The organism is Leptolyngbya sp. ST-U4, from assembly GCF_039962215.1.
GTDB lineage: Bacteria > Cyanobacteriota > Cyanobacteriia > Elainellales > Elainellaceae > Leptolyngbya_A.
Genome location: NZ_JAMPKZ010000032.1, coordinates 1 through 41,672, shown reverse-complemented (window position 1 = coordinate 41,672; position 41,672 = coordinate 1). Strand labels below are relative to the sequence as shown.

The following is a 41,672-nucleotide window of genomic DNA, read 5'->3' as shown; positions in this document are numbered from 1 at the left end:
GTGAGGCCTTTTAGATTCAATCCTAAACTCGAAAAAGAACAGCAGGCTCAAACGTACTTTGTACAAGTTAAAGCCAGATTTGTGCCGGAGCGAGATGTCTTTGAGTTTGTTGAGCAGCTTAGCGAACCAATTCAGGAAGTCCCAGGATTTTTGAAAGCTTCTAAGAAGCTCAAGGCTGAAGCTTTGAAAGCTTTGAGTGAAAGATAGGGCGCGATGGCTTGTGGAATCGCGATCACATTATTCTTGTTATGAAACCCTTTCAAGTTCTTGAATCAGTTCTTCTCTCACACCCAAACAACAAACCTCCTGAGATTGCCTCAAAGCACTGCTTCCAGTTTGGCACTCAACCGTTGTCTTTGAATGAACAGCTTATGCAGCTTGCCAAGTGTGGGCTTTATACCCTGAGCCAATCTCGCTTAAACTTTGGGTATTGTTCATAAGGGAAGTTCGGTGGCTCTGGTAATCACCATCTATAACCAGTCAGGAGGCGTAATGAAAACGTCGCTGACAATGAATTTAGGCTATCACATGACTCAGCATGGCCGAAAGGTGCTGCTAATTGACATGGACCCACAGGCAAGCCTAACCGTTTTTATGGGGCTTGAGCCAGCCGATTTGGAGCAGACAATTGCTAACTCTGTCTTAAATGAAGCACCATTAGCAATTCACCCCAACCTTCATGGGATGGACTTACTTCCCTCGAATATCATGCTGAGTGCCGCAGAGATGCAGCTTACCTCTGTGATGGCGCGTGAGTGGCGGTTAAAGCGAGTCTTAGAACCCGTTTTGGATCGCTATGATGTGATTCTGATTGATTCTCCACCTAGCCTAGGAATTTTGAGTGTCTTGAGTTTGGTAGCCTCAACTCATGTTTTAATTCCGATTCAGACGCAGTACAAAAGCTATAAGGGAACGGAATTGCTATTAGATAGCGTTAAACAGGTACAGACTCACGTTAATCCTGAGTTAAAGATAGCGGGGGTTGTACCCACAATTTATGCAGCGAGTAATGCTCAAGACAAATCCATTTTGAGTGCAATTCAGGAGCAACTGGGGGCAATTACAACCGTCTTTCCGCCGGTACCGCGTGCTACAGCGTTTGCTGATGCCTCAATGGAACATTTGCCTTTAGCTCGATACAGTTCAAATCATCCGGCGGTGAAGGTTTTGAATGCGATCGCACTTTCGTTGGAGGCTCTGAAATGAAGAAACGAGCAGGGGTACCTCCAATGCGCGGAGTCGGTGCCTTTCTCAGCACTTCGATTGAGTCTGCGGCTGAACTAATACCTGAATCAACAAATACTATCGCCATTGAGAAAATCGGCCTACCTGCAAAGCAACCTCGACGGTTTTTTAATCCTGAGAAGCTAGAGCAGCTTGCGGAGTCGATTCGACAGCACGGCATATTAGAACCGATTTTAGTGCGTTCGCTGCCCAATGGTCAGTATGAATTAGTGGCGGGAGAACGACGCTATAGAGCGGCTCAGTTAGTGGGATTAAACGAGGTTCCGGTGGTGGTGCGGGAACTGTCGGATATTGAAGCGTTCCAGCTTGCCTTGGTTGAGAATTTACAGCGGGAAGACTTGAATCCGGTTGAGGAAACGGAGGGAGTTTTGGATCTGCTGGTTCTGAATTTGCAGTGTAGCCAAGAGGAGATTTTTGAGACTCTTGCTCAGATGGCGACAGCTCAGAAAAAGGGAATTGAGCTATCGGGAAACGTTTCCCGACGTGTAGAAGCGATCGCTTCTATCCTTGAATCGACGATTGGATTAACGCCTGAAAGCTTTCGGACTTCTCGTTTACCGCTATTGAAGCTTCCGGCTGATGTGTTGGAGGTTTTGCGCCAGGGACAACTGGAATATACGAAGGCACGATTGATTTCCCGACTCAAGGAAGATGAGCCTCGGCGGGTGTTATTGCAAGAAGCGATCGCGCTTAACCTCTCTTTGGCTCAAATCAAAGCACGTTTGCAAGATTTAACTTCGACGACTCCCCCAGAACTGACGGTAAGCGATCGCCTGTTTTCCGTTTCCCGAAAGTTGAAGCCAAAGAAAGGTTTGGACGATCCGAAGAAGCAAAGGCGTTTGGAGAAGCTTTTGCAGGAGTTGGAATTGTTGGTGGAAGATTGAATCGGGGTGTATCGTCTATCGTCGGTTAATCATTTTCCGCAGAGCGCTGAATTAATCTTGGACTGTCGGGAAACGTTTCCCGATGGAACTCAAATCCCAATATTAGTCCTCAAAAGCCAGTGAACCGGAGCTTTTCAAGCCGAATGCTCAGAGAGATGCTAATCCGTTTTCCCTATAGCAGAGGATTGAAGCTCGGGTATGTTTAGCAATGGATAGATCTGCTCAAACCGAGCCGGAGATAGATGAGCAATGTCCTCCTCACTAATCGGGTATCCTGCATCTTAGAGGAGCAATATGGAAAACATGATGAGAAAATATCGACGCTAATTGAAATTGGTCTATAGTAGGCACGATACTCTCGACCAGCAAAGTGAGTGTAGTTTCTGGCATCTCCCCCTGCTAACCCCGATGGCACCTCGTCAATCAGCAACTTCGCAAACGGTGTATCAACTGAAGATTACGCTCAAAGACGCTAAACCACCAATCTGGCGCAGGGTACAGGTATTGAACACAGCAACGTTGCAGCAGCTTCACCCTATCATTCAACTGGCAATGGGATGGACGGATTCGCATTTGCATCAGTTCACGATCCCAGGTGTGGAATACGGGCAACCAACGCCCGAATAAGTTGCCCCAGTTCTCAAGTCAGCCTTGACCGCGCCGTTCCAGTCGATCCTTCCCTCTAGAAACATGGTCTATCAGTTTTTTGAAAAGCCAATCCTGAATTCGCCCTATGAGTATCCTGCAAAGCATTGGGAACTCGACAACGATGGACAACCCACTAACCAGATTATTCTTCAGCGTCGATCGGCTGATTTTATCACCCCCATTCCCAAACCGAAGAAACGCAGGCAGTCTCAGGCTGTACAACAAACCCTGACACTGTTTGATACCGAAGGTATCTCAACCGACTCTCAGCAATACGATCTATCCCTCTACATCAACAGCATCCGCGAGAAGGTTAGCGCATGGCGGCAACTGCCTAACCCTGAAGATTGGAAGGTGACACCAGAAACCGCCCGATTGCTCCAGCACTGGCGACACCACAAATTTCAAGGAATTCGCCCCTTCTTCTGTCAGGTAGAAGCTGTGGAAACAGCTATCTGGTTGGCGGAAGTGGCACCTAAAAGCGGCAAGAAGGAGCAGGCATTCCTTGACGATCTAGAAAGGGTCAATGCAGAGGCGAACCCAGAACTGTTACGGATTGCCTTGAAGCTGGCAACAGGGGCAGGAAAGACGACCGTGATGGCGATGATCATCGCCTGGCAGACTGTCAATGCCGTTCGCCATCCCAACAGCAAGCGGTTTACCCGTGGCTTTCTCATTGTTACGCCGGGAATTACCATTCGCGATCGCCTCCGCGTCCTTCAACCAAACGATCCAGATAGCTACTATGCCAGCCGCGAACTGGTTCCCAACGATATGGTGGGGGACTTGGGCAAAGCCAAAATTGTCATCACCAACTACCATGCCTTCAAATTGCGAGAGCGGATGCAAATTGCTTCTGGAACCCGCAAGCTGATTCAAGGGCGAGGACCAGAACTACAAACCCTAGAAACCGAAGGGCAGATGATTCAGCGGGTGATGTCGGAATTAATGGGGATGAAAAGCGTCCTGGTCATCAATGATGAAGCCCACCATTGCTACCGGGAGAAACCTGACAATGACGACCTGGATGATCTCAAGGGGGACGACAAGGAAGAGGCAAAAGAAAATAACGAGATGGCTCGCCTCTGGATTTCTGGAATTGAGGCAGTAAAACGGAAGCTGGGGGTGCAGCAGGTTTATGACCTATCAGCAACCCCCTTTTTCCTGCGCGGGTCTGGCTATGCGGAGGGAACCCTATTTCCCTGGACGGTAAGCGACTTCTCGCTCATGGATGCGATCGAGTGTGGTATTGTCAAACTGCCCCGCGTGCCTGTAGCGGATAATGTGCCGGGGGCTGAGATGCCGAAACTCCGCAACCTCTGGGAACACATTCGCAAGAAGATGCCTAAAAAGGGGAGAGGAGCCGCTAAAAACCTTGACCCTCACAGCTTGCCGCCAGAACTTCAGACAGCTCTGGATGCCCTCTACGGTCACTACATCAAGACCTATGAGATCTGGCAGGAGCAGGGAGTGGATGTGCCGCCTGTGTTCATTGTGGTCTGTAACAATACTTCAACCTCAAAGCTGGTGTATGACTTCATTTCAGGCTTTGAGCGAGAAGATGAAGAGGGAAACACCTCTTACCACGCTGGACGGTTAGAGCTATTCCGCAACTACGATGAATACGGGGAACGCCTGCCTCGTCCCCGCACTTTGCTGATTGATAGCGAACAGCTAGAGTCAGGTGAAGCCCTGGACAGCAATTTTCGGGAAATGGCTGCCGATGAAATCGATCGCTTCCGGCGGGAACTGGTGCAGCGCAGCGGTAATCCCCAGGATGGTCAGAACATCAGCGACCAGGACTTATTGCGAGAAGTGATGAATACCGTGGGTAAACCGGGACGGCTGGGTGAGTCAATTCGATGTGTGGTGTCAGTATCGATGCTGACGGAAGGCTGGGATACCAACACAGTGACTCACGTTCTGGGGGTACGGGCTTTTGGCACGCAGTTGCTCTGTGAGCAGGTGGTGGGACGGGCACTCCGTCGCTATTCCTATGACTTGAATGAGGAAGGACTGTTTAACGTTGAATATGCCGATGTGCTGGGGATTCCGTTTGATTTCACAGCCAAGCCGGTGATTGCCAAGCCAGCCCCTCCCCGCAATACAGTAAATGTCCATGCCGTCAAACCCGATCGCGACGCTTTAGAAATCACCTTTCCCCGTGTGGAAGGCTACCGGGTAGAACTGCCTGATACCGCTCTGACTGCCCACTTTACGCCAGATTCCCTGCTGGAGCTAACCCCCCATCTGGTGGGTGCGACCAGGACCCGCAATGAGGGCATCATCGGGGAAGGGGTGGAACTGAATGTAAAACACCTGGAGGGAATGCGGGAGTCAACGGTACTGTATGAACTGACCAAGCACCTGATTTACCATAAATACCGTGACCCAGGTGAGGAACCGAAGATCCATTTGTTTGGGCAGCTTAAGCGCATTGCTCGACTGTGGATGAAGGACTATCTGCGCTGCACGGGTGGCACCTATCCAGCGCAGTTGATCTATCGGGAAATTGCAGACATGGCGTGCGATCGCATCAAAGCAGCGATCTCTGAAGCAATGGCAGGCGATCGCCCAATTAAAGCCATCCTGGATGCCTACAATCCCAAGGGCAGCACCGCCCATGTCAATTTCAACACATCTAAACCATCCCTCTGGACGACTGATCCCCGTCGGAATCATATCAACTGGGTAGTCTGCGATAGCGATTGGGAAGCCGAGTTTTGCCGGGTGGCTGAGGCTCATCCCCGTGTGAAAGCGTATGTCAAGAACCAAAACCTGGGGTTTGAGGTGCCTTACCTGTACGGTTCCACTTCCCGTAAGTATCTGCCAGATTTCATTGTGCAGGTAGATGATGGTCGTTCTGACCTCCTAAACTTGGTTGTGGAGATTAAGGGCTATCGTGGTGAGGATGCCAAGGAAAAAGCAAACACGATGCGAAACTATTGGGTTCCAGGTGTGAATAATCTGGGCAGTTTTGGACGTTGGGAATTTGCTGAATTCACAGCCGTCTTTGAAATCGAATCAGCGTTTAACGATCTGATTGATTCGTTCACTGGCACATCTGCACCATCGAAAGGGGCATAACGATGCTGAAGAGCTACGAGGCAATTTACGAAAACGGGCAGGTGAAGTGGCTGAAGGAACAGCCAGAGATCAAAACCGCCCGCATCATCGTCACCATCTTGGAAGAGAGCGAAGTACCTATGAACCGACGCACTCCTCCTGCTTCGATCGCCGGGAAGGGTAGAACCTTTGGCGATCTTGTCAATCCGATCGTTCCCGAAGAGGATTGGGAATGTCTGCGATGATTGTGCTAGACACTCATATCTGGTTCTGGTTTATCGCACAGGAGTTTGAGCGGTTTCCAAAACACTGGCGTGAACAGATTGAAACCGCTGCCCAGGTTGGAGTTTCAATCATCTCTTGCTACGAGATTGCTTTAGCCCAACAGAGAGGAAGACTGGAGTTACCCTGTCCGGCTAAGCAATGGTTTGAAGATGCGCTAGAGCCTTCAGGAATTTTGTTGCTACCACTGACTCCTCAAATCATTTGTTGTGCAGTCGATCTCTCTCCTGTTCATAGAGATCCCTTTGACCGACTGATTATTGCAACGACGATAGCTTACGAGGCAAAACTCGCCAGCGTTGATGGGCTGTTCAGTCAGTATCCAGAGTTAGCTAATTGCCTCATGCAACAAACCGAGTCTTCTTCCTAAGAGACAATACTCCATTCCCCTACCATTTTCCCCATTCCCTACTCCCATGCCACCAAAATCTTCTAAAAACAAAAGTGTTGAATCCCTCAAGCATGAGGAGGCAAAGCGCAAGAATATTCCGACGGCTGAGTACCAGTCGGTGATGGCAGAGGAGGAGAAAAGCCCGATCCAGGTGGCGTATGAACGCCGCAACCGAGACCTCGACCCGCAGTTAGTTTGGCGGGGGAAGGATGAACAGGATTGGTCAGACCTGGTGGTGAGTGCGCCACCACTCTACATTCAGGAGAAGGTACATCCCAAGGTTTTGATCGATGACCTATTGCAGCGCAGTCAGGAGCGGACAGAATCGACTGAGGATATCCAGCTTGATCTGTTTTCAGATTTCAATGGCTTACCGCAGGACGCAACGGGAACAGATTTCTACCAGCATGACTCCAATTGGACAAACCGGATGATCCTGGGCGATAGCCTTCAGGTGATGGCATCTCTGGCAGAGCGAGAAGGGTTGCGGGGTCAGGTGCAGTGCATTTACATTGACCCGCCCTATGGGATTAAATTCAATTCCAACTTTCAGTGGTCAACCACCAGCCGCGATGTGAAGGATGGCAATAAAGACCACATTACCCGTGAACCGGAGCAGGTGAAGGCGTTTCGGGATACCTGGCGAGATGGGATTCATTCGTATTTGACTTATCTGCGCGATCGGTTGAGTGTGGCGAGGGATTTGTTAACCGATAGTGGATCGATTTTTGTGCAAATCGGGGATGAGAATATTCATCGAGTTAGAGCATTGATGGACGAGGTTTTTGGAGATAAAAATCATGTTAGTCTCATCAGTTATAAAACAACTCAAAGTGCTGGTTCTGGAACCTTAGATACTACCTGTGATTATATTTTGTGGTATGCGAAGAATAATGATACCATCAAGTTTAGAAATTTGTACAAAGTTTTAGAACGGGGAGATAAAGGCGCTACTCGTTACAACTTTGCAGAAAATATAAATATTGGTCAAGTTATTAGAATCTCAGAAAACGAAACCTCACTAGATAATGACCCAAGTTGGAGATTTTTTACCGATCAAGGTTTAACATCAAGAGGTGGTGGTTCCGATAACACAACACGAGAAGTATTTTTTGAAGGAAGTTTTTATAAACCAACAGCAGGACATTGGCGAACTTCCGCAGAAAATATTGAAAAGCGTCTAATTCCATCAGGAAGGGTTATTAAAGCGGGAAAAACTATTCGCTTCAAAAAGTTTTTTGACGACTTTGGATGTCTGGGACTCACAAATCTTTGGGATGATGTTGGAGGTGGGATTCAAAGTAGGAATGACCCAAAAGTGTACGTTGTTCAAACATCTACTAGTGTTGTTCAACGTTGTCTTCTAATGTCCACTGATCCTGGCGATCTTGTTTTAGATCCCACATGTGGAGCTGGTACTACCGCGTATGTTGCCGAACAATGGGGGAGACGCTGGATCACGATTGACACATCTCGCGTTGCTCTTGCTCTTGCCCGTACTCGTATCATGGGTGCTCGCTATCCCTATTACCTGCTAGCAGATTCTCCTATAGGACAGCAAAAGGAAGCTGAAATCACTCGTACTGCCCCCTCTACAGTCCCAACTTACAGTAACATTCGGCAGGGATTTGTCTATGAGCGAGCATCATACGTCAATTTGAAGTCCATTGCTTACAATGTTGAAATTGACGTGATTTTGGACAAATTCCAGGAAAAACTGGACTCGCTCCGGGCAGAACTTAATACTGCACTACGTAAAGCCTGGGAAGAATGGGAAGTTCCCCGTGAAGCCGATCCAAATTGGTCAAGCGAAGCCCAGAAAGCCCATAGCGATTGGTGGAAATACCGCATTGCTCGGCAAAAAGAAATTGATGCGTCCATTGCTGCTAAAGCTGACCAGGAATACCTCTACGACAAACCCTATGAAGACAAATCGATTGTCCGGGTCGCAGGTCCCTTCACTGTCGAGAGTCTCTCGCCCCATCGGGTATTGGTGGTTAATGAGCAAGATGAACTGGTAGACCCTAGCCAGCCAGTCACCCCTGAATCCACCACCGATGCTACCGACTTTGCCAATGTCATCATAGAAAACCTCAAAACCTCTGGAGTCCAGCAGGCGCACAAAGAAGACAAAATCAACTTCACCACGATCGTTGGCTGGCCCGGTGACTTCATCTGCGCTGAAGGTCGCTATGTGGAAGGGGAAAGTGAGAAAGAGAAACGGGCAGGCATTTTCATTGGTCCAGAGTTTGGCACCGTGTCTCGCCCGGATTTGGTAGCCGCTGCACGGGAAGCGGGGGATGCGGGTTTCGATGTGCTGATTGCCTGTGCCTTCAACTACGAGGCCCACTGTGCCGAACTCACCAAGCTAGGTCGCCTTCCGGTCCTCAAAGCCCGGATGAATGCCGATCTCCACATGGCAGATACGTTGAAAAATACTGGAGTAGGCAACCTGTTTGTCATCTTTGGAGAACCCGATATTGACATCATAGAGGTAGAAGATGGGCAGATTCAGGTGAAGATCCACGGAGTCGATGTCTTCCACCCCCAATCCGGTGAGGTCAGATCCAGTAACGCCGACGAAATTGCCTGCTGGTTCATCGACACCGATTACAACGAAGAAAGCTTCTTCGTCCGTCACGCCTACTTCCTCGGAGCCAATGACCCTTACAAAGCCCTCAAAACAACCCTCAAAGCTGAGATCGACGCGGAAGTCTGGGGAACTCTAAACAGTGACACCTCGCGCCCCTTCAACAAACCCAAATCTGGTCGCATTGCCGTCAAGGTAATTAACCACCTGGGTGACGAAGTAATGAAGGTATTCAGCGTGGATTAATGAACCTAGTAGAAAAATTGTAATAACTTCGCAGCAAGAAGTTAAGGAATAGAGCCATGCAACAACTGTATTCGTCAACTTTGTCTAACCCCTCCTTTATACAAGGCTTTACAAGATATGTAAGTTACAGGATCATCCTGAAAACCTTGGTAGTCATCAGCATTGTTCTAGTCATTCTGCTATCAATTCCAAATTATGCGCTGGCTGCACCATGCTCTAATGCAAAACTTGCTAACAATCTTAAGAACATACTAGTTGAGAAAATTTCTATACCTGTCAGTTCTACGGATATCTCTGAGGCTGCCAGTTTCAAAAAAATGAAAATTTATTTCTCTGCAAAAACAGGAGGGACTATTGAGACTGGCAGCGATCTAAATTTGACCGATTTGAAGGATGTAAATGGATACGCTTTAGTAGATTTTCGAATGAATAAAGGTTTGAAAGAAATACCTATCATAAAATCTTATCTTCAAAGCCAATTTGCAGATGCTACAGATCTCATCAGAGTATCCAATGTTTATGCTTCTCTGGTGTTGAAAGACGCAAACGATAAGGAAATAGCATCCTATGCTTTCAAAATTAGAGAAGGAAGGAATGAGGTTCCTATTTGTGAGTTTGGAAAATTAAAGCAAGACGTAAAAAGTATTCATGTGAAAGTAAATTCATTTGATGGCGATTTCTCAGTAAAGCACTCTTTTTGATTAGTTTGATTCATTGGTCTGATGTGGTCGTTAGAAAGATTTTATGGAATTCCGCATTGCTGACACCTTCACCGATAGCCTAGTTAAACTCACTGGGCAGGAACAGAAAGCAGTCAAAACCACTGCCTTCGATCTGCAACTTAACCCAGCCAACCCAGGGATGCGGTTCCATAAACTCGATCGCGCCAAAGACCCCAACTTCTGGTCAGTCAGCGTCAACATGGACATTCGCCTGATTGTCCATAGAACTGACACCAGCCTGCTGCTCTGCTATGTAGCTCACCACGATGATGCTTATACCTGGGCAAGCCGTCGCAAAATTGAACGCCACCCCAAAACCGGAGCCGCCCAACTGGTTGAGATCCGCGAAACGATTGAAGAAGTGGTGATCCAGCAGCCCATCCACAAACCGGCTGCGATCGCCCCAAAGCCCCTACTGTTTGCTGACATCTCTGATGACGAGCTATTGAGCTACGGCATCCCCCCTGAGTGGCTTAAGGATGTCAAGCAAGCCACAGAAGACACCTTGTTTGATATCGCTGATCGCTTACCTCAAGAAGCAACTGAAGCCCTGTTAGAACTGGCAACCGGAGGCAAACCCCAACGCCCCATTCCCGTACCAGGCGACATCAATCCCTTCGATCACCCCGATGCTCAACGTCGTTTCCGGGTCATGAACAACATGGCAGAACTGGAGCGAGCACTGGCATATCCCTGGGAGAAGTGGACTGTATTTCTGCATCCCGGACAACGATCGCTGGTAGAGCGAGACTATAGCGGTCCCGCTCGCATCTCAGGTTCAGCCGGAACCGGCAAAACGATTGTTGGGCTACATCGTGCCGTCTTCCTCGCACGACAACATCCCACGGCGCAACTGTTGCTCACCACATTCTCCCCAGCCCTGGCAAACGTCCTGCGGATCAAGCTCCATCGGTTAGCCAGTAATGAGCCAGACCCGATCAACCGGATTCGAGTCGGTGGCATTCAAGAGGTTGTCCAGGAACTTTATACCAACGCCTTTGGTATCCCTCATCTTGCCGACCCCAGCAAAGTGCGATCGCAACTGATCAAGATTGCTAAACAAGTCCCTGATCTACACTTCACAGAGTCCTTCCTCTGGGGAGAATGGAACAACGTAGTCGATGCTTGGCAACTAGACACCTGGGAGGCTTACCGCGATGTTCCCCGACTGGGCCGCAAAACTCGCCTGGGCGAAAAGCAGCGAAAACTATTCTGGCAAGTGTTTCAGCAACTTCTCACCTGGCTAGACCAACAGCAACTCCTCACCTGGTCAAGCCTTTTTGGTCGAATCACGCAACATCTGATTGATACCGGAGAATCCCCCTTTGAGTTTGCCATCGTGGATGAAGCTCAAGATATGGGCATTGCCGAACTACGATTTCTGGTAGCCATCGGGAAACAACGCCCAGATAGCCTATTTTTTACCGGAGATTTGGGACAGCGGATTTTCCAGCAACCCTTCTCCTGGAAGTCATTAGGGGTTGACATTCGCGGCCGAGCGCAAACACTAACCATCAACTACCGCACCTCTCACCAGATCCGATCATCTGCCGATCGATTGCTTCCCACGGAAATTGCAGATGTCGATGGCAACCTGGAACAACGACGGGGGACAGTCTCAGTGTTTGATGGACCGATGCCTGTCATTGAAATCTACGATAACCCGGAAACCGAAATTGAAGCAGTCGGGGAATGGATTGCCGATCGCCTCACATCCGGCATTCAGCCAGAAGAAATTGGCGTATTTGTGAGAGATCACCCCCAAATCGAACGGGCGATCGCCGCCATTACCCAGGCAGGTGCGACCCCAGTTGAATTAGACGATCAAATTAGCTTTGCTGAAGGCTGTATCGCAGTCAGTACCATGCACCTGGCCAAAGGACTGGAGTTTCGGGTAGTCGTGGTGATGGCTTGTGATGATGAGGTCATTCCTCTACAGGAACGGATTGAGTCGATCGCCGATGAATCAGACCTGGAGGAAGTCTACAACACCGAGCGTCACCTTCTATATGTCGCTTGTACTCGCGCCAGAGATGATCTCCTGATTAGCGGAGTTGATCCAGCATCTGAATTTCTGGATGACCTGATAGGGGTAAAGGTAGCGATGCGATGTAGCAAGTCGAGTGTTAGACGATTAAAAACAATGTTAGTGGAAGGATAATATTGCCGAAATGGCACGAGAGGTGCTTCCAACTGCAAAAAACCGGATCTGCGATCGCAGGTGGAATCAAAATAATGGGGTAATAATCCATAGACTACCCCACCTGACAAGGCATAATGCCTAGTGCGATCGCATCGCTGAGTAATTTCATGTTGGTAAAAAGCTAAAAATAGAGTACCCCCGATTTGCTCATGTGGAACTTGACTCAAAAACCAATCACAGAAATCGCTTGTTTGCGTTGTTCGGGTGTCACCTCCAGATAGCGCTGTAACGTTCCCAAGTCGCCATGACCCGATATCTCTTGTATTGTCCTCAACGGAATTCCAGCACTCGACATCTGCGTTAGTGCTGTCCGTCTAAAGCTGTGCGTTGAAACCCCTTCAACCCCAATCCGATGGCAAGCCTCTCGTAAGATTTTATCGGCCGCAAAGCGAGTAAGCCTTACTGACCTTCCCCGCATCCCTGGAAATAACGGACCGGGTTTTGAGGGTTGATACTCGTCTAAGAATTGAGCCAGTCCTGGCGTTACATCTACGGTGCGCGTTTTCAACTTCCCTTTAGTGGTAGACTTTCTGAAAACTAGACAGCCGGCCTTGATGTCGGTGGTTTGCAAGGCTAGTGCTTCGGAGATGCGACAACCCGTAAACAGGCAAATGGCAAACAAAGCGCGATCTCGCGGTCTCAGTAATCCTTCGCTAAACAATCGCCTCAATTCTGCTGAGGTGAGAATTTTTCCTTGCCCGTTGCCGTTAACTTTCATGGCGGAGTTGTCTCTAATTTCACTAGATTACTCGAAAGACGGATTAAGTGTAAATGAGGGGCAAAAGGGTTGATAGGGGCAGGTTTGAAAAAAGGGGCAAAAATGGAAAAAATGAGGGTTAAGTCAGGCTTATCGATGAAGTAACGACAGAATCAGGGGTTGAGGGGCTAATCGAGAATTCGATAAAATCTGCTAATGCGGGTGTTAATGGGGCAGATTGCAGGTATGATCTCTCAAGGGTTTTTAAGTGCTAGTGAGCGGGTGCGATCGCTACTGCTAGGTCATAAAGAGTACGGTTGTCAAGCGTGGTGCAGCCGGATTGGATTTCCTCAAAGCTTTACAGACACTCTTGATTTCCGCATCGAGCAGGACTAGCGACTTCAACCTGGCTGGTGTGTTTTAAGCGTTCACGAAGTGTGGGGTTAGCCGTATGGGGTGTTAGGATCACCAAAAGCTGCCAAGACCCTTAATGGGTCTTGGCAACTTTTGGTGAACCCAACAAATCCTACTCTGGCTAATGTCTGGCAAGTTTGAGCCAGCGGCACCCAACTTGACAAGCGTACTCTTGATGACCTGACAGTAGCGATCGCCAAGGCAACTCACTTCGACAAGATCGCTAGCAGCGAGCACAGAGCATGATTCTTCAACGCTCTTATAATTAAGCGAGCGTGGGCGATAGGGAGTGGATATGACATTGGCAGAAATCGCTTCAACTCTGTTACCTGGCCAAAAGATTCTACAGTTAAACAGTTGGGAGTTCGACCCAAACCAAACTCACGTAACAGTCAATGCTACTTCCATACAAAATCCGGTCAGATGTCCGGTTTGCTTAACAACGAGTCATCGGGTTCACAGCCAATACCAACGGACACTAAGCGATTTAGCTTGGGCTAACTTCCAAGTAACATTACACTTAAGCGTGCGAAAGTTTTTCTGTATCAACCCCCAATGCCAGCGACGGATATTTGCTGAAAGAATTATAGATATAGCAGCAGCCTGGGCTAGAAAAACGCAACGATTGACTCAACAATTAACTGCCATCGGCTTAGCTCTAGCTGGGAATGCCGGAGTGAGATTAACCCAGTATCTTAGTGTTCAAGCGAGCCGCAATACGCTGTTAAACTTAGTCCGTAGAATTTCTTTAGCTCCGATTCCAACTCCTGAAATTCTAGGAGTAGACGACTTCGCCTTCCGTAAACGTCACACCTACGGCACAATCTTAGTTGACCTGAACAAAAGCCAACCCATAGCCATTCTTAAAGACCGTGAAGCAGAAACCTTAACCGAGTGGTTAAAAGCACATCCGGGTGTAAAGATGGTTTCACGAGACCGCTCAAAAACTTATGAGAAAGGAATTCTGCAAGGTGCACCAGATGCGATTCAAGTGGCTGACCGTTTTCATATTTTACAAAACCTTGGCGAAAGCTTAGCGCAAGTCTTTGGTAGTCAGTTAAAAATCCTTAAATGTTGTAGAAAAACTGCACACCGGGTTTCCAGCTAGCAATTTCAATTCTCGTGAAATCGTCGCTTTACCCCCCGCCTCGAATCAAACTGAAAAAGACTTGTCAAAAGCTATTCAACGCAGAGAACGAAGAGTTCTCATTCATCAACAAGTCTGGGATTTGCGCCAACAAGGTCTATCGGGTAGAGCAATTGCCGAAAAAATCGGGATTGGTCATGCCACCGTATTCCGCTATTTACGTCACCCCCAATTCATCGAACGCAAGGGTCGTAGCGACCGAGGGCGAAGTAAATTAGACCCTTACAAAGAGTTTCTGCTCAAACAGTGGAATCACAGATGCTATGACACGACAGAACTATTTTTCAACCTCAAAAAACAAGGTTATTCAGGAAGTTATGATACGGTAGCTCGTTATACTCGTCGCCTACGACAAGCAACCGGAGTTGAGCTTGGACAACGTATCATTACTCAAGCTTTACCTCAAGTTGTTGAACCCTTAAGATGTGCTTTAACCCCCCGGAAAGCAGCGGGGCTAGTGATGCAAAAGTTCGAGCGATTAAAGGCTAATGACCAACAGCTTATTAGTTTATTGAAAAATCGCTCGCCTGAGTTATCAGAAGCGATTGAACTTGCACAAGATTTTACAGACATTGTGCGTCAAAGAACCCCTCAAAATCTTGAGGCTTGGTTAGAGCGTGCTATTAGTAGCAAAATCTCTCCGATTCGACGATTTGCCCTCCGCTTGCGTGAAGACTATGATTCGGTTAAAGCTGGTGTGACTTTCTCGGTGAGTAATGGCCCGGTTGAAGGACATGTTAATCGATTAAAGATGCTGAAAAGACAAATGTATGGTCGGGCTGGTATCGACTTATTGAGTCGGCGATTTTTAATCAAGATGTGAAGACTTTCTCTGTTTGGAAAATGCTTGAAAAAGTCAGTGTTGCGTTCAGACGTGTGACGTTAGCCAGAGTGGGATTTGTTGGGTTCACCAAAAGTTGCCAAGACCCTTAATCCTGGCTCATAAGTGTCTTGATTGCTGGCTGAAGCGTTTAGCATTGCAGGTCGCTACATGTAGGCGCAACATCCATGAAAAAAGCTTGCTCGATGCAAGCTTTCAAGACCGTTCAATATTTGGATTGTTTTCTAGATTAATTCAAACCAACATTGACATTGACTAAACTGCCCATTAACTGATCCGGAGTTACGCCGACAACAATGCCGAGAATCTGATTTTGGTTAAGGGAAATTGCCGTATTACCGTCAATTAAACTCAGCGTTAGATTATTCGGATTAATACCTCCGGTTAACCCAATTTGGTCAATACCCAATTCAAAATCAACAATTAGATCGGCTGTTTCGAGGTCAACTGCGGCAGTTGAGGTTCTCAAGACAAATAAATCTGCTCCATTACCCCCGATTAGCGTATCGCCGCCGAAGTCACCATTGAGCGTATCATCGCCATCGCCACCCATGAGGATATCGTTACCTGTACCTCCTAATAGGGTATCCTGACCGCGATTTCCTAGCAGCGAATCATCGCCAGCCCCTCCATCAAGGTAATCGTTATCTTTAGCGCCAAATAAAGTATCATTACCAGCATTACCAAACAGATAATCCTTGCCTTGATTACCGTTGACCCAATCATGAGCGCTACCCCCGTTAACGGTATCGTCACCTTGTAAAGCTTCGACTTGTTCGCCTCTATCGTTCAGGGTGACTAGGTCATCTCCTGGAGTGAAACGCCCCCTTGGAGTCGGTCTAGGTGTTGAGGGAATTGTCGGAATGGGTCTTGGGGTAGGTGCTGGGGAAGGGATCGGAGTAGGTGTCGGGGTTGGACTGCCGCCAGAAATCCCTCTATAACTATTGGGATTAGTCAAGTCAGAAACGCGATTACCTCTGAGTAAAGCCAGGGGGGTTTCTTGACCATTGATGGAAACTACCAATCGGGTTGTATTAGTAGCAGAGTCAAAAATCGCACTCAGTTGAGAGAATTGAAGACCGCCTGTGAGATTAAGGCGATCGCCCTGAGCCGGAGTAAAGTCAGTAATCGTCTGAGTTCCTCCAACTTGCAGGCCAAAAAGGTCTGCACCTGTACCGCCTGTCAGAAAATTTAATCCCGTACCGCCATTGAGGGTATCATTACCCGCACCGCCATTGAGGGTATCATTGCCTCCATTACCAAAGAGCAAGTCATTCCCGCCAAGACCTAATACAGTATTGTTGGCAGAATTGCCTGATAAGGTATTATTACCTGGCGTGCCAACCAGAGGTGCAGGAGTTGGTGTTGGAGTTGGAGTCGGAACAGGAGTTGGAGTCGGAGTCGGTGTTGGAGTTGGAGTCGGAACAGGAGTTGGAGTCGGAGTCGGAGTCGGAACAGGAGTTGGTACTGGAGTTGGAGTCGGAGTCGGTGCTGCCGCCACATTCAACACGAACCCATCATTAACCGTCAGTCCTCCCCGATCTCGCGCTGAAACCGTCACCTCATTCAATCCACTCCCTGCCAGCGTTCCGCTAATGATTCCACGGGTGGCATCTAGCGTTAACCCTTGCGGTAATCCAGTTGCACTAAACGTTAAACTATCTCCCACATCTGGGTCAGCAAAATTGCTGCTGATATTGAGACTAAAGCTATTGCCTTGAGTCGCATTCTGATCAGCAATCGGAGTTACGACAACAGGAGAATCATTAGCATCTTCTATTGTCAGTTCAACTGTCACCACATTCGAGTCAGCCAAACCGTCATTCACTTGATAACTAAAGCTATCTGTGCCGTTAAAGTTTTCATTTGGCGTATAGGTGAACGACCCATCCGAGTTGAAACTCAAGCTTCCTTGAGTCACATCTTCTATGAGTCTTGCTGTTAGAGTTTGACCGTCAAGGTCATTGTCATTGGCGAGTACGCCAGGAGCATTAATGGTTAGAGGCGTATCTTCTGGAGTCGAGTAACTATCGGCTACAGCCGTCGGCGCGTCATTGCCGTTAGCAATAGCAATATTAACGATAGCCACGTTAGAGGTGGTCGTCCCGTCACTGACTTGGTAGGTGAAGCTATCGGTGCCGTTGAAATCTGCGTTCGGGGTATAAGTAAACGAACCGTCAGGACTCAGGTTCAGGTTGCCGTTAGTGACACCTGCAACAACAGTGGCGCTGAGGTTATCTTCATCGAGGTCAATGTCGTTACGAGTAATGCCATTGCTAACCGTGACGGTTAGAGGAGTATCTTCATCGGTGATGTAGTTGTCGTTATTGGCAACAGGAACATCGTTGGTTGCTGCCAGGTTAATCGTACTGCTGGCAACGTTGGAAGTCGTAGTGCCGTCGCTAACGACATATTCCAGGGTGCGGGGACTGGTATTGGGATTGTCAGAGGTGTTGCGGTAGGTGATGCTGTTGAGGGCGGTGCGGTAGTTGGTTAAACTATCGCTTCCTGTCAGGGTCAGAGTGCCTGTAGTGGGATTAAATGTTCCTGTAAGTGTGGCTGTATTGGTGAAGCTGAGAAGATCTTGTCCTTGAACGTAGCCGGATTGAAAACTGACGGTGGCGCTAGTCAGTTCGGTGTCGTCAGCATCAGTAATCTCAGTGACGGCATTAAGGGAGGTATCGGGGTTGTTTTCAGTGTAGTTGAGCGTGCCGCTAGCTGTGAGGACGGGGGCAGCGTTACTAGTGCTTTTGTAGCGAACGAGAACAAAGTCACGGTTGCCATTAGCATCAGTAAATGTATACCCCGCAACCAAGATCCCACCGCTGCTATCGGTGGTTACGCTATAACTAAAGTCGAGACTATTGGTGCCGATATCGGTAATGACTTTGCCACCTGTACCAAAACTGGTATCGAGACTGCCGTTGGCATTGTAGCGAACTAGAGCAAAGTCATCGCTGCCACCAGCAGTTGTAATCCCCGCAACCAAGATCCCACCGCTGCTATCGGTGGTTATGCTATGACCATAGTCGTAACTATTGGTGCCGAGATCGGTAATGACTTTGCCACCTGTACCAAAACTGGTATCGAGACTGCCGTTGGCAGCGTAACGGGTGAGAGCAAAGTTATAGCTGCCACCAGCAGTTGTAAACCCCGCAACCAAGATCCCACCGCTGCTATCAATGGTCATGCTCTGACCAATATCCAAACTATTGGTGCCGAGATCGGTAATGACTTTGCCCCCTGTACCAAAACTGGTATCGAGACTGCCGTTGGCATTGTAGCGAACGAGAGCAAAGTTCTCGTTAGCAGTTATATACCCCGCAACCAAAATCCCACCGCTGCTATCAATGGTCATGCTCTGACCAATGTCGTTACTATTAATGCCGAGATCGGTAATGACTTTGCCATCTGTACCAAAACTGGTATCGAGACTTCCGTTGGCAGCGTAACGGGTGAGAGCAAAGTTATAGCTGCCACCAGCAGTTGTAGTCCCCGCAACCAAGATCCCACCGCTGCTATCGGTGGTCACGCTCCGACCATAGTCGCTACTATTGGTGCCGAGATCGGTAACGACTTTGCCACCTGTACCAAAACTGGTGTCGAGACTGCCGTTGGCAGCGTAACGGGTGAGAGCAAAGTTCTCGCTGCCACCAGCAGTTGTAGACCCCACCACCAAGATCCGACCGCTGCTATCGGCGGTTACGCTCACACCAAAGTCGCTACTATTGGTGCCGATATCGGTAATGACTTTGCCCCCTGTACCAAAACTGGTATCGAGACTGCCGTTGGCATTGTAGCGAACGAGAGCAAAGTCATTGCTGCCACCAGCATTTGTATACCCCGCAACCAAGATCCGACCGCTGCTATCGGCGATCACGCTCTGACCACCGTCGATACTATTGGTGCCGATATCGGTAATGACTTTGCCCCCTGTACCGAAGGTTGTATCTAGAGGGGCGTTGTTCGTTGCCGTTACACTGACGGTGCGGGTTTGGGCGCTGCTATTATCCGTGCCATCATTGACACTAAAGCTGATAGTGCGATCGCCCTCAGTTGGATTCTCTGAGGTATTGTTATAGCTAACGCTTTGTAGAAATCCTTGATAAGCAGCAAGTGTAGCTGTTCCTGTCAGGGTTAAGGTTCCGCCATTAAAACTTGAGGTAATGCCAGCAGGAAGTCCGGTGACGGCTAGTACGTCTTCACCGTTAACATAGCCAGTGGTAATTTGAACGGTGGCTGATTCGATGTTGGTGTCGTCGGGGTCGGTAATTCCTAAGCCTGTGGGACTGATGAGCGTTGCTGCATCGCCTTCGGTATAGGGTAAAGTTCCGGTTGCGGCTGTGGCTAAGGTAGGAATATCGTTTTCCGCCGTGACGGTGATGATAGAAGTTTGTGCGGTACTGGTGCCGCCTGCGCCGTCACTAACGGTAATTGAAATCGTGCGAGTTGCTGCTGGGGTATCTGAGGTGTTTTGGTAAGTGAGGGATTGGATTAAAGCATCAACAATATCCGGGGTGGCATTGTTGTTGAAGGTGACGACGAGATTGTTTCCGGTTAAACCGTTGTCGCTAAGTATGCCAATGGTGACTCCTCCATATTGCACCTCCATCGAGCCTGCAACCACTCGAAATTGTCCGGTGCCGCTACCTTGGTTGGGGATGCCGATATTATCTTCGCTGCTGCCGCCTGCGCTGTAGCTGATGGTGAGGGTGCCGTTGTTGAAGTTGGCGGAGTCGTCGGTCAGGGAGACATCGCTATCAATAATCTGTGGAGTAGCGACAGTATTTTCTGCAAAGGTAACGTCGTTGAGGTTGGTGAGAATGGAGGCGGCGTTACTAGTGCTTTCGTAGCGAACGAGAGCAAAGTTATCGCTGCCACCAGCCTCTGTATACCCCGCCACCAAAATCCCACCGCTGCTATCGACGATCACGCTATAACCATTGTCGTTACTATTGGTGCCGATATCGGTAATGACTTTGCCCCCTGTACCGAAGGTTGTATCGAGACTGCCGTTGGCATTGTAGCGAACGAGAGCAAAGTCATTGCTCTCACCAGCATCTGTATACCCCACCACCAAGATCCGACCGCTGCTATCGGTGGTCACGTTCAGACCAACGTCGTTATTGGTGCTGAAATCGGTAATGACTTTGCCACCTGTACCAAAACTGGTGTCGAGACTGCCGTTGGCAGCGTAACGGGTGAGAGCAAAGTCAAAACTGCCACCAGCAGCATCTGTATACCCCACCACCAAGATCCGACCGCTGCTATCGGTGGTCATGCTATAACCAAGGTCGTAACTATTGGTGCCGAAATCGGTAATGACTTTGCCACCTGTACCAAAACTGGTGTCGAGACTTCCGTCGGCAGCGTAACGGGTGAGAGCAAAGTTCTCGCTGCCGCCAGCAGTTGTATACCCCGCCACCAAGATCCGACCGCTGCTATCGGTGGTCATGCTATAACCAAGGTCGTAACTATTGGTGCCGAAATCGGTAATGACTTTGCCACCTGTACCAAAACTGGTGTCGAGACTTCCGTCGGCAGCGTAACGGGTGAGAGCAAAGTTCTCGCTGCCGCCAGCAGTTGTATACCCCGCCACCAAGATCCGACCGCTGCTATCGGTGGTCATGCTATAACCAAGGTCGTAACTATTGGTGCCGAAATCGGTAATGACTTTGCCACCTGTACCAAAACTGGTGTCGAGACTTCCGTCGGCAGCGTAACGGGTGAGAGCAAAGTTCTCACTGCCACCAGCATCTGTAAACCCCGCCACCAAGATCCGACCGCTGCTATCGGTGGTCACGCTCCAACCATAGTCGTTACTATTGGCGCCGAAATTGGTAATGACTTTGCCACCTGTACCAAAACTGGTGTCGAGACTTCCGTTGGCAGCGTAACGGGTGAGAGCAAAGTTAATGCTGCCACCAGCATCTGTAATCCCTGCCACCAAGATCCGACCGCTGCTATCGGTGATCACGCTCCGACCAGAGTCGATACTATTGGTGCCGAAATCGGTAATGACTTTGCCACCTGTACCAAAACTGGTGTCGAGACTTCCGTTGGCAGCGTAACGGGTGAGAGCAAAGTTCTCGCTGCCGCCAGCAGTTGTATACCCCGCCACCAAGATCCGACCGCTGCTATCGGTGGTCATGCTATAACCAAAGTCGGTACTATTGGTGCCGAAATCAGTAATAACCTTGCCCCCTATACCGAAGGTTATATCTAGATCGCCTGCTGCCAGTACCCCAGCATAGTTTTCTAGAGTAGCTACTGAGAACGCAGGGAGGCTGGTCATTTCTTCTGTAGTGACTTCTAGTTTCCAGTTACCTCCTAGAGCAGAATTCCCGGTTAGCGTGCAACTGGCAGCAATTTTAGCTCCGGTTAACTCCGCTAAGAAACTAATAAAGTCTTTGCCAACTGCTGTGGCAGCAACGTTACAGCCGTAGAGATACATTTCGCTTTGAGCTGACTGCTCAAACCAATGTTGCATTTGACTGGCGTAGCGGTTGAGGGTATTCAAACTCAGTTGGCTGTTGCCTAGATACAAACATCCCGGCGCACCGTGGGAAATGACATGGACGGCACTGACATTCCAACGCTGTTGTAAAACTTGGGTGATTTGTTCAATCCCATCGCGGCTAGGGTCAATGACAAAGACTTCCGCACCGTCTTTCACGCCTTGCACTAAAGTGTGGTAGTTGTTAACGCTAGCATCGATAAAAACTAAGGTTTGATCGGGACTGTTAAGTGAGGGCATAGTTTGAGTTTCTTGGGAAAAATTAATTGGAGGATTACGAGAGAGACAATGTTAGTGTGGAACCCTTCAACCTCGAAGTTGTAAACAGTGGTTTTACCTTTATGTAGTTCGATTCTGTCGATGTCAACAAACGTTTCATCGTCAGTCTGGAGACGCGATCCCACTTGCAAATCCTTACCAAAACAAATATTTATTTTTAGTAATTCAGTTGCTTAGAGTCCAAGGAGTTCATCCCAACACAGCTTTACCCGTGTGTCAGAGAGGGAAATTGTTAGAGAGCGATCGCCTTCTAAACTAATCGTTTACAGGCGCTAATCCTTAATAATTTTCTTTGAGCAGCCAGTCCACAAACCACTAGTCCTAGAGATAACAAGCTAAAAAATACATTGGATTCTAGAGTGCTTCTAATTTACGTATCTAGCTTCTACAGGAGAAGCACTGATCCGTATTCTGAATTGTGACTCCTAAAAAAAGTGACAGCAGCAACAGTTATTCGGCTGATAACTTTTCTGTTTCTCATTATTTCTCCAATTCCTAGAGCTTGGCATTTCCAGCTAGCAATTGATAGAATCATGAGGCGGACAATATTTTTAGATAGCCCTCTCTCCTTAATCACCCTTTCAGACTAAAGTGAGTTCATGATAAGCTTTTTGATCGTCAAAAACAATGTTTATACGGAAGCTTTATCTGTTCTTTAAATCTGATTTTTCCTTGAGTAAGTACATTTTTATCTGTTCAGAATTTTATCAATATTTATTCAATGAGTTTACTTGCGGAGCTTGAGCTTAAGATTATTTATTTCTACAACCTATTAATGCAATGTCCTATTAATAATTCAGCTTTAGCTCTGGCAATTCGCTGATTTTTTTCTATTAAGAAACTTTTCAGTAGAAATTTTTATTCTAAATATGAAGATTTTATGAATCTACAGATGATCGCCACGATTAATTGAGAGGAGGAAGCGATCGCGCCGAGATCCTTCTCACATTTCACTGGATGCCGAACCCACACCTCGGATCAAAATCTCACTTCCAACCCCTCTAAAAAACCAGAGTAACGATCGCATCTTCGAGCTGCTGTTCAGTCACCCCAAGGTAACGCTCCAAAGAAGCCAAAGTTTTATGACCCGATATGTTCTGGATATGCTTTAACGGAATGCCACTGTTTGACATTTGAGTCAGCGCCGTTCGCCGGAAGCTATGGGTGGAAACCCCTTCAAAACCCAGGCGATGGCAGATTTCTCTTAAAATCCGGTCGGCGCTAGCCGTTTGAATATGACCTAACCCGTGCCGTCCTGGGAAGAGATAGGTGCGTTTTTTCTTGAGGGTGGAATCGTACTCTTCCAGGTACTGTCTCAGTTGAGGATGCACCCGGATTTCGCGGGTTCCCTGCTTCCCTTTCGTATTCACCTTACGGATGACCAGTTTCGAGCGCACGCCATAGCCCCCGAACACGTCTCCCCGTTCCAAGATACAGGCTTCGTTAATCCGACAAGCACAATAGAGACACACCCCAAACAACGCTTTATCTCTTGGATTGACAAAGCCTTCGGTAAATAGAGATGATACTTGTTCAGGGGTGAGGATCTCTGCTTGCCCGTAACGGTTGATTTTCATAGCTTCTCGCTTACACGGTCAAATGACATTATTAATCCGACCCGCCTAGTTCTGACGACCGCATAAGCCTTTGAGCCGTTTTTCATAAAAATCCCTGATAATAGCAGCGCTAGCGCCTATTGGTGGTAGACTATCAATCCTAGGATTGATAGATGGGTCACTAGGGGTGGCAGACCGCTACCTTTACCCCTTTAAGGTCAAAGAGTTCCAACGTCACAACTTCCGCCCGTCGCTAGCCCGAACCGCGCAGAATAAGCGTCGCGGATACCTTGCAGCGTGGTTCTCTCCTTAAGACATCCCCCCTTAGTCAAACCTAGTGAGCCAACTACCTAGCAAGCGCAGCCATGAGCCGCTCTCGTTCAGCAGGACTTAACTTCTGCAACTGTTGAAGCAAAATTTCCCACTCGGAGTTCGCTTCCACCTTCAACTTAGGCGATAGTGGTTGCTCAAACAACAGTTGCTCAATCGCCTCCTCAATGGGTCGGCGCTTCTCCTCGGGGGTACAGCGCTCGTACATTCCCCGTAACGTCTCCACCTTATGTCCCATCGCATAAGCTAACGACCGAGTTTGGGCATCATTGAGTTGGACTTGATACGCCCAAGTCGCCCAGATATACCGCATCGTATGGGGCGAAATCCGCTTACCAATTTTTCGATGAGAAGTCGTTTCAAACGAGCCACCAAACCCCGGACCATCGGCCTTGAAGCCAGTTTTGGGCAGGACAAACACATAGCCCCAACACCACTTTGGCGAATTCCCACCCGTAGGCAGACAGCAAGCATCCCCCGGATTGAATTCAGCTCGTCCACTTGTCACCCAGCGTCCCCGCTGCCCCCTTAACTCTGGCTGCCACCAATCATAGACCTGTCGATTTTTGTAAATCCCACTGAGCCAACTACCGTACAAATAGCCTTCTAAGTAATCATAGAAACAACTCCCATCGCTAAAGTGGCGGTTAGGAATGACTATCGATTGAGCAGCGTGAGTAGAGCGGGTTTTGTACTGCTGAATGTCCAGCACCCAGACCCCTTGAGGATAGTGCTTCTTCTCGTGGACATAGGTGAAGTGAAGATAATTGTCCTTGATTGTGCCATCCCAATGTTTTTCACGCACAGAGGCAGGCGGTAGGGGATGGTACAAGCCGTCAGGCGGAACTCCTTCTGGGCGCTTGACAGGACAACTCAGCGCTATTCTTAACGAGCGGTATTCTTGTTGTCGCCTTGCAGGTAAGTCGGCAAGCAGCGCCCACTTGAAGTACTGCTGATAGCTTTTGGCAATCACAAAGCCTCCCCGAAAGTGACCTCGGCTGTTTCTGGGTCGGCACTCCAGACGCAACGGTTCAACAATTTGGGTTCTCACAACCTCAAGCGCTGTCTCGTCCTCTACCGTATCCGGCCACTTCTTCTCAAAATCTGAAACCGACTGCCGATTGTTGACCCATTCGCTGATATCCTTTCTCGCTGTCGCTAAGTGGTTATTGAGCGTTTTGAACAAAGGAATCTGTGGGTAATCCGCCTCTTCCTCCACCTCACTGCTGTAGAGAAACTTGGCCAGTGCTAAAAGCGCCCCTAACTTATTGCGTTTGGTAGAAGGACTTTTCGAGTGGAGGTCTTTTCTCAAGAAGCAGAAATAACTGCACAGCCAAGCCTCCAAGGCTTGCTTATGCTTTTTCCACAGTTTTGCCTGTTCTCTATTATTGAGAGGTTCTAAGTCCTCTTGCCTAACTACAGGAATCAAGTGTGACAAACGCAGTAGCTCTAACGCAATTGGCGGTGTGTGCTTGTAACAAAACCAACCCAGCATTAGACGTATATCCTTGATGTACTCTAATGCTGATGATTCGCCAATTGGGTCAATCACGCGTAGTGGGCACTCTGGGTCAGTCAAATATCGGTAGAAGTTATCCAATTCCTGTTGTAAAGGGGCAGGCGTGTCTTGAGGCTTGAGCGTGTATACCTGATGCACTGTCCTCCGCTCCGTCAGGGGAGTGTTGGAAATATTGCCATAGGGATTTTTCAGGATTGGGCAGCATTGCTCCAGAACTCTCGCCCGTCGCGAACCTCTAGCAGGCCACCACTGTTGTTGTTCGCTCCAACTCAAAAATTGGTTAAATCGATTTCCGTAAGTGTTTTGGCTGGATTTTGACGCTTTTTGGCTTTCAAAGGCAAGAAGAAGCGTCTGACGAGCCGCGAGCAGAACCTCGGCTCCTAACGTCTTTAAAAACTCCTGAGCTGCTTCGACTTCAGCCTTTGTCATCTTTCGACCTGAAGTTGTTCTTTTAAAGCCTAATTGTGATATCCAAAACCGGAGAGTAGCACAGCGAAGTTCATTAAGAATTCGTTCAGCTTGCGACTCCGGATAACTAGCTCGAATGTACTCTTCATACATCTCGAACGCCGACCAACAAGTAAAAGATTCCTGCATAATAAATACCTCTGATAGTAAACAAAAAAGTTTGATTTGTCGTTGAGCTATTATGTAAAAGCTCCTGATTCATGGATTGAAAAGTCTAAGTTATTCTTAATTTTGTATTCCCATCTTCCTCCCTTTCATTATTTATTGTAGATCCTAGCATTTGCTGTAAAAGTTTTAGAATTCATCAGCTACAAAAGCAATGAGCTATATAAAAGCTAAACCCTTTATTTATCAACCTCTTTATCCATTAAATTCGAGTATTAATTAATAAATAATTCAACCCAATGCAATAAATCAGAGGTCTTAAATAAATCCTAATCATTGATTTTTACACCTTTATTAAGGAGGACGACTGTAAGAGAATTAAGGATTAGCATTGAAGCGAGAAAAATTTAGCTCTTAATGATTAGCTCAATAATTCCAGTTCAAGAGAAAGCATCGTTTGAATCAACCTCTGTTGGAATCTCAGTGATAGTTAATAGACCTCGACCAATACGTTCAATCAACTCACTTCGAGAAATATTCAATTGTTGGCTAAGTTGATCTAATCCGGACTTAGCCGTTGGCGTAATGCTAAAGGAAGAAACTTTTTTGAGTTCGTCATAGACTTCCGGCTGACCTCGCATTGATTTTATGCCTTTACGGCTTGGCTTTTTCTCGTGTTCTTGTCGGGGTCTACCTTTGCGTTGTATTTTTTGAGGTTTGGGCATAATTGTCTGTATCCTTCAATAGAGCTTTGAAGAGCTAAAGTTTTCCTTCCTACACTCAAAATCAAGTGAAATTACCTGATTTCTACTTCAAAAAAGACTTGAGTTAGGTGAAAGTCGCACAAATTGAGACGTAAATAGCAGCAAACATTGTGAAAGAGAGAAATAATTACCCATATTTTTGCAATAATTAAGCATGAGAAATTGGAACGGCGATTAAGTCCCGATGGAAGTCTAAAACTGAGTGTTTCTACTTTTGACGCTGGGTTTTCGCTGTTGAGTTGTCCTCAAATTGCCCAAAAAAACAGGGCGGTTCCTCTCAAATCAATGAGTGGGAACCGCCCTGTTTTGGGATACGGAAATAATTGCTATGGAATCAAGTCTAGCGTTTGCGAAACCAAATGACAACTCATCTCGGAACGGCTCCTGATGGAACCTTGATTCGTGTCGATGTCGATTCTATTAAAAATTCAGGAGCTACATCGCGACGCTATCATGAAGCGTTGGTTTTCCCCCCAATTTAGAATTAAGTCAACAATTGCTAACTCAGAAGCCCTGTGCAACGAGCGCGGGGTTGCACAAACTCAGGAACTGGGCATTGTATTCACCATTGGTCAGTAAAGAAACGATTCCCACAGGGAGCGCTCTGGTCGAATCGCATTGAGAGATTGCTGCATCGTCGGTCGAGAACTCGCCGAGAGCGATCGCGATAAAGCCGACTGCCACCGGATGAGAAGTCAGGGGCAACGGTTGGGGCAGTACCAATCAGCGGGATGATACCAACACTCTGGTTATGGCTTTCGAGAATAAAACTACCTTCTGCAATAACAGTCGTTGCTATTCTCTGTTATTAAGGGGAAAATAGGAAATCCAAGTGCTAGGAGGAAAAAGCCATGAACGTGTCTTTGACACCAGAGCTAGAGCAGTACGTCCAGGAGAAGGTTTCCAGCGGACTCTATTACTCTGCCAGCGAAGTGATCCGTGAAGGGTTGCGCTTACTGAAGGAGCGGGAGCAGCTTCAGCAAATCCGTTTGCAAGAGTTGCGTCAAGACATTCAAGCAGGGCTGGACAGTGGAGAGCCAACCCCTCTTAATATGCAGGCGGTTAAAGAGAAGGCACAGCAGCGTCGTCGTCAGAGGCGGCCTCAGTAATGGCGATCGCCCTCAAGCGTCCCCTCGCCGAGTTGGACTTGCTCGATATTTGGGATTACATCGCTGACGACAGCCTAGATCGTGCTGATGAGTTTTTAGACCGGATTGAGGGAAAACTAGAAACACTGGCACTCAACCCTGGTATGGGTAGAAGGCGCGAGGAGTTGCTGCCGGGATTACGAAGTTTTCCCATTGCTAACTATGTTGTGTTCTACCGAGAAATCAAGGATGGAATTGATGTTATTCGTGTGTTGCATGGCTCGCGAGACATTGAGGAGATTTTTAGGCAGGGTTAGCCGACAAAATTTGGCAGGTTTACCCAGTATGCATGCATTCACGGGAGCATATTGAAGCTCCTGTCGGTTCTGCTGCTTGAGGCATACCGTAAAATAAACCCCGGACGATCAACGATTACTTATGCCCAAAGAGAAAAACGGTAACGCTCAGAATGACTCAACTTGAAGAATTGATTCGCGGCGTTAAGGTCAGAGGAATCCTGCTAAACAGTGTAGTTACATTAGTTGATGTTGCTTGGTTTGGCTCGGATAGTGTCTCAGTTATCTACAGAGAAGATGATAGCGGTCGCCCTGGAGATCGCGTGCTGTATCGGTGGGATGAACCCAACTTAGAGATTGTTAAAAAGAATTCTCGTTGGCGGTTCGATGCAGATGGAGCTTTATTTCGTATCGTGTCAGAAGCAAAACGGATTCGTTTAGCTCATCTTTTCGACCCCTTTTTGGCAATTCATACATCACTGGTAGAACCTTATCCTCACCAAATCACAGCAGTTTATCAAGAAATGTTGCCCCGGCAACCTTTACGTTTTCTACTAGCTGACGATCCTGGAGCAGGTAAGACCATTATGGCAGGGCTATTGATTAAAGAGCTAATGATCCGAGGCGATTTGCAGCGCTGTCTAATTGTCGCTCCTGGCAATTTAGCGGAACAATGGAGGCGAGAACTGGACGAGAAATTCCAATTAAGTTTTGAAATTCTAACCAACGAACACATTAAAACAGCTAGCAGAAGCATTTTTGACAAAATGCCTCTGCTTATTGCCAGAGTAGATAAATTAAAACGTGACAAATCAAGTGAGGATAAAAAACTGCAACAAAGTTTAAGAGAAAGTGACTGGGACTTAATTATTTGCGATGAAGCTCACAAAATGTCTGCTTCCTTCTCAGGGAATGAAGTCAAGCCAACCAAACGCTACAAGTTAGGGCAGTTACTATCGGGGATTACCAGGCATTTTCTTTTAATGACCGCTACACCTCACAATGGCAAAAAGCCAGAGTTTCAGCTTTTCATGGCACTTCTAGATCGCGATCGCTTTGAAGGTAAGTTTCGCAATGGCTTTCAAGTTACCGACACTTCCGACATTATGCGGCGCATGGTAAAAGAAGATTTGGTAAAGTTAGACGGTACACCGCTATTACCAGAACGCCGAGCTTATTCTGTTACTTATCGACTCTCAAATTTGGAAGAGGATCTTTATCAAGAAGTTACAAAATATGTAGAGGAAGAATTCGATCGGGCCAAAGATTTAGAGGAAGGACATAGGAGAAGTATAGGTTTTGCACTAACCATTTTACAAAGACGGTTAGCATCTTCTCCAGGTGCTATTTACCAATCTTTACGACGCAGAAGAGAGCGATTAGAAGATAAATTACGTAAACAAGAAGACCTAGTTAAAGCCAAACTTTGCCCGGATTGGGATGAATTAGAAGATTTGCCGAGTCAGGAGTTAGAATCACTAGAAGATGAATTTGTAGATAAAGCTACAGCCGCTCGTAACATTGCTGAACTCCAAGAAGAGATTTATTGCTTGCAGCGATTAGAAATCCTTGCCCAGCAGGTACTAGATAGTGGGATAGATCGGAAACGGGAGGAACTATTCAAGCTATTACGAAACAATGTAGAGATGTTTAATTCTCAGGGACAGAGACGGAAAATAATTGTTTTTACAGAACACCGAGATACGCTGAATTATTTAGTCTACCGTTTGAAGAGAATTATAGACGATCAAGCAGTAGTAACAATTCATGGGGGGATAAAACTAGAAGATCGACAGGTAATACAGAAGGCATTTAACGAAAATTCCACAGTACAAATTTTAGTAGCTACAGATGCCGCAGGCGAGGGAATTAACTTACATGAATCCTGTCATTTAATGGTTAACTACGATTTACCTTGGAATCCCAATCGCTTAGAACAAAGATTTGGTCGGATTCACAGAATTGGACAAACAGAAGTTTGTCATCTCTGGAATTTAGTAGCAGAGGGAACGCGAGAAGGGGATGTTTACTTAACTCTACTAGAAAAACTAGAAGAAGCGCGAAAAGCTTTGGGTGGCAAAGTATTTGATATCTTAGGAGAAGCAATAAATGGTAAAGAATTACAAGAGTTATTGATTGATGCCATCCGCTATGGCGATCGTCCAGATGTGCAAGCGCGACTCGAACAAGTTATTGAGGAGCGATTTAATCGCCAACGGCTTCAAGAATTACTTCAAGAACGCTCTTTAACTCATGATGCGCTGGATGTTTCTAAGATTCGTCAAATTTATGAAGATATAGAACGGGCTGATGCTCACAAATTACAACCTTACTACGTATCTGATTTCTTCTTAGAGGCGTTTCAACGGTTGGGTGGCAGAGTACAGAGAGAACAATACGGACGTTATGAGATTACTTTTATTCCAGTTAATATTCGCAATCGATTAACAAATCATTATCGTCATATTTGTTTTGACAAAAAATTGACTCACCTCCGAGGAAAAGCTGTGGCTGAGTTTGTTTATCCAGGTCATCCACTATTAGATACTACAGTTGATTTAATCTTAGAACCTCACAGTACCATCCTCAAACAAGGAAGTATTCTTGTAGATGAAAGCGACCTTGGCGAACAAGTCCGCATTTTAGTTTACTTAGAACACACGATTAAGGATGCCCGTAAAGATGCCTCTGGGAATTTACGATTAGTATCTATGCAAATGCTTTATGTAGAAATAGACTCAAAAAGTCAAGCTTACAGCGCAGGATATGCTCCTTATCTTGATTATCGCCCCCTTGAACAATCAGAAAAATCTTTGGTTGCTCAAATAACTAAGGAGGCTAGTTCAATCCTACAAAAAGGGATTGAGGAACAAGCACAAGCTTATGCGATCGCTCATCTCAGTCGTCAGCATTACCAAGAGGTGCAGCAACGCCGAATAGAGAGAATTACAAAGACAATAAATGCCGTTCAAGAGCGGCTAAATACAGAAATTAATCACTGGGAAAATCAAGCCAATAAACTAAAACTACAAGAACAGACTGGAAAGGTAAATGCCAGACTCAATTCTGATAATGCTCAACGTAGAGCAGATGAACTTAAAGGGCGCTTGCACAAGCGATTGCAAGAGTTACAACAGGAGCGTCAATTATTACCTCAGCAGCCTGTGATTGTTGGGGGTGCTTTAATTGTACCTATTGGTTTGATTCAACGTCTTAAAGGTAATAATCAACCTAATTATTCTGCCTTAACTCAGGAACTAGAGCGAGTAAAAAAACTAGCTATTGCAGCAGTAATTAGATTTGAAAAAAAACAGGGATTTGAGCCAAGAGACGTGAGTGCAGAAAGGTGCGGCTATGATATAGAATCACGTATTCCTAAAACGGGTCAGTTACGTTTTATTAACCTAAAGGTTCGCATTCCCGGTACAAGTACCTTATCTGTCACCAAAACGGAAATTATAACCTCATTGAACAAGCCAAACAGTTTTATTTTAGCATTAGTAGAAGTGCCTGAATTAACAGATGAATCTAATAGTAATGGCACTATTCGTTATATACGCCGTCCATTTCACCGTCATCTAGATGCAGTAGCCAGTATGACATACGATTGGCAGGATCTATGGTGTTTAGGAAATGAGCTTTTACTTTAGCTACCGCCCAAGCTGTCTGAGCTTTCGCCTAGCCGATTGAATACCAAGATTTTCAGCCTTCAGAAAATTATCAATTGCTCCCTGTTTATCCCCCAACTTTTCGCGTACAATACCACGATTGTAGTAAACAATACCGTCTCTAGGATCTAGGCGCAAAGCTTGATCATAATTATTAATAGCTTTGTAATAATTGTCAGTTCTGACGTAGGCATTCCCCCGACTGCGGTAGACTAAAGCATTATTAGGATCGAGAACTAGAGAACGGTTATAAGCATCTATAGCCCCTAAACAATCTCCTAGCTTGGCGAGAGCAAGCCCGTCTTTGTAGTAGGTTTCGGCTAGTTGATTTTGGGGCAATGCAGATGTTAAATGCGCGGTTTTAGCTGGTTTAGTCTTTGGAGAATATTGATAATAATTTTTCGTGGACTTGCTCTGTGTAGAGTTATGGTTAACAGTTTTAGCTGCTAATTTATTAGTTTTTATTTGATTATTAGCTATTTTTAAGCTAGGATATTTTAGAAAAAATTGAGGATAGCAACGATTTTTCTTTTGATGAACTTCCAGAATTCCTTTGAGTTTTACATTTTGACCTATTAAATCTTTTAAAGAATTAAATTTTAGATTTAAAAAATTAGCTATACTTTTTACGTTAGAGGAAGATATAATAACCCTAAAATAACCTAATTTTTTATCTGATGATGCAAGTTTACCAAAATTAAGAATAAACTTATTATCTTGAGCATAGTCATTGATACTGACAATTTTTCCTTCTACTGTAATCTCTTGCCCCTTGTGCTTAACCAATTCCGCTATGTTATCAGCAGCTAAGACTTTAAATTGCGAGGAAGATGAAGTAGTACGAGACTGTGGTTGTATGGTAACATCAGGAAAGATATCAATTCCTAGTTTACTTGCATATTCACACCAGTAGCACTTGCCATAACTCAGGCTATGGTAGTGGTTTGTCATCTGACTACAAGGTGTTAAATCAGCGATCGCCACTTTGAGTGCCTTAACCCACTCGCCCGCTGTTGGACGTAAATCAGGTTTTGTATGCCCATCGTTAAAGCATCTTTTAAAACATTGCTGAATCTGAGAATGGACAATATTTAGGGGATTAGCCCATAGCCCCAACTCTATTAAGCTGTTTGGGGCATAAGGCCAAAACCCTTGGTTAATTAGTTGATTGGTATCTGGAGAATCTCCTGCTCCTGTCCATCGTCCTTGAAAAGGATGATTGCCAAACAACAAGTGATAAATAATCACCGCCAATCGGAAACGGTCATGAACTTCAGTTTGATCTGTAATGTGGAAATCTTTTCCCATCAATTCAACTGGCGTAAAGCCTTCTGAACCAACCAAACAACGATAAATTTCTCCAGTATTAGGATGACAAACCTGAAAAGAATCTGTATCAATAATAGAAGGCAAAGCACAATTATTTACTAAAATATTTTGTGACTTGATATCGCCTAAAACATAGCCTTCAACATGAAGTGCTTGAATAATTGAGGCAATATTCATTGCCGTTGCGTGGAGAAAATACCAGTTAATCTCAAGTCCCAACTGCTGGCGACGGTGTGGATTGTAAATATCAATGAGTTCTTTTCCTTCTCTTATGGCTGGCATCAAAAAGCCCAGCACCCAACCGTTACTATCTTTTAATAAGGACTTAGGCCAAGCAAAAGAAAAATGGTTGAGGTGTGAGTTTGGCTCTTTCGGTGGATGTGTTACCATCACCTCTAGCTTATTAACTCGTTCGTGGTGCGGTGAGTGGTAAACTTTTGCTAGATAGCCACTCCAATCAGTATTCCAAACAGTACCTTCACCACTCCTGGCAATTTGATTAGTTAGCGTTATCTTTTTATTTGTACTGCCACAAAAAAGAACTGTCATACAATTTTACTGTCAGTCGTAAAGGCACAAAAGCAATGTCTTATCATCATTAGTCTGGGCATTTAATCTATCAGATTCTAGGAAGTTTCTAATATATTCGTCATTCTGTTCGGGATTACTGGTTTCCCATAAGTATTCTTCCAGTGGCTTAAAGAAGGGCGAAAACGGTGTCCAGTTGTTCATCTGAATTGCTACCCTTTCCAGTCCATCTGTTGAAGCACAAATGAAGCTTTGCTTCCCAGATTTTACGCACACTTGCATATCATTTAAAGCATTTGCTGAGGTAACAAATGTTGTTTCGTTGATAAATTCCCCTTTGTCAGGGGAGAAAAGTAGTTGATACTCTTCTTCTTGTGGATGTATGACAATAAATCCATCTCCAACTTGCATAGCGGATATCCAATTTGGAGTAGCTATAAACACTAATAACGTGCAAGCTAAGTCATCAATAGAATAACTACTACTTGCAGCTTCTTTTTCTAAAGCTGCTACTACTTCCTTTAGAGTATTAGCAAAGATTATTCTGGCTTGCTCATCAGGAAGAGGTTTAGGAGGACAATGCAAATAGAGTGTGTATTCTCCCAATTGTAAGAGTTCATCTAGTGCTGTTTCAACTGCTAACTTCGCACCAATATCAGAGAACTTAGCACTACCAGCACCATCAGCAACTGCTCCCAGTATTACACTGTGACAGATAGTACAGCACCCATAATCTTGACAAGGTTTCTGCTGCTGTTTGTGTGTGGTTCCAATTGAGGAACGCGTTATTGATTTCCAAACCACGTCATATCCTCAAACTCTAAGTGGTAATGTTGCCCCATCCTACAGGTGGTAAAGCCATAGCTTCCCCTATCTTGCTGGTAGAAACCCGCTTCATAGATGTACTTAGCCAGACAAACAGCGATCTAAAATCCAAGCCATTTAGCAGAGCAGGTGGAAATTCAACGGGAGCAATTTGTTTAAGAATTTCCATGTCCGCACCCTGCACACCTACTGCAAAGAAAGAGAGTCGGCGCTTTGCTTCATCCTCTCTTACGTGCTGCGCTGCCAACCGCCAGTTATCAGTGGGCGCTCCATCCGTAATTAAAAATATCCAAGGCCGATAATACTGAATGCCGTTAGCTTTATAAGTCGCCTTACGATCTTCGATTAAATCCAACGCATAGTCAATCGCTTCTCCCATTGGTGTACGACTATTCGCTTCTAGTTTGGGTGGAGTAAATTTATCGATTGTTACAAAGTTTTGAATTAACTGCACTGAACCACCAAAGGTGACAATAGCAACTTCCACGCTTAATGAAGCTTTGGTGTCTTTCAGTACGTCTTCCTTAAAAGCAGCAATCCCGCGATTCAACTCCTGAATAGGTTCACCCGACATAGAAGCAGAAGTATCGAGTAATAAAATTACAGGAACGCGATTTTCGGGATTTAAGGCAAATTCAGGTTGTCCTATAGGCATCTGGCGCTCCTCATTGAGCTAACTGGTTTGAGGGACATAATCTATATTTTCCTCCAAAAGTCACTCAACCACACAGCATTACAATCTTTCTATGGGGTGTGGATAGGAGTGAAACAATTATTGAATTTCATAACCCTTTAATTGACAGTTGTTGGTTCTGGTGCTTTGATGCCCAGGATAGTTTGTAAAACCTCAAAAATGGTTTGCTTGGTTGCTAATAACAAGACACTATTCTGTGAATTTAGAGTAAGCGAGTCAAACCATTGATGACAAGTATTACTAATTACTTCTAAGTGCTGACAAAGCAGATGAGGGGCTACTTCCCTGGCACTTTGTTGCAAAATTTGGGGAGTGGCTTGAATTTGGTTTGCGAGGGTGGTGGCGTGGGGATTATCCCAAACACAATCAGCTAAGGAGGTTACGGTTGGGGTAATTTGCCAATTCTCTGCTGTATTTAGCTCGATGATGCCTTGTTGGTGTGCTTCTTGCAGGAGGGCGCAGCAACGGGCGTGGGCAGTTGTAGGTGGGGGGACGCAAGAGAATGATTTTGTCATAGCCTTGTTGGAATATTTGATGGTAGCAGGCGATGTCTTCTAGGAGTTGGGTGAATTCACCGTCGCGGTGTTGCAGAACTCTGTCGCAGTCGTCCCCAAAGTCGGCGGTTTTGATAAACCAGTCTTTGGGTTCGTCTTTGAGGGCAGTTTGTTCGATGTCGGGGGTAAGTCGGCGGCGAGTTGGCGGAAGAGAAAACTCACAATTCTGGCATATTGCCTCACAGGAAAAAATAAATTCCCGTCTTTCTGTTTATAGCTTCTTGAACCAAGTCTTCTAGCTGACTCATTAGATCTTGTACCCCATCCCTATTAGTCACCAACTTTACTGCTTTCAAGCAATTGTAGAGATTCTCTATCCCTAAAATTGAGTCATCCTCAAAGTCGTCGATAAGTGATGAGCAACTATCATTAATTGCTGCAAAAACTCCAATATCCCACAACTTCTTGAACTCTAAATGTGTCAGCTTAAGTTCAAGTATCTGTGTTTCTGATGCACAATCAAAATCCAAATCTTGCATAGCTACACAATCTAATGGCACACAGATTGTTCGCCTACGGCTAAGTGATTGCTCATTCATACCTAATCCTGATACTTAAAATGTGTTAGCCTTTGATATTCATCCTTGGGCAAATTGTTAGGCATAATTGAGTTGGCATTTTGATCTAAATAAGACCGCTTAGTTGTATTGGTCAGATCTTGTATTCTAAAATATTTTCCTACAGGATCTTGTACAACTTGTTTGCTTCCATCAGGACTTTTATAAAGTATCTTTCCTGTGCCTGATGGTACTCCTTTTGCACCTGAGCCTGCAACATTTTTAATGGCGGCATTCAAATCGCCTTTAGGCCAAGAAGTTCCATATCGATTAACTCTCGCAAGAGAGTTAATTCTGCTTTTTAACAGCTTGTTTGTTATAGAAGAACCTGCTTTAGCTCCTGCTCCTCCAGCTCTTGCTCCAACACCAACATTTGCCACAATAGTGACAAGTTTACCGAGTGCATCACTATATTCACTGGCAAACCTTTCACCAACAAACTGTAACTGTTCATCTGTTGTAGAAGATTTAGCTCCTTCATTCAAATTAGTAAAGGCTGTCTTGGCACTTTCATAGAGTGTCATCAGTTCATCACGACTCATGTAAGCTCCGATCAATGCCCCCATAATAGTTGCAAAAATGGCGGCAGCTGTTGCAAGTCCAGCAGGAATAGTAATGCCCAAACCAGCAGCAGAAATCGCAGTACCAATAGCCCCAGCTATTGCCCCAGCTATGTAAGAAACAATAGCAGTTATTAACAGTCCTGTAACGAATTCAGCAAACTTTTTCCAGAGTTCCGGGTTCATCCAGAATTCTGGATTTGTTAAATTATTAACCCATTCCTCGCCAGCATAAAACAGTGCTTGTACAAGATTAGCAACATAAGGAGTCCACTCATTAAGCTGGTCAGCAGCAGCGTCAATCGCCTGGTCAATTATTTCTTGAACTACCTCATTTACTTTGTTAAGTTCCTCTTTTGCCGACTGAAGCGCTTGATTCGCTGTCTTTAAAGCTTCTTCTACAGGAGCAAATGCGTCATTGATTCTGTCATCAATCCAGCCTTCAATAAGCCCAGAAACAAAACCTAAGCCGATACTACTTAACTTGGCAAGTACCGCTTGAGTGACAGAGGCTGCACCTCCTAAAAAGTCACCATCCGTAACTTCATTAATGGCATTGCGTAACTCATTTTTAGCCGTTGCATTCAAACCACCAATTACGCTACCAGAAATGCTGTCAATGATGCCATCTGTCTTGCTCTCTAGTTGAGATTTCAAGTTGGTAACTTTCTTCTCAGCCTCATCAACTTTATCTTGCAGAGAGTTGATAATACCGTCAAATTGGCTTCTGATTCCATCAGAAATTGCTTGATTGAGTCCCTTTAAGCTTTCTCTGGTAAGCTCAACTACCTCATTGGCAATTAGCTGACCTATTGGTAAGCTATCATCTTCCTCATCGTAGTCGTAGTCATCATCACTACTCGAATCATCATCAGTCGCAGAATCATCACTACTGGAATTATCATCACCCGCAGCATCGCCACCAATTACAAACGGAACCGTCTGCCCAAAGTAACCGCCAGCAGTAGGTTTATGAACCTCAACGTGCAAGTGTGGCCCCGTACTCCAACCAGAATTACCACTGTAGCCAATTAACTGCCCTGCATTAACAGTATCTCCAACCTTTAGACCAATTCGAGAATTGAATCCTTGCTTCAGATGCAGATAAGCAGAACGATAACCACCATCATGCTCAATCAGAACATAGTTGAAATTATTCCGATTTTCGTAACCGCCACCTGTATCGGGATGCACATCTACTACGCCAACAACCGTACCCGATCGCATTGCATAAACTGGCGTACCAATAGGAACACCAAAATCATAAGCATACTGCGCCCGACCTGTGTGTGAAGTCAAACCACCATTACCCTGCGTAATAGTTCCAGAACCGTTGAGAGGATGAAGGAAACCGCGCAAAGGATTCGCTTCAGTTGGATTAGCATGAAGAGGAGTTTTAGGATTACCGCCAATGCTAGTCGGTCGCCAACCCGGAGGTAAAGGTTGCGTTTGAGTAGCAGAAAGCTTGTGTTGAAATTTAACAATCAAGTCATAATCCGTCGTCATACCTTGAGGACTATTGACCCGCAACATGTAAGTACCAGGAATCAAGTCAGCAATAATTTGCTCATCTGTAATTCCCTCCCGCATTGAATAGGCAATCGGCTTGTTCCGCACATCGTACAGTACTAAATCTGCGTCAGCTAATAGCTGTCTCAACTCAGCCGTAATCCGACCGCCACGGGAAAGGGTAAATCGGTAGTAGTCATCAGGCACTAAGTTTCCAACTGTTTCACCCGTCAAAGATGTTTCAAATGGATCAACAGGTCCAAACTCAGGGAGAGACTTGGCGAAATACCAATCCAAACCACCCTTACCCTGCTGCCGTGCAATCTCCGCTTGTCGCGCTAGCTCTGCCAGACGTGCTTGCTCTCGTTCCCACTCTTCCTGTTGCCGCCGACGTTCCAACTGTTCGCGCAAACGACGTTCTTGTTCTTCGAGTTCGCGCTGATTAGCTTCTGCCTCTTGCCGGCGTTGTTCTTCATCTTGCCGTAGCCGCTCTCGTTCAGCTTGATCGTTCCTTAGCCGCTCTTCTGCTTCTTGACGCTCCCGTGCTTCTCGTTCCTGCTGATCCCGTAATTCTTGTTCGCGCCGCCGCCGTTCAGCCTCTTGTTCTTGCTCATAATTAGGGCGGTGAACGGGAATTTGAATCGTGTCACCTAAATATATCCAGTACGGAGCATCATAAATCCCATTGCGATCGGCAATCCATTTCCAGTAGTCGGCATTCCCCATCGTGCGCTGGGCAACTGCGCTGAGGCTATCACCGTCAATAGTAACCAGGTAATTTTGCCAATCATAATACTGCCCATTTGGCCCCCTTTCCGCGTGCGCCCAAATCTCTGGTGCTACCGTAGCTGGATCGATAAGAGGAAGGTTTATCTCCTTATCGGTGCGAAGTCTCGAATCTACCTCAGCTTGACGTTTCCACTGTTCCTCAAGCCACTCTTCCGTTACATTTTCTGGGTGAAATTTCTCACCAAACAAACCCCAGTTTGGTGTAGCCTGATTCAGGTTAATTTGATAACCTAAATCACCGAGAGATGCAATGGTAACAGCGCTGATGGGTGAGGTAACTTGACCATTTTCCCCAGGCTGGGAGCCTAAATCAAAAGTCATTACCTCATTCTGGAATAATGCGTCATTCCAGTGTAAGTTCGCAGAACCATCTCCCTCAGTTTCTAAGGGAACATAATTTGTTGCACCACCTAATTTTGAGAATTCTTCAACCGCTTGCTTACCGTTATACTGAGCCAACGGTGTACCAGCATAATCCACCAAACCCTTAGCTTCCCAGAGATTGCCAAAGCCCAAAGCGTGCAGAAACTCATGCTGCGCCACGCTAAACAACTGCCCGGAACGCTCTAACTCAGCAATATCTCCTGCGTCAAACTGCACCAATGACTGTGCAGGCAACAATGAACCATAGCGCATAAAGTCAATCTTTGTGCGCGCCTGGGTTCCCCCTGCGCCATCTAGCCCCGCCGTAGAGATTTTGATGTTGATATCATCAATAATCTTGCCGTCTACAATTGCCGTTGGTAAACCCTGACCAATCAATGAAGCCACATTTTTGGCTGCCGCTTCTAGAATTTGTCGTTGGCTAGGCGTTAACAGACTTTCAAACTCCAAATCAATCTTGAAAGGTTGCGGCGCGGTACTCTCGAACCCGTAGAGCATATAAGTAGCTGGGTTCTGATTGCGACGCTCAATCTTCATCACAACCTCACCGCTCACATTTGCAGGTAATTGCAGCTTGTGACTTCCCTTACCTAACACTTGAGTTCCTAGCAGTTGTCCAGCAGGACTTAGATACTGAATGGACAATTCACCATCAAGAACTGAGAAATCAGCCCCTTGCAAGTAGCGACTATCTGTTCGGAAAACATCGATTGGGTCAATACTGCTGACCTGATCGATAATATCGACAGTGGCAGAAGGGAAGAGTTGCGTTGCATCTGCAATACTGTTAGCTCCCGTATCCACATTTGTTTGCGGAATTCCGGGTAAGGTAGCAGCCGGATGAGTAGGATCTCCGGGCAACTGTTTACCTTGACTGGGCTGAGAAATAAAGTTATCCGTAATTGTCCGCTGACCCGGCTTAACTGTATAGAGTTCTGGCTCAGTTGCTTTAGCTAAGTGAACAGCAGCAATAATGTTGAGTAATCCTGAGCCTGTCTGCATATCCCAATTGGGTGTACCCAAATCAGTCGCAGTCCGCTTGAGAATATCAATGACTTGCGTGTAATTGAGTTTAGGATTCGCTGCCCAGACTTGGGAAATTGCAGTGGTTACTTGAGCAGAAGCTTCTTTGGTGCTTCCATCAGCCAGAATATCAAGAGCTGCACCACTTCCAGAATTCTCTGCTAAGTCATAGGCTTTTGATAGAGCTACAGCATCATTGACTCGTGCGGCTGCACCTACGGTAATCACGTTATCGAGTTCTAGGGAAGCTTTACCTAGAGCCGACATCTGTCCTGCTTGATCGCCAGAAGACACGACAACTAATACATTATGCCGTTGGGCGTAGGCAAGGGCTGCCTTTTCTTGCACCGTCAACTCGTAGCGGGTAGTAATGCTGCCATCGGGGTTAATCTGTGTTAAATCTAAACTGAGATTAACCACAGCATTAGGTTGTTCTGATTGTTTGGCTGCATCTACAAATTCAACTAAAGAATCTGCCCATTTTCCAGAACCTTCACCGGGTTTTAGTAACAGGTTACTATCACTATCAATCCAGTCGCGTCCTAATGTGACTCGTGAATAGTCGATATCTGGATTATTTCCACTAAAGCCAGTATCGATAACCCCAACTAACGGCTGAGATTCTGGTGCGAAGGTGAAATTCGGGGGTGAAACCAGAGTAACGGGGGAAGGCGTGGGAGGAGAACTGAGGATTTCTACCCGGTTCAGGAGATTGTTAATTGCGATCGCACTCTCAGGTGTTACCGTTTCCTGACGACTCAAAGTTTGAGTTAACCGTTCTAAACGGCTAGTCAACGCCATCACCTCGGCGTCACTCCCCACAGCAGCCGCAACTTCAGGATTTCTCAAAGACGTAGTAATGTTCTCAATGCGAGTGACAAACTCTGCGGAATTAATCGCTCTTGGAACATCAATCAGAGGAGTATTTGGCGTATCACTGTCCTGATTTACACT

Annotated in this window: 26 protein-coding genes and 1 pseudogene; 15 read left to right on the top strand and 12 right to left on the bottom strand. The window is 46.2% G+C overall.

What is annotated here, in order from left to right; translation table 11 throughout:
- The 10 genes and pseudogenes from NDA02_RS24135 to NDA02_RS24090 all read left to right on the top strand — a co-directional run.
- Nucleotides 1–207: pseudogene (locus NDA02_RS24135) on the top strand (hypothetical protein); the annotation flags it as partial.
- Between the two features lie 243 nt (nt 208–450).
- A complete protein-coding gene (locus NDA02_RS24130) occupies nt 451–1,206 on the top strand; it encodes an AAA family ATPase (protein WP_348256084.1) in 756 nt (251 codons plus the stop codon).
- Nucleotides 1,203–2,129: a ParB/RepB/Spo0J family partition protein gene (locus NDA02_RS24125; protein ID WP_348256083.1), complete on the top strand. Its 927-nt coding sequence runs from the start codon at nt 1,203–1,205 to the stop codon at nt 2,127–2,129. Before NDA02_RS24130 ends, NDA02_RS24125 begins: the two co-directional genes overlap by 4 nt.
- Before the next feature lie 408 nt (nt 2,130–2,537).
- The gene (locus tag NDA02_RS24120) at nt 2,538–2,756 is read left to right on the top strand and encodes a plasmid pRiA4b ORF-3 family protein (RefSeq protein ID WP_348256082.1); all 219 of its coding nucleotides are present in this window, start codon (nt 2,538–2,540) and stop codon (nt 2,754–2,756) included.
- Between the two features lie 63 nt (nt 2,757–2,819).
- Nucleotides 2,820–5,864, top strand: coding sequence for a DEAD/DEAH box helicase family protein (locus NDA02_RS24115; RefSeq protein WP_348256081.1), 3,045 nt, complete (start codon nt 2,820–2,822; stop codon nt 5,862–5,864).
- A 2-nt stretch (nt 5,865–5,866) separates the two neighbouring features.
- Nucleotides 5,867–6,088, top strand: a complete 222-nt coding sequence (locus NDA02_RS24110; protein ID WP_348256080.1) for a hypothetical protein — start codon at nt 5,867–5,869, stop codon at nt 6,086–6,088.
- Nucleotides 6,076–6,495 (top strand): type II toxin-antitoxin system VapC family toxin, encoded by a 420-nt coding sequence (locus tag NDA02_RS24105; protein WP_348256079.1) that lies wholly within the window; start codon nt 6,076–6,078, stop codon nt 6,493–6,495. The genes NDA02_RS24110 and NDA02_RS24105 overlap by 13 nt, the downstream gene beginning before the upstream one ends.
- Before the next feature lie 46 nt (nt 6,496–6,541).
- A complete protein-coding gene (locus NDA02_RS24100) occupies nt 6,542–9,352 on the top strand; it encodes a site-specific DNA-methyltransferase (protein WP_348256078.1) in 2,811 nt (936 codons plus the stop codon).
- Between the two features lie 56 nt (nt 9,353–9,408).
- Nucleotides 9,409–10,053, top strand: a complete 645-nt coding sequence (locus NDA02_RS24095; RefSeq protein WP_348256077.1) for a hypothetical protein — start codon at nt 9,409–9,411, stop codon at nt 10,051–10,053.
- A gap of 43 nt (nt 10,054–10,096) precedes the next feature.
- A complete protein-coding gene (locus tag NDA02_RS24090; RefSeq protein WP_348256076.1) occupies nt 10,097–12,235 on the top strand; it encodes a 3'-5' exonuclease in 2,139 nt (712 codons plus the stop codon).
- A 205-nt stretch (nt 12,236–12,440) separates the two neighbouring features.
- Here the strand turns inward: NDA02_RS24090 and NDA02_RS24085 are convergent, their stop codons facing one another.
- Entirely contained in the window at nt 12,441–12,995 is a 555-nt protein-coding gene (locus NDA02_RS24085) for a site-specific integrase (RefSeq protein WP_348256075.1), read from the bottom strand.
- A 688-nt stretch (nt 12,996–13,683) separates the two neighbouring features.
- On the opposite strand from NDA02_RS24085, the gene NDA02_RS24080 reads away from it, so the two are divergent.
- Both NDA02_RS24080 and NDA02_RS24075 read left to right on the top strand, forming a co-directional pair.
- Complete coding sequence (locus NDA02_RS24080) at nt 13,684–14,496, top strand: ISL3 family transposase (RefSeq protein WP_348256074.1); 813 nt, start codon at nt 13,684–13,686, stop codon at nt 14,494–14,496.
- Nucleotides 14,497–14,557: 61 nt separating this feature from the next.
- On the top strand, nt 14,558–15,358 hold the full coding sequence (locus NDA02_RS24075) for a transposase (RefSeq protein ID WP_348256073.1): 801 nt from the start codon (nt 14,558–14,560) through the stop codon (nt 15,356–15,358).
- 247 nt (nt 15,359–15,605) lie between these two features.
- Here the strand turns inward: NDA02_RS24075 and NDA02_RS24070 are convergent, their stop codons facing one another.
- The 5 genes from NDA02_RS24070 to NDA02_RS24050 form a co-directional block, all read right to left on the bottom strand.
- Nucleotides 15,606–22,133, bottom strand: coding sequence for a DUF4347 domain-containing protein (locus NDA02_RS24070; protein WP_348256072.1), 6,528 nt, complete (start codon nt 22,131–22,133; stop codon nt 15,606–15,608).
- A gap of 1,040 nt (nt 22,134–23,173) precedes the next feature.
- On the bottom strand, nt 23,174–23,749 hold the full coding sequence (locus tag NDA02_RS24065; protein WP_348256071.1) for a site-specific integrase: 576 nt from the start codon (nt 23,747–23,749) through the stop codon (nt 23,174–23,176).
- A 325-nt stretch (nt 23,750–24,074) separates the two neighbouring features.
- On the bottom strand, nt 24,075–26,006 hold the full coding sequence (locus NDA02_RS24060) for a hypothetical protein (RefSeq protein WP_348256070.1): 1,932 nt from the start codon (nt 26,004–26,006) through the stop codon (nt 24,075–24,077).
- Between the two features lie 584 nt (nt 26,007–26,590).
- Nucleotides 26,591–26,875, bottom strand: coding sequence for a hypothetical protein (locus tag NDA02_RS24055; protein ID WP_348256069.1), 285 nt, complete (start codon nt 26,873–26,875; stop codon nt 26,591–26,593).
- A 543-nt stretch (nt 26,876–27,418) separates the two neighbouring features.
- A complete protein-coding gene (locus tag NDA02_RS24050) occupies nt 27,419–27,619 on the bottom strand; it encodes a hypothetical protein (protein WP_348256068.1) in 201 nt (66 codons plus the stop codon).
- A 146-nt stretch (nt 27,620–27,765) separates the two neighbouring features.
- Between NDA02_RS24050 and NDA02_RS24045 the strand changes: the two genes are divergently transcribed.
- The 3 genes from NDA02_RS24045 to NDA02_RS24035 all read left to right on the top strand — a co-directional run bounded on the left by NDA02_RS24045 (nt 27,766) and on the right by NDA02_RS24035 (nt 31,948).
- Complete coding sequence (locus NDA02_RS24045; RefSeq protein ID WP_348256067.1) at nt 27,766–28,023, top strand: type II toxin-antitoxin system ParD family antitoxin; 258 nt, start codon at nt 27,766–27,768, stop codon at nt 28,021–28,023.
- A complete protein-coding gene (locus NDA02_RS24040) occupies nt 28,023–28,319 on the top strand; it encodes a type II toxin-antitoxin system RelE/ParE family toxin (RefSeq protein ID WP_348256066.1) in 297 nt (98 codons plus the stop codon). The genes NDA02_RS24045 and NDA02_RS24040 overlap by 1 nt, the downstream gene beginning before the upstream one ends.
- A gap of 152 nt (nt 28,320–28,471) precedes the next feature.
- Nucleotides 28,472–31,948 carry a helicase-related protein gene (locus tag NDA02_RS24035; protein ID WP_348256065.1) on the top strand — a complete coding sequence of 1,159 codons (3,477 nt, stop codon included), beginning with the start codon at nt 28,472–28,474 and terminating at the stop codon, nt 31,946–31,948.
- Here NDA02_RS24035 and NDA02_RS24030 read toward each other — a convergent pair whose 3' ends face one another.
- From NDA02_RS24030 to NDA02_RS24005, 6 genes are all read right to left on the bottom strand, one after another.
- The gene (locus NDA02_RS24030; RefSeq protein WP_348256064.1) at nt 31,949–33,844 is read right to left on the bottom strand and encodes a tetratricopeptide repeat protein; all 1,896 of its coding nucleotides are present in this window, start codon (nt 33,842–33,844) and stop codon (nt 31,949–31,951) included.
- Nucleotides 33,845–33,856: 12 nt separating this feature from the next.
- A complete protein-coding gene (locus NDA02_RS24025; RefSeq protein ID WP_348256063.1) occupies nt 33,857–34,627 on the bottom strand; it encodes a PP2C family serine/threonine-protein phosphatase in 771 nt (256 codons plus the stop codon).
- 16 nt (nt 34,628–34,643) lie between these two features.
- Entirely contained in the window at nt 34,644–35,303 is a 660-nt protein-coding gene (locus tag NDA02_RS24020; RefSeq protein ID WP_348256062.1) for a VWA domain-containing protein, read from the bottom strand.
- Between the two features lie 137 nt (nt 35,304–35,440).
- A complete protein-coding gene (locus NDA02_RS24015) occupies nt 35,441–35,857 on the bottom strand; it encodes a DALR anticodon-binding domain-containing protein (protein WP_348256061.1) in 417 nt (138 codons plus the stop codon).
- A gap of 218 nt (nt 35,858–36,075) precedes the next feature.
- Nucleotides 36,076–36,435, bottom strand: coding sequence for a hypothetical protein (locus tag NDA02_RS24010; RefSeq protein ID WP_348256060.1), 360 nt, complete (start codon nt 36,433–36,435; stop codon nt 36,076–36,078).
- 2 nt (nt 36,436–36,437) lie between these two features.
- Complete coding sequence (locus NDA02_RS24005) at nt 36,438–41,567, bottom strand: peptidoglycan DD-metalloendopeptidase family protein (protein ID WP_348256059.1); 5,130 nt, start codon at nt 41,565–41,567, stop codon at nt 36,438–36,440.
- Between the last annotated feature and the right edge of the window lie 105 nt (nt 41,568–41,672).

Excerpts from the sequence above, each read along its gene's own strand:
- NDA02_RS24085 (WP_348256075.1), bottom strand. The coding sequence starts at position 12,995 with ATGAAAGTTAACGGCAACGGGCAAGGAAAAATTCTCACCTCAGCAGAA.
- NDA02_RS24060 (WP_348256070.1), bottom strand. The coding sequence starts at position 26,006 with ATGACAAAGGCTGAAGTCGAAGCAGCTCAGGAGTTTTTAAAGACGTTA.
- NDA02_RS24125 (WP_348256083.1), top strand. The coding sequence starts at position 1,203 with ATGAAGAAACGAGCAGGGGTACCTCCAATGCGCGGAGTCGGTGCCTTT.
- NDA02_RS24100 (WP_348256078.1), top strand. The coding sequence starts at position 6,542 with ATGCCACCAAAATCTTCTAAAAACAAAAGTGTTGAATCCCTCAAGCAT.
- NDA02_RS24045 (WP_348256067.1), top strand. The coding sequence starts at position 27,766 with ATGAACGTGTCTTTGACACCAGAGCTAGAGCAGTACGTCCAGGAGAAG.
- NDA02_RS24055 (WP_348256069.1), bottom strand. The coding sequence starts at position 26,875 with ATGCCCAAACCTCAAAAAATACAACGCAAAGGTAGACCCCGACAAGAA.
- NDA02_RS24105 (WP_348256079.1), top strand. The coding sequence starts at position 6,076 with ATGTCTGCGATGATTGTGCTAGACACTCATATCTGGTTCTGGTTTATC.
- NDA02_RS24065 (WP_348256071.1), bottom strand. The coding sequence starts at position 23,749 with ATGAAAATCAACCGTTACGGGCAAGCAGAGATCCTCACCCCTGAACAA.
- NDA02_RS24115 (WP_348256081.1), top strand. The coding sequence starts at position 2,820 with ATGGTCTATCAGTTTTTTGAAAAGCCAATCCTGAATTCGCCCTATGAG.
- NDA02_RS24040 (WP_348256066.1), top strand. The coding sequence starts at position 28,023 with ATGGCGATCGCCCTCAAGCGTCCCCTCGCCGAGTTGGACTTGCTCGAT.
- NDA02_RS24095 (WP_348256077.1), top strand. The coding sequence starts at position 9,409 with ATGCAACAACTGTATTCGTCAACTTTGTCTAACCCCTCCTTTATACAA.
- NDA02_RS24080 (WP_348256074.1), top strand. The coding sequence starts at position 13,684 with ATGACATTGGCAGAAATCGCTTCAACTCTGTTACCTGGCCAAAAGATT.
- NDA02_RS24020 (WP_348256062.1), bottom strand. The coding sequence starts at position 35,303 with ATGCCTATAGGACAACCTGAATTTGCCTTAAATCCCGAAAATCGCGTT.
- NDA02_RS24010 (WP_348256060.1), bottom strand. The coding sequence starts at position 36,435 with ATGAATGAGCAATCACTTAGCCGTAGGCGAACAATCTGTGTGCCATTA.
- NDA02_RS24090 (WP_348256076.1), top strand. The coding sequence starts at position 10,097 with ATGGAATTCCGCATTGCTGACACCTTCACCGATAGCCTAGTTAAACTC.
- NDA02_RS24120 (WP_348256082.1), top strand. The coding sequence starts at position 2,538 with ATGGCACCTCGTCAATCAGCAACTTCGCAAACGGTGTATCAACTGAAG.
- NDA02_RS24015 (WP_348256061.1), bottom strand. The coding sequence starts at position 35,857 with ATGACAAAATCATTCTCTTGCGTCCCCCCACCTACAACTGCCCACGCC.
- NDA02_RS24035 (WP_348256065.1), top strand. The coding sequence starts at position 28,472 with ATGACTCAACTTGAAGAATTGATTCGCGGCGTTAAGGTCAGAGGAATC.
- NDA02_RS24110 (WP_348256080.1), top strand. The coding sequence starts at position 5,867 with ATGCTGAAGAGCTACGAGGCAATTTACGAAAACGGGCAGGTGAAGTGG.
- NDA02_RS24070 (WP_348256072.1), bottom strand. The coding sequence starts at position 22,133 with ATGCCCTCACTTAACAGTCCCGATCAAACCTTAGTTTTTATCGATGCT.
- NDA02_RS24030 (WP_348256064.1), bottom strand. The coding sequence starts at position 33,844 with ATGACAGTTCTTTTTTGTGGCAGTACAAATAAAAAGATAACGCTAACT.